The following is a 57,671-nucleotide window of genomic DNA, read 5'->3' as shown; positions in this document are numbered from 1 at the left end:
TTGGCTATTGCTTTTGGCTTGAACTTCTTTTTTAAACACCTGGAGAATTACTTCTGAAAGCGTAGAAATGGGGATTACAGAATTCTTGATTTCATGGGTAAGCACGCGAATAAGACGTTGCCACGATTCTATTTCTTTTTCTTCCAGTTCGCTCTTAATGTCTTGAAAAGACACCAACCTATAGCCTTTATCCTGAAGTTTAAAGGTGGTTACTTGAACGGAAAGGTTGAGCAGCGTCCCCGCTATTTTAACCTTTACCAATTCCCTTTCACCCGATTTAAGCTTGTCTACTTTGCTAGCTACTTCTTCAGATACTTTTGCCAAAGAAGCAAGAGAAGTGATGTGATCCTTCTGGAAAAGCTCTTTTGCGGCTTTGTTTGAAAGTGCCACCTTGTTGTCTTCATCAAAACAAAGCACCGCCACCCGAACATGCTCCACCACGGTTTGCAAATAGATGTAGTTCGAAGCCTTTTCATTCCTCAGGTTTTTCATTACCTGATTGATTTCATGAAAAGCGTAATTCAGTTCATCGGTTTTCTTATAGGAAAATGAATTGCTGAAATCATTTTGTTTGATGGATAGCAGGAAATAAGTCAAATCTCGTCTGGAACGCTCTACATAACGGATCAGACTGATGAGGACAATCACTAGTGTAAGAAAGAGCCAGAAGGAAACTAGCCAAAAATGGGTTTGGGTAAGAATATAGAAGCCTGAATAGCCTAAGGCCAGCAGAGCCAGAATACGGAGTACTACGTTTAATCGAAAGTACTTATACCTCATTCAGTTTCTTTTACTTGATAGAAGACCAAGAGCTTTAGCTTGGTTCGTAGCATTCTTGGACAACCCCACCTCACCCCAAATCGGATGACCATAGTTGCGTCTTTTTCATAAGTATAAACGGCTGTAGTGGCCTTAAATCCTTCAACTTCGGTTTCTAAACTATTTTTGTTGTTCGAACCAAAAACATATCGTGTTTGTGGGTCACGAACATCAAAGTAAGTAATGCAGTCTGTTTTTGCCAGCAAATACATCCTTACAGTAGTTCCAGCATCAATATTTAATTTATAGTCTCCTGAGTTTTGAGTACCTACTACTTCAAAATTTAGGGTGCCAAAATGCTTCCATTTAAATTTTTCATCCGACAACTGACTGTCCTTTATTCTATCGTGTATTTCTTCTAGACTTCGCTGTCCACTGGCATGGAGTCGAATTCCAATCAGGCAGATAATGATTAGAAGAATACGCATATTTTCGGATCTTAGAAACTTTTCATTTAGACTTTAATAAAATACGGTACATGTGTCGAACTTAATTTATTAAATCTACTGTTAGAAAGAAGAGTTTATAACTTAATGTTTTGATTTATTAAAGTTGGGCTGAATCTAATCTATTTATATTAATTATCAGAGTCCGTACTTAGCCATTTTCCTATATAGGGTGCTGCGGCCAAAGCCCAATTCGATTGCTGCTTGCGTTAGGTTACCTCCAGCTTTACGTACTGCGTTTTGAATGGCCGTTTTTTCCATGGCCTCAATATTTAAAGATTCTGGCTGGCTATGGCCTTCAATACCCTCGTCTTTCAATAGAAAGTCCTCAGGGGCTAAAAGAGGAGAGTTAGCCATAATCACAGCCCTTTCAATGGCATGTTGAAGTTCACGAATATTTCCTGGCCAGCTATAACCGAGTAGTTTATTCAATGTGGTTTCATTTAACCTCATTTTTTCCTTCTGATACTTTTTGGCGTAAGTGGCGAGAAAATGCTTTGCCAATGGTGCAATGTCCTCTTTTCTTTCTCTCAAAGGAGGGAGTTTGATTTCCACGGTATTCATTCTGTAGAGCAAATCTTGTCTGAACTCATTATGCTTTACCATTTGGTAAAGAGGCATATTGGTAGCACATACCAAACGAATATTTAGTGGAAGCACTTTATTAGAACCCACACGGCTAATTTGTTTGAATTGAAGTGCAGTCAGTAATTTCGCTTGCAAGGGCAAGGATAGGTTTCCAATTTCGTCTAAAAATAATGTTCCATTTGAAGCTAACTCAAACCTGCCTGGGCGATCTTCTCGGGCATCGGTAAAGGCACCTTTTACATGGCCGAATAGTTCAGATTCAAAAAGCGTGGTGGAAATTGCTCCTAGATCGACCTTGATGAAGTTTTCATTGTCCCTTTTGGATTGATTGTGAATTGCTCTGGCAATTAACTCTTTCCCCGTTCCGTTTTCACCTAAAACGAGTACGTTGGCATCGGTTTTGGCTACTTTTTCAATGGTGTGAAAAATAGGCTTCATCACAGGACTCACAGAAATTATATCGCTCAATTCTTTCTGTTGGTCCTTCATCAAAATCTTCTGACCTGTCTTTAACTCTTGGACTTCCTTTCTGCTTTTACTCAATTCGTAAATTGACAATACGGTGGCCAATAACTTTTCTTTCGGCCAAGGTTTTACCAAAAAATCGACAGCACCTTCTTTCATAGCTTCCACGGCAATGTCAATATCCCCATAAGCAGTATTCATCAAAACATGTGCTTTTGGGTCTTTCTCCAAAACTCTTTTCAAAAGCTTGATACCTTCTTTCCCGCCCGTCAAACCATAGGAGAAATTCATGTCCAGTACAATCACATCATACTCGTGCTGATTGAGTAGGAAAACTAATTTGGCAGGATCTTTTTCTGTAATTACAGTCTGAAAATATTGTTTCAAGATCATGTTGGCTGTGTAAAGCACTCCTTGATCATCGTCTAATACTAGAATTTTGGCGTCAATTTTTGACATTAGTCCTTGTTGGTCCGTGATGGAGTGTAAAGGTATGAAATGTACCATTATGATACATTCATTTGTTCCACATTGACACGAATTAATTGATAAACGGGATAGTATATAGTGTAAGCTGCTGTTATTTAGATATTTGTGGTTTCGGCATGATTATAGGATACTACTGTGAGCGTCTACTAAGAAGTTGAAACTACCAACAGAACATGAATAATTATGAGATGATGATCAGGAACCACCTTAAAATGTCCTTTAGAAATCTTTCTAAACGAAGGTTATATAGTGCTATAAATTTCACTAGCCTGTCCATTGCTGTGATGATAGGCTTTTTGGTTTTTGTTTTTGTGAAAGATGAGTTGAGTTATAATGCATTCCACGCCAAGGGAGACAATCTGTTTCTTCTCTATAAAACGGATTTCAAAACGGACGATCCAAAATTGGAACTCGGTTGGTTTGATGCCACACCAGACAAAGAAGTTGAGAAAAGCATTTCTCATAATCTCCCGTTTTTGGAACTGGTTAGAGAAAGTGTACCAGAAGTAGAGAAATTAATTAGGGTCGAAGGGAATTATATAGGCATCAAAAAGGGTGAAAGGCAATTGTCAGAGTATGTTAACTATGTAGATCCTGACTTCTTTGAGTATTTCAGTTTTACTTTTTTGTATGGCGAACCAAGCACCGCACTGAAGGAGGTTAAAAGCGCGGTAATTACGGACGAAATGTCCATGAGGCTTTTTGGAAAGGTGGACGCTGTGGGCGAAACATTTTCGAGCGGCAGTGAACAAGGTGATGTTTACCAGATTACGGGAGTTATAGAAAAGCCAGTAAACTCTTCTTTGGAACTCAATATAGTACTCAATCTTGCTAATTCTAATTATTATAAGGAGCATCCTGATGACTGGCATTACAATGCCATTTCATGTTTTCTACTTCTTAATAATTCAGAAGATGCCAGTATAGTAAGCGAAAAGATAAGCAAGATTTATACAGAACGATTCGCAGATGATATTTCCAGTCAACGTGAAACACTCAAACTCTCAGCATCCAATCCAGTTGTGCAATATGACTTAAAGAATATCCAAGGTTTATACCTCGACCCAAGTGTGAGTTATGGAAAGAGTTCATCACCACTTTATTCCATTGTACTTATTGGCATTGGCTTAGTTATCCTCCTGATTGCCTGTATCAATTACCTTTCTATCAATGTAGCCTCTTCGGGAAGCAGGCAGTTGGAAGTGTCCGTAAGAAAAGTGATGGGAGCAAGCGGAAGCCATTTACGAACGCAATTCTACATTGAAGCGCTGATAATTTCTGCTTTTGCTGTGCTGGGTGGTTTTACATTAATGCAACTCATTCTTCCAAGGTTCAATGAATTGGCGGGGAAGTCAATCGAATTAAGCCTATTAGAGAATATTCAAATCCTGAGTGTCAGCCTTCTTTTTGCATTAGTATTGGCTTTTCTAGCGGGTATTTATCCAGCCCAAATTTTGTCTCGATTTAAAGTGGTGAATGGCCTTAAGGGTAATACCACCTACAAAATCAAACCCCTTTTGATAAGGTCTATGGTGGTGTTTCAATTTGTGCTTTGTCTTTTCTTTATTTCAATGGGCTTAGTGATGACGCGCCAATTCAATTATATCAATGATAAAGACTTGGGCTTTGACAAAGAACAGATTGTTTATGTTCGTGGGCTTTGGGGAAAAACTCAACTGATGAAGCAAGAATTGGCTTCCAATACAAATATAGAATCAGTAACTGGTGTGAACGGGATTTTTTCTCCATCTACAAGTAGATCAACCGTAGTCACCAACAACACTCAGCATTGGGTGCAAAGTGCCCGAGTAGATTTCGATTTCTTTAAAACCTTTAGCATCCCTCTTTTGGAGGGAGAGGACTTTAATGAGGAAATGGGAGTAAAGGCTTTGGAGAATAGAGAGGTCATAAACAAAACACTCTATGATCTTTATAAGTCTGATACGGCAATGTATAATCGGGTGCAAAAGGATATCCAAGGTGTTGTCAACGATTTTCATTTTGAATCACTTCAAAAATCCATTGGGCCTTTTAGTTTCGGAGTTGCCAATAGCAATAGTCTTTCAGATTTGTTCGTGAAAATCGGAGCGGGAAAAACTGAAGCTGGGATCGCTGCCATTAAAGCTGCCGCAGAAAAGATTGTTCCGGAAAAGGAAATTGAAGTGAGCTTCCTTAACGACTATCTCAATAGCCGCTATAAGGACAGTCAAAAATGGAAAGAGATCATTAATGTAGCTTCTGTATTAGGGGTAATCATTGCCTGTATTGGGCTATTTGGGCTAACGGGTATAAACATGGCCAACCGCACCAAGGAGATTGGCATTAGAAAGGTACTGGGCGCTGGTTTCTCGGATGTACTCATTCTTTTAAACCGACAAACCATTTGGTTGATTCTTTTGAGCACCGCTATATCGCTACCCATATCCTATTACTTTATGGAGCAGTGGCTTTCGGGATTTGCTTATAGCACTTCCGTCACGGCTGATATATTTTTGTTATCCACCAGTATTTGTCTTTTGGTGGTGGCAGTAACCGTTTCTTTTCACTCGGTTAAATCAACCTTATCAAACCCAATCGATTCCCTTCGATACGAATAAACGCAAAAGACTATGATCAGGAACCACCTTAAAATGTCCTTTAGAAACCTTTCCAAACGAAGGTTATACAGCGCTATAAACTTCGTGAGCCTGTCCATCGCTGTGATGATTGGCTTATTGGTTTTTGTGTTTGTGAAAGATGAATTGAGTTACGATCGATTCCATATCAACGGAGATAATCTGTTTCTTCTTTATAGATCGGACTACAAAACAGAAGACCCAAAACTGGAATCAAGCATATTTGATATCAGTCCAAATTTGGATGTTGAGAAGAGTGCTGTTTTAAGCATGCCCTTTTTGAAATTAATAGAAGACCGTGTTCCGGAAATTGACAAGTTGATTCGAGTTGTTTATCAGTTTGCTCAGCTAAAGAAGGATGGAGTAACCCACCAAGAGGATATTCACTATGTGGATGGTGATTTCTTTGAGGCCTTCACTTATCCTTTTATTGAAGGCCAACCAACAACTGCATTGAACGAAATCAGCAATGCAGTAATTACCAAGGAAATTGCCTTGAAGTATTTTGGCAGAACAAATGTTTTAGGTGAGACCTTGACTTTAGAGGGCAAGACTCCATTCAATTTTATCATCACTGGAGTTTTAGGAGAACTGGGGAATACTGTTTTGCCGCTTGGTATAATCGTTCCAACCGAGAATTCAACTTACTATAGAAACTTTAATGAGAATTGGTATTTCAATGCTATTAACGGATTCGTCTTTCTAAAAGACCCTAGTCAGGTGGAAGTAGTTAATGAGAAGGTAGGAGAGCTTTATCGCGAAAGGTATTCGAAGATGATATCGGATAATAGGGAAGAGTTGAGGCTCTCGGAGAGTAACCCTATGTTTTCATTCGGTTTAAAACCTATAGGTGATCTTTATTTGGATTCCTCTATTAAGTATAGCCAAAACAGATCCTCTTTTCTATATTCTATTATACTCATTGGCATAGGTGCCATCATTCTATTAATTGCTTGCATTAATTATTTATCCATTACTGTTGCTTCCGCGGGAAGTAGACAATTAGAAGTAGGGATACGTAAAGTGATGGGGGCTAATTCAGGCCAGTTGAGGAGCCAGTTTTACATTGAAGCGGTCCTTATTTCCCTGTTTTCAATTTTAGGTGGCTTTACCTTAATGCAGCTAACTCTGCCTAGGTTCAATGAATTGGCAGGAAAGTCAATTGAATTAAGTTTGATTGATAATGTCCAGGTTTTGAGTATCGGTCTTCTTTTTGCCTTGTTGTTGGCTTTTATGGCTGGTATTTATCCTGCTCAAATTTTATCTAGGTTTAAAGCAGTCAATGGTCTTAAGGGAAATAATACCTACAAAATCAAACCTGTCTTAATCAAGGCAATGGTCGTTTTTCAATTTGTATTGTGTTTGTTCTTTGTATCAATGAGCCTCATCATGCACAAGCAATTTGAGTACATGAATAATAAACACTTGGGTTTCGACAAGGAACAGATTGTATATATCGATAAGGTAAATGGAAAATCAGGTCTAATAGGAGAGGCCTTGGCTAAAGAGCCTTCTATTGAATCATATGCTGCCGCCAGCGGGGTTTTTGGTGGAGGACAGGCATTCAATTTGGGAATTGCTATCGGGGGTTCACAATACACTGTGGCTGGACCAAGTGTAGGCTACAACTTTTTTGAGACCATGGGAATTCCTGTTTTAGAAGGGAATTCTTTCAATAAAGAGCGCTCTTTCGAGGAGCAACAGGACAAATTTATACTGAACCAAAGCATGTATGAGCTATTAAAGAAAGACACGGTTCAACTTAATCAGTGGGTAAAGGACATGCAAGGTGTCGTTGCGGATTTTCATTTGGAATCACTTCAAAACTCTATTGGCCCCATAATGTTTCGTATGAAAAAGGAGGCTAAGTTGTCAACGCTATATGTTAGACTGGCTCCCAATAAAACAGAGGAAGGTTTGGCAGCCATTCAATTAGCCATTGATCAAGTAGCACCAGACAGCCAAATGAATATTGAATTTTTGGATAGTTACCTCAACAGCCGCTACAAGGACAGTGAAAAATGGAAAGAGATTATTAATGTAGCCTCTGTACTTGGGGTAATCATAGCCTGTATTGGGCTCTTTGGCTTAACGGGTATTAATATGGCCAATCGAACTAAGGAAATTGGCATTAGAAAAGTACTAGGAGCAGGTTTCTCCGATGTACTCATTCTTTTAAACCGACAAACCATTTGGTTGATTGTGCTGAGCACAGCCATTTCGCTACCTATATCTTATTACTTTATGGATCAGTGGCTTTCGGGATTTGCTTATAGCACTTCCATTACAGCCGATATCTTCCTTTTATCTGCCTGTATTTGCTTTTTGGTGGTGGCAATAACCGTTTCTTTTCACTCGGTGAAATCAACCTCATCAAACCCAATCGATTCCCTTCGATACGAATAAACGCAAAACAGCATGGTCAAAAACAACATTCTTATCGCTATTCGTCATTTAAAGAGAAACAAGGTTTTCTCCTTGATCAATATTCTTGGCTTATCGCTATCCATGGTGGCTTGCCTGCTGATCTTTAAATATGTTTCGTTCGAAAAGGGCTATGATAGCCATATCCAAAATGCAGAGAGGGTATTTAGGGTTTACCGAATAGCAGAAGGTGAGTCACCAGATGATGGTGTGGCGTCTGTGTTCCCACCCATGGCACCCGTAATTAGAAGCTCTATTCCAGAGGTTGAAAATATTGCCCGTGTAATTGGCTCTGATAAAGTATTCCAGTCGTTTGCTTTTAGTTATTATGCTCCAACGGGAGACATCAAAACTTTCAATATCCCTAGGCCTTATTTCACTGATGACGATGCATTGAAGATTTTCACCATGAATTGGGTGGAAGGGGTGAATACAGCTTCTTTAGAAAACCCTTTTGAAGTGGTGATTTCTTCTTCCTATAAAGAACGATTTTTCGGTCAAGAGCCTGCCATTGGTAAACTGCTTAGGTTTAAAAACATGGAGCAAGACTTTAAAGTGACTGGTGTTTTTGAGGACCTTGCTGAAAACACACATTTCAAATATGATGTGCTGGTTTCTTTTAAGTCATTACCCAGCGAATGGGACTTAGATAACAATTATGGATGGGGTAACTTTTTCACTTATCTCAAACTCAATAATTCGGGTGATCCCAATTTGCTTGAAGACAAAATAAATAGCGCTTTTGTAGGCATTGAAGGGGCTTGGTTTAAAGATGAGGGCGTGACTTTTAAACTGCAAAACATTCAAGACATCCATTTAACCTCACACCATTCTTTTGAAATGGAAGTGAATGGCAATAAGTCAACTGTGGGGTTTCTGAGCATAGTAGGCTTGTTTATCATGGTGATCGCATGGGTGAATTATGTCAACCTAAGCACCACTAAGTTGATTGATAGGAGTAAAGAGGTGGGCATTAGAAAGGTATTGGGAGGTGTTAAGTCGCAACTCATTGGTCAGTTTCTATTTGAGGGACTTATCATCAATTTCCTTGCAATCCTCTTCGCACTTACGCTATTACAGTTTAGCAGTGTGTTCTTTAGAAACTTATTAGGCATTCCTGTTGATTTTTTTAGTACGGACTCATTAAAACAGACCGTGGTATTGCTTGTACTCTTTACATTAGGTTCCCTGTTTTTTGCGCTTTATCCAGCTTGGTTGTTTTCGATACAGAAAGTCACGGTAGTTTTAAAAGGAAGGGCAAAAACCAGCAATTCTGGTTTAGCCCTTCGAAAATCACTCACGGTTTTTCAAAATGTGGTGGCCTTGGTTTTGATCTTAGGGACAATGGCTGTTCAATCCCAATTAAATTTTATGCAGAACCAATCTTTGGGGATGGACATTGACCAAACTTTGATTGTCAAAAAGCCCTTTATGGATGAAACCAATAGGGAACGTACCAAATCTGCGTTTGTCAACGATGTAAAAAACATCAGCGGAGTGCAATCCATTGCAGCCTCTTCTGAGATTCCTGGCTATGAAATTTCAAGAATGAGATTTGTGGCACTTGGGCCAGCAGAGGATGATAAAGCTTTGTATGCCAAAGATATATCTGTGGATGAATCATTTATAAATCTCTATGATATTGAAATCCTGTATGGCAGAAGTTTTAGTAATGACTTTAATGATGATCAATCCGTAATACTGAGCCTGTTGGCAGCTAAGGATTTATTACAAGGGGAAGAACTTGCAGATTGGATTGGCAAAACCATTTATTATGAAACCGAACCTTATACTTTAGTCGGCATTGTGGATGATATTAGCCAAGAGTCATTAAAGTCAAATATTGAACCTCACATTTACACCCATCATGATAGGATAATATACTACTCTATAAAGTTAGGTGCTGATGATGTACAAAGCACAATGGGCCAAATTGAACAAGCTTTTAACCAAAATTATTCAAATAGCTACTTCGAGTATTTCTTCTTGGATGACTACTTCAATAGACAATACAAATCAGATCGCCTTTTCGGCAGTATTGTGAGCTTCTTCTCAATATTGGCGATTGTAATCACCGTACTCGGTCTGTTTGGCCTATCACTTTACAATATTAATAGAAGATCGAAAGAAGTAAGTGTGAGAAAAGTATTGGGCGCTTCTGTTCGTCAGCTGGTGCTTCTTCTAACAAAAGAATATGCATGGTTGATTTTGTTGGCCTCCTTCATTTCTATACCCATAGGCTATATTTTCCTTCAAAAATGGTTGGCCAATTTTGCAAACCACATAAGCATTGGAGCTACTTTATTCATTCTTCCTATGCTGATTGTCTTTGTACTCACCTTGGTTACGGTGGGCTATCAAGTTTTAAAAACTGCCAATACGAATCCTTCCGATTCACTTCGTTACGAATAAACTCAAAACTCATGTTCAAAAACTATTTCAAAACAACATTCAGGTCTTTAAGAAAGAATACAACCTTCTCTTTGGTCAATATACTCGGGCTTTCCATTGGTTTGGCCGCTTGTATCTTCATTTTAGAATATGCCTTTTTTCAGCTGAGCTTCGATAAGTATCACCACAAGTCAGATCAGATATATAGGGTAATGAATGAACGCTTTGAAGGCGATCAGATGATTCAGCGAGGTCAGATTACCTACTCTGCGGTGGGGCCTCAAATGGCAGGAGATTATCCGGAAATTGTGAATTATACCACAGTCAACACTTTCGATGGGAATGTTTTTTTATATGAGAATAAGGCTTCAGAAATATCTTCGGCATTATTAGTTGAACCTTCATTTTTCGAAATGTTTGATATCGAGGTACTAGCTGGAAACCGTGAGACCTTGGTGAGCGAGAATTACCAGATTGTATTGACCGAGTCGATGGCGGAGAAAATTTTTCAGACTACGGATGGTGATTGGACAGACTACCTAGGTACTGTTTTAGAAATGGGCTCACAAAGATCCAAATGGCAACTTTCTGGAGTCGTGGCAGACCCACCAACTAATTCGAGTATTCAATATGAAGCACTTCTTTCGCGAGTAACAACCTTTAGTCTCTGGGGAGAATCTGCCCGTTTTAGTTGGAACAATTCTGATTATTTCCATTATATAGAACTGGCCGAAAGTGTAGACTACAGCAAATTTCAGGAGAAGTTCGTTGATTTCTCAGAGAAGTACTTCAGGGGAGATAAAGTGACAGGAAACCTCGAAAAGTTCCACCTTCAACCTTTGGCGGATGTACATCTATATTCTGATTATGAGTATGAAATTCATGAAACTTCAGATGGTAAAATGGTTTGGGTTCTCATAATTATTGCTGGCTTTATTATAATCATGGCCTGGGTGAACTATGTGAACTTGACAACCTCCAAATCCTTACAAAGGGCTAAGGAGGTAGGAATACGAAAGGTAGTAGGGGCCAGTCGCCCACAGCTAGTTAGACAATACCTCACCGAATCAATGATGCTGAACCTGTTGGCATTTGTATTGGCAATTACTCTCGTACAGGCCTTGCAAGTTCCGTTTAATAATTTGGTCGAAGAAAACCTGTCTTTGTTAGAGTTTATATTTTTGAAGCTTGGCTCACTTCAAGTGTTTGTCTGGATGCTTATTATTCTATTATTGGGCTCTATAGGATCAGGCATTTATCCAGCCCTTGTCCTTTCTGGTTTTAGGCCTTCTCAAACCCTTAAGGGAGATTATGGGAAAAGTACTCAAGGTAGGGTCTTGAGAAAGTCCTTGGTCACCTTTCAATTTATTCTCTCCACAGCACTTATTGCAGGTACTTATCTGGTGATGAAGCAAACCCGATTTATGAAAAGTCAGGATTTGGGATTAAATATGGAGCAAGTAGTTACCGTGGAGGGGCCTTCATTGGCAAATTTTGACACGACTATTGTAATTCATATGAACACCTTTCTCAACAAACTTGAACAAAATGCACATGTCATAAAGGCTGGTACATCCTCCAATGTTTTTGGAAGCCGTATGCCAAGGGTTTTTGATGTGAGAAGGCTGGGCCAAACTGAAGATCATATGCTTAATAGGATGGGGGCAAACTATGGATTCTTTGATGTCTACCAGATCAATTTTTTAGCAGGAAGATCTTTTCGCCCATCAGATCACAAAGAAGATCCAAGACTAATTGATGCAGCTATTATAAATGAGAAAGCCTCGAAAATTCTTGGGTTTAAAACTGCTGAAGAAGCTGTGAATGAAAAACTGTTGTTCTTTGGGCAAGAATGGACTATTGTTGGTATAACAGATGACTTTCATCATCGCTCACTTAAAGAGTCCATAGAGCCTATGCTAATTATACCTATTTATTTTGGCTATAGCGATACATATCAAATTAGGGTGAGTGCCGATAATGTGCCACAAACATTAGCATATATTGAGCAAACCTACAATGAGTTCTATCCAGGAGATGTATTCGAATATGGTTTTATGGATGCCAGATTTAACAGCCTTTATAAGTCTGACGAGCAATTCGGGAAGATTTTTAACTTATTTTCTTTTCTGGCCATTGCCATTGCTTGTCTTGGCCTTTTCGGTTTGGTAGGGTATACGGCTGTTCAGCGTACTAAGGAAATTGGAATCAGAAAAGTATTAGGAGCATCGATTCCTGATATTCTACAACTACTATCAATGGAATTTCTAGGGCTTATTTTATTGGCCAACTTTATAGGATTGCCTTTAGTCTATTTTGCTGCCCAGTCTTGGTTAGAGAGATACACTTTTAGAACCGAGATTGGCTGGGCATTCTTTGCTTTGCCGCTCCTAGCGGTGGTATTCATCTCTATAGTCATCATCATAGGACAAACACTGAAGACCGCGCGTCTAAATCCAGTTCAATCACTTCGCTGTGAATAAAACTCAAAACAACATTTACAATCCTAATTCAATACCATGTTAAGAAATCATTTACTAGTTGCCCTTAGAAATATAAAGAAGAGAAAATCCTTCGCCATCATAAACATCTTTGGACTTACTATTGGTATGACCGTCTGTTTTTTAATCTTGACTTACGCAAGATTCGAAATGAGTTATGATCGCTTTCATTCCCAAGCAGAAAATATCTATAGAATAACTGTGGATATGTATGCAGAAGGCACTTTGCAAACTTCAGATGCCCAATGTTACCCTGCAGTTGGCCCTATGGCGGTGGCGGATTTTCCGGAAGTAGAAGACTTCGCCATGGCACGCCATATTGGTCGCTTTTTGTTTAAAAATGAAGACAAAGGCTTTAATGAAGATCGCGTATATTTTGCCAATCCTGGCTGGTTAACTGTTTTTGACTGGGGAATGACGCAAGGTGATAAAGTAACAGCATTGAATGAAGTAGCCAAGATTGTAATCACTGAAAGCGTTGCAAAAAAGTATTTTGGAGATGAAGACCCAATGGGTAAAATTCTAACAGCGGTACCTGGAGGGGCCGAAATCCCAATGCAGGTGACAGGAGTGATTAAAGATGTTCCAGAAAACGCCCACCTTAAATTCGATATCCTAATCTCTTACCAAACCGGAGTTCAATACCTAGAGTGGGATTACAATAACTGGAATGGGAATAATGAATTCATGTATTTAAAAACGAAAGGAGCAAAGCTCGATAATGCTTTTGCCGAACGTTTGAATCAGAGCTTTCTAGCCAAAACAGAAGAAGACAGGGCCGAAAAACTGATCATTCAACCCTTAACTGATATTCACTTAAAATCTGACAAAACCTTTGAAGCAGATGTGAACGGAAATCAAGCAACGGTCAATATTTTATTGGTGGTGGCTTTATTTGTACTCGTGATTGCTTGGGTAAACTACATAAACCTATCTACGGCAAAAGCTTTAGAGAGAGGCAAAGAAGTGGGGGTAAGGAAGGTTTTGGGCTCCAATAGGGGCGCTTTGTTAAGTCAGTTTTTGACAGAGTCTTTCCTGATTAACTTTTTATCATTGGTACTTACACTCACTTTGATTCAAGGCGTATTACCTTTCTTTAACCAGTTTTCTGGGCTCGGTTTAAGTTTCAATGTGTTTTCAGACCTAGCGCTTTTTGGCTTTGTGATGGCCCTACTTTTTATTGGTACGCTGGCTTCGGGTGTTTACCCGGCTTTAGTATTATCTAACTATAAACCGCTTGAAGTGCTGAAAGGTAGCCTTGCAAGTTCCAAAAAAGGAATAGTGCTCAGAAAGGGACTGGTTGTGTTTCAGTTTATGATTACCATGGTGCTTTTGGCAGGAACGATGGTGATTTATTCTCAGGTTCAAGAAATGCGGAATCAAAAATTGGGGGTAAATATAGACCAAACGGTGGTCGTACGATCTCCGCTAGTAGCCGACTCTGGTGAAGCCCAATTACTAAAACGCCAAGCTTTCAAAACCGAACTAAAGCGATTGCCGCAAGTTTCGAATGTGGCTTATTCTGAAACCTTGTTTGGTCAAGGGACTGTTGAAATGAATACAGGAACGGGGATTTATGGCCAAGGCCATGAAGAGGCTAAAAATAGCGTTTTCTTTTTCTACAGAGTAGATGCTGAGTTTGTTCCAACCTTTGGCTTTCAGGTGTTGGAAGGGCGCACTTTCGATAACGAGAGGGATATTTCTGCCAGTGATGATCTCACCGCTATCATGATAAATGAAACAGCCAGAAGAATGTTGGGCTTTAATTCAAACGAAGAGGCAATAGGGGCTAAGGTTTATTTTTGGAGTAATGAAGTTCAGGTTTTGGGCGTGTTTAACGATTACAATCATCATTCTTTGAAAACTAGTGTTGACCCTACCATTTTTTGGTTCGATAAGGAGGGGGATAATGGCAATTACGCTTCTGTTAAACTGAATGTAGAAAATACAGGAGGTTCATATAAAGAGATGGTAGCCAAAATTGAAAGTGCGTATCGAACTGTTTATCCAAATAGTGATTTTGATTATTTCTTTCTGGATGAGAAATTTAACGAGCAATACAAGGCAGATCAGCAGTTTGGAACCGTTTTCGGTGTTTTCGCTTCCATCACTGTTTTTGTTTCTATCTTAGGTTTGTTCGGTTTAGTGCTTTATGAAGTTCAGCAAAAAATCAAAGAGATTGGTATTAGAAAGGTTCTGGGGGCAAACGTTTCTAGCATCATAAAAATGCTGTCGACAAACTTCATGAAGCTGATTCTTCTCTCCGTAATAATAGCCCTTCCAATCACTTATTTTGGTGCCGAAAAGTGGCTTCAAACTTTCTCCTATCAAATTGATTTGGCTTGGTACATCTTTGCTATACCAGCAGTTTTAATCCTTGGGGTTGCCTTTTTAACGGTGGTTTTTCAATCCATCAAAGTAGCTAGACGTAATCCAATTGAGGCCCTACGATACGAGTAATTACTACTACTGAACAAAAGCATCTATTGAAGCCTATCCCGAAGAAAGAATTCTTTGGGATAGGCTTCTGCAGTTTTACCCTTAGGTTATGTTTTGACACAAGCTTGCTGATTTCAAAAATCTACCGAAATATTGTAATAAATTTATGCCTAGATAGAAGGAGATGGATATATACGAATCAATGGGCTTGTTAGGGGCAATTTTAAGTAGCCTTACTTTTTTACCTCAAGTTATTCGAACATGGAAAATTAAAAGCGCTGATGATTTGAGTATGGGGATGCTCGTGATCGTTTTTTGCAGCACAATTGTTTGGCTGATATATGGTTTTGCTTTATGGTTAATACCAGTGCTTATAGCGAATTCAGCTATACTTGTACTCAGCCTTACTTTGATTTTCTTTAAAGTAACTTTTAAGAAAAAGAGAATGAGTAAGACTTCTAAATCCAATTAGTATTGATAAGGCATAAAAAAACCCGATACGATTTACGCAACGGGTTTCTATCAATTGAAAAAACAAAGACTATTCTTGTCCGCCTCCGCCTCCGCCTCTTCTTCCTTGCGTTGGTGGGTTCTCTTTTTTCCATGTTTCATATGCAGTCCATTGGGTTGCACTGAAAATTTTCTTCAATTCTACATCTTTTTCTTTGTCCATTTTGGCTGTTTCTGCCGTCATAGCCTCACGATCCATAGTGCCACTAGCTCTTAATTCGGTCATTTTTGCCGTTTGTTTCTCCGAAGAAACTATAAGTAGATCGTAAACCTTGGTGCGTTGTTCATCTGACAAGCCAAATTTTTCTTGCCAAGTATCTGCAGTAGTTTTGGCTTGTACTTTAGGGTCAGGTCTTTGTCCGCCTTGACCACCGCCACCACGCTGAGCGAATGCTGTTGCTGCTACAGCAAAGAATATCGCCACAATTAATAGAGTTCTTTTTCTCATTTTGATTCGTTTCAGCGTTGGACATACTTAAAGCCAAATGGTTTAATGAGTTAGGCCTCTTTACACTAGGGGCGAAAAATGGATATGAAATGTAATTTCCTTATTTAAAGTCCACTTCGCTGTCTTTAATATTTCGCTCGTATAGCATATGCATTATACCATCCTTGAGACCAACGTCTGGCACCAGAATTTTTCGGCATTTGGCAGACTTCATTACATGCATATATATATGCGAAGCCGGAATGATTACATCTGCCCGGTCGGGGTTAAGCTGAAGTTTATGGATTCTTTCATCTAATGTGAAGCTTGACACATAGGTTTGAATATCCAACACCTCCTTCAAAGTAAGAATACGATCGACTTTACGTTTATTCGCGAGCTCGTAGGTCTTGTTGATATTTCCGCCAGTTCCTATGGCAGTGATTACTTTGTATTTTCCTGCTACGTTTTCCTTAACCCATTTATCTATCTTTTCAAGAATATCTGATGTACCTAATTGCTCAATACTTCTAACAGACCCTACTTTGAAAGATTGAGATGCCACCTTCTTTCCGTTGGAAATTAAGTTGAGTTCAGTACTACCGCCACCAACATCAATATGTAAGTAATTCTCGTTGTCGAGCTTTTTAAGTACCACCTTGTTTATTAGTTCAGCTTCTGCATCTCCGCTTATTATTCTGATTTTGAGTCCTAATAGTTGGTTCACCTTTTCGGCTAACTTGTATCCATTTTCGGCTTCACGCATGGCCGATGTGGCGCAAGCGTAATAATCATCGACTTCATACAAGTCAATAAGTAGTTTGAAAGCGTGCATTAACCTTAAGAACTTGTCTTCCTTTTCAATACCGATTTTTTTTAGTGTAAATACGTCTTGCCCCAGTCTTAAAGGGAACCTTACATACTCTAGCTTTTTGAAGATATGCTGACCTTCATAACTCAACACGTTGGTTACCTGAAACCTAATGGCATTTGATCCTATATCGATTGCGGCTAATCTGAGACTACTCATAGACAAGCGTTAAATTAGAGAATATTATTGTGAGAAGGAGCATGATGTGAATTTTTATGGAAGTATGCTTTATTCAATCTTCTTTGAAAAAAGTTGAGTAATGATCTTCGCTTTACTCTTTATTTACTTTCTTTGCATCACTTATCAAGAAAGACTGAGGGACTAGGCCCTGTGATGTCTTAGCAACCTGTAAAAGCTGGTGCTAACTCCTAGCCTCGAATTATATTCGGGGAAAAGATGGGCCCGCAAAACTCTCTCTACCTTTCTTGATAAGCATTTTAAATGCGAAATATGTCAAGAAATATTAAGGAAATTCTTAAAGAACGAATCTTGGTTTTAGATGGTGCAATGGGCACCATGATTCAAAGACATCCTTTAGAGGAAGAAGATTTTAAAGGAGAAAGATTCAAAGGTCACATGCATTCTCTAAAAGGGAATAATGACCTGCTTTCCATTACCCGTCCAGAAATTATTAAAGATATTCACCGTCAGTATTTTTTAGCTGGAGCTGATATTGTAGAAACCAACACGTTCAGTGGTACTACTATTGCTCAGGCCGATTATCATTTAGAAGATGCCGTGTATGAAATCAACTTCGAGTCGGCTAAAATTGCTAGAGAAGTAGCCGATGAAATAACCGCCCAAGAACCACACAAACCTCGCTTTGTGGCGGGCTCTATTGGTCCTACTAACCGAACGGCTTCTTTATCACCTGATGTAAATGATCCAGGTTTCAGGGCAATTACTTTTGATCAACTAGTACAGGCTTATAAAGAACAGGTAATCGCTTTAACCGATGGAGGTGTAGATTTACTATTGGTAGAGACTGTTTTTGATACACTCAATGCCAAGGCAGCTCTTTTTGCCATTGAAGAAGTTTCTGAAGAAAAAGGAAAGGAATGGCCAATTATGGTGTCTGGTACCATTACTGATGCCAGCGGAAGAACACTTTCAGGACAAACTACACAGGCTTTTTTAATTTCGGTCTCTCATATGCCTTTACTTTCTATAGGCTTAAACTGTGCTTTAGGAGCCAAACAACTTCGTCCATACTTGGAAACGCTTTCTGAAAAGGCCGATTTTTTCACCAGTGCACATCCGAATGCTGGCTTGCCTAATGAATTTGGTCAATATGATGAATCTCCAGAGGAAATGGCCGAGCAAATTGAAGACTTCCTTTCTAGCGGTTTCCTCAACATTGTGGGTGGCTGCTGCGGAACCACACCAGATCATATTAGGGCTATTGCTGAAGTAGCCAGTAGGTATGAACCGAGAAGCTTGGAAAGTCAAGTAATTCAAGATTAAACCAATTCAGAACACTTTTTACTTATTGCATAGCAAATGAGAAACGACAACAGTACACTTCAACTTTCAGGCCTCGAACCCCTAATTGTTACTCCTGAATCTAATTTCGTCAATGTGGGTGAACGAACCAATGTAACGGGTTCTAAGCGTTTTGCACGTTTAATCCTAGAAGAGAAATTTGATGATGCCTTAGAAGTAGCTCGTGATCAGGTAGATGGCGGGGCACAAATTCTAGATGTCAATATGGATGAAGGAATGCTTGATGGTAAAGAGGCGATGGTTAAATTCCTAAACCTGATAGCTGCTGAACCAGATATTTCTCGAATTCCCATAATGATAGACTCGTCAAAATGGGAAATTATCGAAGCCGGATTGAAGTGTGTTCAGGGTAAATGCGTTGTGAACTCAATTTCATTGAAAGAAGGAGAAGAAGCCTTTATCGCTCATGCGAAGAAAGTAAAACGTTATGGAGCAGCTGTTATCGTAATGGCTTTTGACGAAGATGGTCAGGCAGATTCTTATGATAGAAGAATTGAAATCTGTAAGCGTTCATATGACATTCTTGTCGATGTAGTCAAATTCCCTAAAAACGACATCATTTTCGACCCGAATATTTTCCCCGTGGCCACGGGTATCGAAGAACATAATAATAATGCAGTTGATTTTTTCATGGCCACCAAATGGATTAGAGAGAATTTACCTGGTGCTCATGTGAGTGGTGGGGTAAGTAATGTGTCTTTCTCATTCCGAGGAAATAATCCTGTTCGTGAAGCCATGCATTCGGCCTTTCTTTACCATGCCATTCAAAATGGGATGGATATGGGGATTGTAAATCCTACTATGTTGGAGATCTATAGTGATATTCCAAAGGATTTATTGGAAAGGGTGGAGGATGTGCTTTTAAATCGTAGACCAGATTCCACTGAGCGCTTACTCGATTTTGCCGAAACGGTAAAGGGTGAAGGAAAGAAACAAGTAAAAGACGATGCTTGGCGGAAGGAATCGGTTGAAAAACGACTTGAGCATGCTTTAGTAAAAGGAATTATCGAGTTTATCGATGAAGATACGGAAGAAACGCGTCAGAAATATGTAAGCCCACTGAAGGTTATTGAAGGGCCATTAATGGATGGTATGAACGTAGTAGGAGACCTTTTTGGTTCTGGTAAAATGTTTTTGCCACAAGTGGTAAAGAGTGCTCGTGTGATGAAAAAAGCGGTGGCTTATCTTTTACCATATTTAGAGGCAGAGAAGGAAGAAAAAAGACAAGCGAAACTTAATCGTCCCAACCCTTCCTTCTCCCAAGGGGAAGGTGATGATCCCACTTTGGGGGAGACCGAGAGGGGGCTAATTCCAGAAAGGGAAACAGGAAGAAAAATCCTCTTAGCCACTGTAAAAGGTGACGTCCATGACATCGGAAAAAATATTGTAGGGGTGGTTTTGGCTTGTAATAACTACGAGATCATCGATATGGGGGTGATGGTGCCTGCCGATAAAATTCTTGATAAAGCCATTGAGGAAAATGTGGATGTAATTGGCCTAAGTGGCTTGATTACACCATCTCTAGATGAAATGGTACATGTGGCCAAGGAAATGGAAAGAAGGAAGATGAAGTTACCGCTTATGGTAGGTGGGGCCACCACTTCCAGGATTCATACTGCGGTGAAGATTGACCCTGTCTATTCTGGACCTGTAATTCATGTTTTGGATGCCTCTAAAAGTGTACCTGTGGCTGGAGAACTGATTAGCGGAGATCGGAAGGTGGAGTACAATGCTGAAATAAAGAAACAGTATGCCAAGCTAAGGGAAGATCATGCTAACCGAAAAGAAATCAAGCATTACATTCCTTACAGCAGAGCTTTGGGGAATAGACTTAAAGTGAATTGGGAGGAAAAGGAATATGTGAAGCCTAGTTTTATAGGTAATAAGGTCTTTAAAAACTTCGACTTAAATATTATTAGAAAACACATTGATTGGACTCCCTTCTTCCAAACCTGGATGCTAAAAGGAAAATACCCAAGAATTTTTGAAAACGAAACCATTGGAAAAGAAGCTAAAAAGTTATTTGATGATGCTCAAAAAGTCCTTGATGAGGTAATTGAGAAAAATCTATTACAAGCCAATGGTGTGATAGGGCTTTATCCTGCCAATAGTGTGGGCGATGACATTGAAGTATATACCGATGAAACCCGTTCCGAAGTAAAAACTGTATTTCACAGCTTAAGACAACAAGGGAAAAAAGGCACTGGTATTCCAAACTTATCACTTGCCGATTTTGTAGCGCCAAAGGATTCAGGTAAGATCGATTATGTTGGAGGCTTTGCGGTTACAGGTGGCTTGGGTATTGAACCTTTGATTGAAAAATACGAGAAGGATCATGACGACTACAACTCCATCATGATCAAAGCCATTGCCGACCGATTGGCAGAGGCCTTTGCCGAAGCCATGCACGCGATTGTCCGAAAAGAACTTTGGGGCTATGCGAAGAATGAAACATTGGACAACGAATCTTTAATCAAAGAAAGTTATCAGGGAATTCGTCCGGCACCAGGCTACCCTGCATGCCCAGATCATACAGAAAAACCAATACTCTTCGACTTACTCAATGCACAAGAAGAAACGGGGATAATACTCACTGAGTCTATGGCGATGTACCCAGCCTCTTCTGTAAGTGGCCTCTATTTTATGCATGAAGAAGCCAAATACTTCGGTTTGGGTAAAATTGAAAAAGACCAAGTGCAAGATTACGCCAAACGTAAAGGAATGAGTTTGGAAGAAGCTGAGAAGTGGTTGTCTCCAAATTTAGCCTATGATGTCTAAGTATTGAAGTGCTTGGGTGTGGAAGTGTTGAATGTTAAAATTTAATGATAGAGATATGGCGAAGGTGACAAGATTTGAAGATTTAAGGTGCTGGCAGTTGGCTAGAAAATTAACACATCAGGTTTATGTAATGTCTAATCAAGGTCAATTGGCTAAGGATTTCGATACACGTTCGCAGTTCAAGAGAGCAGGGATTTCAATCATGAATAATATTGCTGAAGGATTTGGGCGATTTTCTCCAAAAGACTTTATCAAGTTTCTGGATTATTCTGCTGCTTCCTGTACTGAAGTAAAAAGCATGACTTATTTGATGCTCGATCTCAGTTATTTTCCTGCTGAAGATATAGAGAGCTTACAAAATCAAACTGAAGAAGTGAAGGCCTCAATTTTAGCTTTCATAAAATACTTAAGAAATAAAGTAGGCCAATAGAAGGTGTCGTGAATTACATCAACACTTCAAAACAACAACACACAAGTACATTATAGACATGAAAGTATCCCAACATATAAAAAGAGCGAAAGGTAAAACACTCTTCAGCTTCGAAATTCTTCCTCCAAGAAAAGGTGAAAACGTAAATGGTATTTTTGACGCCATTGACCCCTTAATGGAGTTTAATCCTCCATTTATCGATGTTACTTATCATCGCGAAGAATACATTTATAAGCAGCACCCTAATGGTTTACTTGAAAAAGTAACTACTCGAAAGCGTCCAGGAACGGTGGGGATTTGCGCGGCCATAATGAATAAATACGGGGTAGATGCAGTGCCACATATCATTTGTGGTGGTTTCAGTAGGGAAGAAACAGAGAACGCATTGATAGATCTTGATTTTTTAGGGATAGACAATGTATTGGTGTTGCGTGGCGATGCCATTAAGTCGGAGGGAAGGTTCGTTGCTGATCCTGATGGTCACTCATTTGCTACTGAATTGATGCAGCAAGTATTGGACTTGAATCAGGGGAAATACCTGAATGAAGAAGCAGAAATGGCCAAAACCAATTTTTCTATGGGAGTGGCAGGTTATCCAGAAAAGCACTTTGAAGCACCAAGCCTAAAAAGTGATATGAAGTACCTGAAGCAGAAGGTGGAAATGGGGGCTGAATACATTGTAACCCAAATGTTCTTCGATAATCAGAAGTATTTTGACTTTGTGGAAAAATGTAGAGAAGCAGATATCAATGTGCCAATTATTCCAGGCTTAAAACCCATCACTACGTTGAATCATAGCACTATTTTGCCTAGTATTTTTCATGTTGATTTGCCAGACGAGTTGGTAGATGAACTCGATAAATGCAAAGATAATAAGGCTGCGAGAGATGTTGGGATTGAGTGGTGTATTCAACAATCTAAAGAGTTGATGGCAGCCAAAGTGCCTTGCTTGCATTATTATACCATGAGCAAGTCTCAAATAGTAAAGCAGATTGCTTCAGAGTTGTTTTGATGGTGATATACTAGGGCTTTTCAACCTGTAAGCACTCATACACTTCGTTGATGCCATCTTGTGTGTCAGAAAGCACGACTAAAGTGTCTTCTGCTAAAACTTCAGTGGCCCCACTAGGGGTAATGAATTTGTTATCGCGATTAATCATTGCGATCAGCGCTGTTTTAGGGAAGTTGAGGTCAACTATTTTTTTGTTTACCGCTACGCCATTTGCTGGCATTTTGATTTCGACCATAATGGCCTTGGCGGTTTCTGAAAGCAGATCATCTAAGGGTGATTTTGGTTTAGAATCTTCCGGTAGAGCAACATTCAGCCATTTTGCAATTAGGGATAGAGTAGTGCCCTGAATTAGTACTGAAGAAAGCGAAATAAAGAATACAATGTTGAAGATCATGCTAGCCTTTTCGATTCCTGCAATTAATGGATAAGTAGCAAAAACAATGGGTACGGCACCTCTTAAACCTACCCATGAGATATAGAATCGCCTTCTCATTTTCATTTTAAAAGGCGTTAGGCTTAAGAAGACACTGATTGGTCGAGCAACAAAAATCTGGAAGAGCGAAATCAATAAACCTATGCCTAGAATGGGCAGGATTTCGGATGGATAAACCAAAAGGCCAAGCGTCAAGAAGAGTACAATTTGCATGAGCCAGGCCAAACCATCAAACATTTTTAGGATGGTTTTCTTATGGATTAAGTCTTGGTTACCGAGGTAAACGGCACATAAATAAACGGCCAAAAAGCCATTTCCACCTAGCGCATCAGTACCAGAGAAAGTGATAAACATCAATGAAATCACTAATACAGGATATAGTCCTTCAAACCCAAGCTTGATTCTGTTGATGACATACTTACTTGCCACCCCAAACAGCAAGCCAGCTATTCCTCCTATAATCATCTGCTTCAGAAATAATGGAATGATAATGAGCAGGCTTTGATCAGGGTTGATAACCATGGCGAGAAAAGCAATGGTCAATACATAAGCCATAGGATCATTACTTCCGCTTTCCAATTCTAGGGTAGGTCTTAGGTTATTCCTAAGTGCTAAGTTTTTCCCTCTTAAAATGGAAAAAACTGCTGCTGCATCTGTGGAGGATATAATTGCACCAAGCAAAAGGCCTTCGTAAATAGTGAAATCTGTAATGGCCCAAACAAAGGTTCCCATTGTCACTGCGGTGAGTAGAACCCCCAAGGTGGAAAGCGAAATTCCTTCCCATAATACAGGCTTGATAGACGACCAGTTGGTATCGAGCCCTCCGGAAAAAAGAATGAAGTTAAGCGAAACTACTCCAATGAATTGCGCCACAGAAGGGTTGTCGAAATAGATACCTCCAATACCATCAGAGCCGGCTAACATCCCAATGGCTAAGAACAACACCAAGGTTGGAACTCCAAAACGGTAGGAGGTTTTACCGGCTATAATACTGATGAACAGTAATAGCGAACCAATCAACATGATGTTTTCTATGGTTAAACTCAAGTAGGTAAGTTTAGAATGGACAAGCCTTAAAGCTGCAAAGATAACTTTTGGAGGCTGTTTTCAACAAATACTAATGAATTCATTTTAAAAACGAAGGTCTTACAAACCACAGTTTACAAGACCTTCTTATTTTTATGATGATTTATGCCTGAAGGGCCTCACTAATTTGTTTCTCCCATTTAGCAAGTAATGGCAACTCAGTAGTCACCGAACTGCTTTCGTCCGCATTGTAAAACTCTATGTTTTGAGCTTTACTCTGTGTGTTTGAAGGTGTTAAAGTCAGGTATAAACGCTCAAATATCGTAACAGGGCCATCGTTAGTTTTCACTGTTCTACTCACTTTATTGATAGCACACTTTTTGTATAGCTTTAAGTCGATCAGCTGGATTTCGGGTGTTTCACCTTTCTTTTTGAAGTGAATGAGCTGCTTGGTTTGAGTATCCAAACCCAAACAATACACATAGTTCCATACCTCACTGTGGGTGAGCTTTAAGCCTTTCTCTTGCGTTAACTGAAGAAATTCAGTGAATAATTTCTTTTCCTTTTTCTTCTGCATTCCTTGTAAATAAATAATAGGAAGCACAAATACTGCCATGGCAGCTATTCCAAATAGTGTTGATGATAATTCCATTTTCTTTTAGATATAAATAATATTGGAGGCCGAAGAATTGCATATTGAATTCTGAAACCAAAAAATACACAGTCAACAGATTGTCGACCTAAGAGATAAATGGAATGCTTACGAGAAGGTATGGAAAGGGAAAATGATGTCTTTCACCGAAAGGCTAAGGTTAATTAGTCTGGATTTTGTCAGTACCTTTCGCCAAAGGGCTTGTCTTGTATTATCTGAAGTTGAACTTTTATCAACAGCCCAATGCGGAAGGTAATTGGTGTCGGACTCCTGAAAATTGGTAGATGTCTCATTAACCAACTCATTAAAAATAGGTAAATGAAATAAACTAGAATAGGAAGGAGCAAAAGCATCTTCAACCTGATCTTTAAGGGTTTGTTCAACCTGATTCTTAATCAGAGCCTTGTGCAATAAACTATCCACACTAATGCCATACACCAATAAGGTGAGTGATATTAAAATGGACTTGAACAGACTTTTCATCAATGCAATATTAGAGTATCACTCGCTATTTTCAATTCTTGAGGGCGAGTTTTTTTTGAATAAAGGTTGATATGAACTCACAAATGGGATATAAGAGTCTTTCACCAGTTTATTTATTTGTAACCATAAACGTGGAAATGAGGTTGAAGTCAATTATTAACCGCATTTTTGAGCTCAGCGTTTTACTTTTCCCTATTATTAGACCATGAATGTATACAACCTTATCATAGCACTGTCTTGTGTGATCATTTTTTCACACTTGTTCAATATACTTTCTAAGCGTACAAATATCCCCAGTGTCATCCTTTTGATCCTCTTGGGTATTGGGATAAAGTTTGGACTTGACGCTTACGGGATTAATCAGGACAAGCTGATTTTTAGTACCCTAGAACTGCTAGGGATTGTAGGGCTAATAATGATTGTCTTGGAAGCTGCTTTAGACCTAGAACTAAGTAAGGAGAAATGGCCCATTATATGGAAATCCTTTACTGTGGCTTTAATTTCATTAGGAGGCTGCGCTTTCTTAATTGCGCTAATTATCAATCAATTTTACCAAGAAGACCCTATTATTTCATTGGTATACGCCATTCCCCTTTCTATTGTGAGTAGTGCTATTGTAATTCCGAGCGTAACTAGCTTAATGAAAGACAAAAAGGAGTTCATGATTTATGAGAGTACGTTTTCTGATATTCTCGGTATTATGTTTTTCTATTTCCTTACAGGAAATGCCGAAACTGAGCAAGCTGGAGAAGTAGTCTACGGAATTATTGGTAACATCATTATCACGATCGTCATATCATTCGTTTTTAGTTATGGTTTGGTGTTATTATTTCAGAGGATCGAAGGAGAAGTAAAGCTCTTTTTGCTGATTGCCATGTTGATTTTGATATATGCCATAGGCAAGCAGATGCACCTTTCTTCTTTGGTTATCATCTTAACCTTTGGTTTGGTAATTAATAACAGCAAGCTCTTTTTTGTTGGGAAGCTGCAAAAGTGGATCAAACATGATGTAATAGATAAGATTTTGGATGAGCTCCATCTGGTTACTCGAGAAACGGCATTTGTAGTGAGAACATTCTTCTTTGTGGTATTCGGAACTACGATTAACCTTGCTGCCCTGGTCAACCTAGAAGTCTTGGGGATCAGCTTAATGATTGTCGCTTCGTTCTTTTTGATTCGATTTATTGTATTGAAGGCCTTTTTCTGGAAGAAGTCTATAATGCCAGAATTGATGATTAGCCCTCGAGGCTTAATCACTGTATTATTGTTCTTCTCAATTCCTGTTGAACTTCAATCGGAATTGTTCAATGGAGATATCATTTTGATTACCATTTTGTCAACGAGTATCATTATGACTTGGGGCTTGATTAGCTTCAGTAAAAACACAGATACATTGCCAGAAGGCATTAAAGGAGCACGAAAAATTTCATATTTTATTGAGCGAATGGAGCCAGATTTGAGGACTGCAGAGCCTATCAAGACTCAAGCCAATGCATCCATCGTTCCAAAGAAAGTGGAGCCGAAGGTTGAGCCTAAAGCTGAAATTAAACCCGAAACAAAAGACCCTTCATTAGATAATAGTGAAGAGTTTGAAGGGAATAAATAAGCGATTTCTTAATAGGGATCTACATCGGTGATAAACTCTACTTGCGAGAAGTCCTTTTTTCGAAGGGCTTCTAAGTAGGCGGTTTTAATCTTTTCCTTAACGGAATTGATATTGTATTTACGTTCAATTTTAAGATAGACTTCCATCAGGTATTTATCTCTTATTTTGTTGATAATGGGTTCATGAGGCCCTAAAACACGATATGTACCAAGGTCTTCCTTTAGAATATTTCCCAAAAATTCAGCAGCATCTTTAGTCAGTTTTTTATCCTTACTTCTCACCAAAATCTTAACCATTCTAGAAAAGGGCGGGTAATTAAACTTCTCCCTTTCTCGCATTTCCAAGTCGAAAAAAGTATTGTAATTCTGTTCTGAAATCAGTTTTAGAATGGGCTGTTCTGGATCACCCGTTTGAATAATCACTTTCCCCGCAATGTCCTTTCTGCCTGCTCGTCCGCTTACTTGGGTTGTTAACTGATAGGTGCGTTCCATGGACCTGAAATCAGGGAAATGGATCATTCGGTCAATGTCAAAAACGCTTACTAAACTTACACGATCAAAATCAAGGCCCTTGCTCACCATTTGTGTACCTACCAGAATGTCTATTTTTCCATCTTCAAAATCTTTAATGATATTTTGATAGGCATATTTAGCCCTTGTGGTTTCTAAATCCATACGCTGGATTTTGGCCTCGGGGAAAATCAGTTTAAGATCTTCTTCAATTTTTTCGGTTCCAAAGCCAACCGTTCTAATGCGCTGACTACCGCAAGCAGGGCAGGTGACAGGAACAGGCTCTTTATGTCCGCAATAATGACAGTTGAGTTGGTTTTTATACTGGTGATAGGTAAGGCTTACCGCACATCTTGGGCATTCTGGGGTATAGCCGCAGTCATCGCAGGTAATGAAGTTTGAATAACCTCTGCGGTTCTGAAACACAATGGCTTGCTCTTTCTTCTCCAGTATTTCGCCCAAAGCTTCAATCAATACAGAAGAGAAATTTCCAGTGGCGGTTTTACGTTTCTTTTCAGTTCTAATGTCTGCGAAAACCATCTGAGGTAATTGTGCATCACCATAACGGTTGTTGATGGTCACCAATCCATATTTGCCTATTTTGGCATTGTAGAAGGACTCCACGGAAGGAGTGGCCGAACCTAAAATGGTTTTACCTCCGTGTTTGTGGGCGAGAAAAAGCGCTACATCACGGGCATGATAGCGAGGAGCGGGTTCATACTGTTTGTAAGAGTTTTCATGCTCTTCGTCCACAATGATTAAACCTAAATCGGCAAAGGGCAAGAAAATAGCACTTCTTACACCTACAATGAAATCGAAACGGCCATCCAATAAACCCATCCAAACTTCTACACGCTCATTGTCAGAGAATTTGGAATGATAAACCCCCATTCGGTCACCAAAAACCACTTTTAGGCGGTTTACGATCTGAGCTGTTAGAGCAATTTCTGGAAGTAGATAAAGCACCTGCAAACCATTGTCTAAGGCTTCTTGTATTAAGGAAATGTAGATTTCCGTCTTTCCACTGCCCGTAATTCCATGGAGTAAGGCAGTCGATTTCTCTTCAAAAATATCGAAAATTTCCTGCTTGGCTTTTTCTTGAATTTCAGAAAGGGGAGAAGCTTCAAAAACCTCGGTGTTCTCTTCAAAACGAGAAACGATTTCTTCGAACTGCTCAAATATTTTGTTCTTAATGAGCGTATTCAGCGAGGAAACAGAAAGTCCAGCTTCGTTAATAGTGCTTTTAGGAATACCTGCTTCATTTCGTCCTGGCTTCTGATACACAGGCACCAGTTGAAGGTACTTGAGCAGAATGTCACTTTGCTTTGGTCTTTTCTCAAGTTCTGAAAAAAGTGCTTGAAGTGTTTTTTCATCTTCAGCATAGCTGGCTGCTAGACGTATTTTTTTTACTATTTTGGGTTTATACTTTTCCCTTACTTCCTCATAAATAATGATGACATCTTTCTGAATCAGTGACTTGATGAACTTCAGCGCACTTTTTTGATCAATTGCTTCCGCTGCTTCTTTATAGGTAAGCGAATCGTTGTTCTCAAGTGCTTTTAGAATTAGCAGCTCTCGATCATCGAATGGATATTCACTATCGTTCCAATCGTTGTGTGGGTGCAATTGAATGCGCGATTCGCTACTTAGTTTAAGACCAGAAGGTAAGGAAGCGTTAATTACTTCGCCAAAAGTACACATGTAGTAGTTTGCCATCCATTTCATCACCTCCATTTGCATGCGGGTAATGATGGGCTCGGTATCCAATACTTCTAAAATAGGCTTGGCAGCATAGATCTCTGGTCTGTTCCCGTGTACCTTTTCTACAATACCTGTAACGATTCGTTTTTTCCCGAACTGAACAATGACCCTCGTCCGTTCCTTTATATTTCCACGGTATTCCGCTGGAATACTATAGGTATAAAGCATGGGCACAGGGACTGGTAAAGCCACATCGGCATACAGAACCTGTTCATTTGCATCGTCAATATTGAGTTGTTCTATCGTCAAATTGTTTGGGAAATAACTTGGTTTTGAACCTTTGGCAAGGTTAGAAATAATCCTCGTCTGCCAAAACTATTTTCTATTCTCAATTAGATTTATTGCTTCACTTGCTGAATTTACCGGCAGTTGACAGGCTTTATTGAAACAAACGTAAAAAGTGGTTTGATCATTAAGTCTGCCTCGGTTGGCCAATAGTTCTAGTTTACTCGTGCCTTCGTTTTCTGCACCAACCATTACCTTATTCGGCATAAATTGATCAAAGAAACTAAAGGCTTGTGTTTGAATATCATCACCTACCATAACGATTTCGGCCGTTGGTGTTACCATCAGTGTAGCCAAACAGGCCCAATTGGTCAAATATTGAGGTTCTACCATGACTATTTTCTTGACCCGACCGAGCATTTCGACTGCCATGTCGATATAGGTTTGATTACTGGTAATCGTACCCAAAGCATATAGATTTTGGGCCATCAATGAATTAGACCCTGGAATGACGTTATCGAAAATCTCTTTCTTTCTGGCAATTAATTTTTCAGATTCATCATTGGTGAAGAAGAAAAAGCGTTCCTCTTCATCATAGAAATGCTCAATAGTATATTCTGTCAATTGGACAGCTTCGTTGAGCCATTTCTCATCAAAGGTGACTTGATACAAGGCGCTGAAGGCCTGAGTTACCGCTGCGTAATCTTCCAAATAGGCGTCAATACTGGCTTTTCCTCCTTTATAATTTCGGAATAGGCCTTTTCCATTTTTCATTTTGGCGCAAATGAACTCTGCATTTTTAATGGCCATTTGAAGAAACTCTGGAGCTTGAAAGCTGGCGTAAGCATCCACCAAACCTTTGAGCATAAGTCCATTCCAGCCAGAAAGTATTTTGTCGTCTAAGCCAGGGCGAACTTTGTTTTCTCTTTTCTTGAGCAATTTGAGGTTAGCTGCTTTTACCAAGTCTTGAAGCTCTTCTAAAGAAATATCATGGGCCTTTGCAAATTCTGAATCGGTGAGGTTTCTGTGAGGAATGTTCTTTTGAGGCTCCCAATTTCCCTTTTCGGTGAGGTTATAATAGGCAAATATCAATTCGGCATCGGGGCCAAGTGTCTCGCGAAATTCTGAAGCTGTCCAACAATAGAACTTACCTTCTTCACCTTCGCTATCGGCATCTAAAGCTGAATAGAAACCACCTTCTTCGGTGGTCATTTCTCTTTGTAACCATTCGATGGTTTGAAAAACGATTTCTTTGTAAAGTGGATCTTTTGTGGCTTGAAAGGCTTCAGAATAGAGACTTACAAGCTGTCCATTGTCGTAAAGCATTTTTTCAAAATGAGGCGCAAACCAATCGGCATCCGTAGAGTAGCGGGTAAAACCGCCACCTATTTGATCGTAGAGTCCTCCGAAAGCCATTTTGTTCAATGTGAGTTTTACATGAGCCAAAGCTGATTCGTTTTTATTCGTTTCAAATTCGCGAAGCAAAAAGGTATAAATGACAGGCATTGGAAATTTAGGGGCTTTGTTCATGCCACCCTTTTCCTTGTCAAAATTCTGACTCAGGATCTTGAACATTTGGCTTAAATCTTCTTTGCTATAATCAGTACCAATAGAGTTCAAACCGTACTTTTGAATATCGCTCACGCTGAGCGAATTCATAAAACCTTCAGCTGATTTTTCTAATTCGGCACGTTGTTCTTTAAATACTTTAGCGATTTGAAGCAGCAAATTTGCCCAACCTTGGGCGGGAAAATATGTCCCTCCATAAAATGGCCGTTGGTCGGGTAGGAGAATGGCGTTCAGCGGCCAACCGCCTTGCAAACCCATGGCATGCACGGCATCCATATACACTTGGTCTACATCGGGGCGCTCTTCTCTGTCTACTTTAATGCAAACGAAATGCGCGTTCATTATTTCCGCAATCTTCTCGTTTTCAAAGCTTTCTCGTTCCATTACATGGCACCAATGACAAGCCGAATAGCCAATACTCACGATAATCGGTTTATCCTCTTTCTTCGCCTTTTCTAAAGCTTCTTCACCCCAAGGAAACCAGTCTACAGGATTATAGGCGTGCTGTAAAAGGTAAGGAGAGGAAGAATTGATCAGTCGATTGGCTTGATGAGGCATAGTTATTCGATTTTTGATGTAGAAGAAGGAACGTTGAGTTGTCCTTCAGTACGAAGATCGCATAGAATTTAGAGCCTAAAAAGTTTTCAGGGCTTCTATTCAAAATGAATTTGGATTGGGCGAAATGAAAGAGTTAAATTTCCCTCATCATTGGCCTTGTAAGACAAGTTGGGCCACCACCGCCTTTGTAGCTTATTTCATCACCTTGATAGGTCGTTACCCTGCAACCTGCTTCCTTCAATTGTTCTTCTGTAGAAGGGTTACCGTCCACCATTAGGCAATTTCTGGGAGAAATGGCCAATACGTTACAGCCCATGGAATCAAACTCGTCTTCTGGCACTTCGATAAATTCAAAGCCTCTTCTGATCAATTCATTTCTAAAGGAAATGGGCATTAAAGGAGAGTAAATCACAGCCAAATCTTTATCCACAGGGCTAAGGATAGACATCAGGTGGAATACATCGGAGGGGCCTTTATAGTGTGGTAAATTTACGGTCAGCACCTCAATTCCTTTAGGTTCTAAAAGTGCTTTGAGTTGCCTGATTCCTTCTGGGTTGGTACGGTAGGTATTTCCAACCGCTAACGTTTTTTCATCCAACCATGCTACATCGCCACCTTCTAAGGTGCCTGGCCCTTCAATTTGTCCGAAGATCTTAATGCCAGCTGCCTCATAGGCTTCTCTATGCGACATGGGTTCATTGACTCTGCCAGCTTTACCCATATTGCAGAGAATCATTCCGTAGTCAGTAGCGATAGACGCATCTCTACAATAAATGGAATCCATTTTCACATAATCATTCGAACCAAAAGTCTTTAAGTTCGACCCGAGGAAATAGAAATTCGCTTTAAAGCTATCGTACTCCTGAAGTGCTTTTGGATAGATTGGACATTCTATAAAGTTCAGGTCTATCCACTGTCTGTCAATTACTTGTTGATCTATAAAACCATATTTGACAGGCTTGATCCAAAGGGATTTAATTGTGCCGTATTCCGAATGAGAGGTATGCATTTTAGATTTTTCGTTTACTCCAAATATAGACTGGAATTCCTAATAAAAGACCAATAAAACCAACTGAAACGGCCTCGTGACCAGAGCCAAACATCATCCATATAGAAAATCCGAAGCCTACAAGGGTAAGGATAAAATTGGTAAGTTTTGGCTTGAAACCGTATTTCCTTTCAATGGAAAATAAACCGTATGCCGATACGCTAAAGATATAGGAAACCAATGCGGTAACCGTACTCAACAATATCATATAAGTATAAACATCGGCCAAGCCTTTGGTTTGATTGAGCAATAATAAAACGGTGACGATTATACTTGAAATGATGATACTAAAGTAAGGCGACTCATTTTTATTGATTTTGGCGAAAGGCTTGGGTAGAATTCCATCTTTGGCCATGGCTAGAGGCATTTGACCAGAAATTAGAATCCAGCCGTTTAAAGCACCAAAAGTTGAAATGCAAGCGCCTGCAGCTACAATATACTCTGCATTAGCCCCCCACATTTTAGAGGCGGCATCTGCAAAAGGAGAAGCTGTATTGGCCATTTCTAATGGACTAAGCACCCCGAACAAAGCAAAAGAGCTTGCCATATAGACTATTGTAACCACTATGGTTCCATACATGGTAGCTTTTGGGATCGTTTTTTCAGGTGACTTAATATTGCCTGCTGGTATTGTGGCCGCTTCAATACCTAAAAATGCAAATAGACAGAGGGCTGTACTAATAGTGATGGCTTCTAGAGATGAACTTCCACTGACATTCAATGGCTTGAAGTTATTCCATTCAATAAAGAAAAAGCCTCCAACGGTAATCAGCAACAAGGGTATTATTTTTAACACTGTAGTAATCAATTGTGCTTTTCCACTCCCTTTAACACTATAGCTATTCAAGGCAGTGAGTAGCCAAATTGCTGTTAAACTTGTAATTACCGATAAAACGGGGTTGTTGTTTAGGGCGGGAATAAAAACGCCCAAATAGCTTACAAATGTAATGGCAATGGCAGCGTTTGTAGCCCAGATGGATAGCCAATAGCCCCAACCGACAAAGAAACCGATAAAGCTTCCAAAGCCCACTCGGCTATAGGCATAAGGCCCACCTGTATCTGGAATAGCTTTGCTAAGTCGCCCTAGTATTTTGGCTAAAATAAATGCGCCAATGGCCGCGAACACCCATCCAAAAAGGCTGATACCACCAAATTGCGCCAAAGCAACGGGCAAGGAAAAAATACCAGAGCCAATCATACTACCCACAACAAGTGCGGTGGTCGTCCAAACGCCTAATTTTTTATTGGAGTTTTTGCTGTTGCTCATAGCTGAAAAAATCGAATTAGAATACCTATTTTAGCATGTATTCCATTTGAAATATATTGATAAAAGCTGAACATGCCTAACTACTCCATTCATCCAGAAATTGAAAAAGCACATACACTTCCCTCTAGTTTTTATCGTGACATTCAGGTGTTTGAAGCGATGAAGGAGAAGGTTTTTCTGAAAGCTTGGCAATGGATTGGAGATGAATCTTTGGTGAAATTACCGAAGCAGGTGTACCCGTTTACCTTATTGGATGGCTACCTAACAGAGCCCGTTTTATTGACTCGGACGGAGGATGAAGAGATTCATGGCCTTACTAACGTGTGCACGCACCGAGGAAATATTGTGTGTCATCATCCTGGTTCGGAACGAAAGTTAGTTTGTAAATACCATGGACGAAGGTTTGGCTTGGACGGTGCCTTTGAACATATGCCTGAGTTTAAAGAGGCTGAGAACTTTCCTTGTGCTTCCGACAGTTTACATCAATTTCCATTAAAACAATTGGGACCTTTACTTTTTATGGGGCTTGATCCCAGTTTTGATTTTGAGCCAGTTTTGGAAGGAATGATTGAACGTATTGGCTTTATGCCTTTGCACGAGTTTAGGCATGATGCACAGCGTTCGCAAGATTACTTGGTCAATGCGCATTGGTCCTTGTATTGCGATAATTACCTGGAAGGTTTCCATATTCCTTTTGTGCATAGCGATTTGAATGCGGTGTTGGATTACGGCTCGTATGAAACGGTACTGTATGAGCACATGAACCTTCAAATTGGGTATTCAGACTCTTCTGAAGATACTTTTGACCTACCAGAAGGGCATATGGATTACGGGAAAAACGTGGCCGCTTATTATTTTTGGGTATTCCCCAATATGATGTTCAATTTTTATCCTTGGGGGCTTTCCATTAATGTTGTCAAACCAATTTCCGTTAACCGAACGCGAGTAAGTTTTATTACTTATGTGTATGACGAAAGCAAAATGGACAGCGGAGCGGGGGCTTTATTGGATAAAGTAGAACGCGAAGATGAGTTTGTGGTAGAAGGTGTTCAAAAGGGGATTAACTCTCGATTTTATAAGTCAGGAAGGTATTCACCTAAAATGGAAAAAGGAGTACACCATTTTCACAGCCTATTGTGTAAATTCTTGGAGGATTAAGTATCCTATAAGTTTCCATTGTCAAACAATAACCTTCGTTCAGCACTGCGTTTCAAACACTGAACACTGATCCCCTAGTTAAAATATGTTATTCAACGTCTATTTCAGGGTACTTTAAAGCTTAACCCTTATCTTAGGGTCAAAATATTTTCTATTTCATACGTTGAAAGAGATGTAAACTCAATGTTAGCTTTGAAAACGACTTTTTATACTACTCTTCTTGTTCTTTTTTGTCATCAAGCAATGCTGATGGGGCAGACCCAGGGTCATGTAAAAATGGATAGCATTAGTTCCAGCTTTGATGAACAAAACCCTGTACTTAGTCCTGATGGTAAGCGGATGTATTTTGTCCGTTCAGGGCATGCTAGAAACCAAGGGGGGGTAATTGACCGTGGTGATATTTGGTATTCTGACAAAACAGAAAAGGGTTGGTCTCTGGCCAAACATGCTGGTAGTACTATTAACCACACTGGATTGAATGGTGTTGTGGGTTTTTCAGCCGATGGAGAACGAATTTACCTTTTGAATTATAAAGACTCTGAGGGAAATTTACATAAAGGAATAGCCATGGCTGAATGGGTGATGGATCATTGGTCCGTTCCTCAGCCTTTAGATATCCGTTATTTTGCAAATAATTCTGAGTACATCAGTGGCTCCATTTCACCAGACGAAAAAGTGATGATTCTGTCTTTTAAAAGCTACGATACTTTCGGGAATGAAGATCTTTATGTCACTTTTAAAGAAAGTAATGGCAGTTGGAGTGAGCCTGAGAACTTGGGTGCAGATATCAATACACAGGGGGAAGAATGGTCACCTTATTTGGCTCCAGATTTAAAGACCGTGTACTTCTCATCTAATGGTTTTGAAGGGCAAGGTGGTCGCGATATTTTCGTAAGTCAGCGTAAAGGTAGTTCTTGGACGGATTGGACAAAACCTGTCAATTTAGGCACCGAAGTGAATACAGCAGGAGTAGAGTTAGGTTATGCGATTCCAAAATTGGGAGAGTTGGCCTATTTTTCTTCCACACAAAATAGCGAGGGTTTTGGTGATATCTTTGGTTTCCCTTTGAACAAAACAGAAAAGGTATTACAAGAAATAGTATCGAATACTGAAACTCCAATAACGAAAGTAACTGAACCAAAGGCACAAGAAAAGCCAGTAGTGGTAATGACTATGCAGGTGCTGGATATCAGTAATGATCAGCCAATCAATGGTATTGTGAAACTGAATTTTGGAGAAAAGGAAATAGAGATCAATACCGCAGAACTAGACTCTCAAGAAAAGAAATTTTTAGTGACCATTGAAGAAGGTCTTGAAGTGAATGTTGAGATTAATGCTGATGGTTTTTTAAAATACAAAGAAAGCTTTATAGTTTCTTCCACTCCCCGAAGTGGTGGTAATGAGCTAGAAGGTGTAGAGGGGTTTAAACTGACTTCAAGAGAAGTGGGTACAAAAATCAAGATCGATAATGTGCTTTTTAATGAAGGAACCTCATCATTTGCCAGTGCTAAAGAAGCGGCTGCCCAATTAGGAAAGCTCATTGCTTTGATGGAAAACAACCCTGATTTGAAAATTCGTTTAGAAGGCCACACCGACAACAGAGGTAATCCTAAGTTACTCAAAGAGCTTTCTTTGGATCGAGTGAACACTGTAAAAGATTACTTAGTAGAGAAAGGCCTTTCTGGAAAGCGTATAGAAACCGTAGGCTTTGGAGGCGAAAAGCCCGTAGGTCAAAACTTCAGTGTTGCTGGTCGAGAGTCAAACCGCAGGGTAGAGTTTGTGATTATTAAGTAAAGAACCAAGCAGTTACCAACTACGCCCCAGAACAGTTGTAACGGAAGCTTCGGAGACCATTTCAGAACACCACCAAGGGACGGAGTGCTACTCCTCATCATCTTTTATTTTCTCCCGAGCATTTGATTTCATATGCAAGTCCATTTGAGGGAATGGAATCGTGATATTATTGGAGACAAATTTTTGACTGATACTTCTACGGATATCACTTTTCACCTTACTGATTCGGAAAATATTTTGACTGTAAAACAAGACTTGAAAGTCTAATGATGAATTACCAAAGTCTACCAATCGTGCTTCAGTTGCGTCAAGCGCAGAGACGTCTGAATGTTCATGTGCACTTTCTTCCAGTATTTTTATCACCAAGTCTATGTCACTCCCATAAGCAACGCCTACATTAATTCTAAAGCGAGCCTTGGTGGTCTGATGACTCCAGTTGATCACTTTGTTGCTGGTAATCAATGAGTTCGGAATGATAATAGAAACATCATCGGTATTTGAGGCCTTGGAAGTTCGGAGCCCAATGCTCTGAATCTTTACGATATCCCCGTCTATTTCTAAGACTTCTTCAATTTTAATAGACTTTTCTCAAAGCAAGATGATCCCAGATAAGATATCGTTGAATGTCTGTTTAAACCCAAACCTACCCCCACAAGTAGGGCAGCAGAGCCTGCAATTAATACGGTTAATTTGACGCTAAGCGCTTCCAAAATCAAACCAATGGCAATCACCCAGATGACATACTTAATGATTTTGAATAATGCATAGCTGGCACCTATATCAAGTTTACTATTCTCACGACTGAAAATTGTTTTCTTAATTAAGAGCAAGACTAACTTGGTGACTAAAAAAATTATAAAAATGATCACGAGGGAGAGAACTCTCAATTGGAATTCTCCTATGTGAAACAACTCGAATTCTAAAAATTTCTTTAACGCTTCCATATTGATTCTATCAATGCTAAGTAACGATCGAAGGTGTTTGACGCGATCCATAACTTAGGACGTGGAGAAGATAAAAAGACTTTTGGTATTATGCTGTGATTGTGATCATAAATACTGCTCAACCGGCTTTTGCTCAGTAAGCGTTTGATTTGCGATTCAACCTAATCTAGGGTGGAATGTAGCTTAGGAGGCTTGTTGGTGAAGAACACCAACAAGGGCGGAGAATGCTAAAAGTTTCCGTCATTCTGATGAACCTGAAGTGTAACGGAAGGTGAAGAAAGAATCTGTCCGTGAAATTCAGTATTGTCTTGAGCCAACGGATTCTTTCTTCCTCGTTCCTCGTCATCAGAATGACGCTCCGAATTGGCTTATTTTAGACCGTCATCCTGCTCCAAAACTTCGGAGGTCTTTTTCAGAAACAAAGAAGAAGTTAAGCGGTATGCTTCCTTTAATCGAAATAGAGAGCTAAAGAAAGCGGGCAGATTCCTTGAGAAATAGATGGTAGCAGGACTGCTACATCGTATATTTTACAGCGTTATCTATAAGAAAAAATAAAGCAATCATAGAGATTATTGCCAAAATAGAGATTGATATTATCATTTTATTTTTCCGCTTTAATCCAATAATTAAAACTACTAGACTGATTACTGAAATGATTAATAATATGATAGACATGATTTCTGTTTGTTATCATTTATAATTCTGCCTTGGTTGGTGTTCTTCACCAACCAATAGTCCAAGGTATCTTTAAATCATTGTGCACAAAGCTTGAAAACTATGATAACGGATTAGGGCTCTCCGATATCTTCATTCCACAAGCTGGGATTTGTTTCGATAAAGTCTTGCATCATTTTAATGCATTGCGCATTGTTTTCAATGACAACTTCAACTCCGTTTTCCTCTAATAATTTCTCTGACCCCATAAAGGTTTGATTTTCTCCAATGACAACTTTTGGAATTCCATAAAGCAATATGGCTCCTGTGCACATAGGGCAGGGCGACAATGTAGTATATAAAACAGATGCTCGATATACAGATGCAGGTTGTCTCCCTGCATTCTCTAAGGCATCCATTTCTCCATGGAGTACAACACTTTTTTGTTGAACTCTTTTGTTATGTCCTTTTCCAATAATCTGACCATTGTGAACTAAAACTGAGCCTATCGGTATGCCCCCTTCTTCAAGCCCGATTTTAGCTTGATTAATTGCTTCGCTGAGGTATTTGTCCATAGTATTAGTGATTAGAGGTTTACCAAATTATAGCCAAGGTTATCTGTAAGGCATAAAGGAGATATATGTATATCAATATCTATTTAAAAGCAGGAATCCCTGTAATCTCGGCACCGAGGATTAGTAAGTGAATATCATGTGTGCCTTCGTAAGTCAGTACTGATTCCAGGTTGGCCATATGGCGCATCATTGGGTATTCACCTGTAATGCCCATTCCACCATGCATTTGTCTTGCTTCGCGGGCAATGTTCAATGCGGTTTCTACAGCATTACGCTTCGCCATAGAGATTTGAGGCGTAGTCGCTTTTCCTTCGTTAAAAAGTTGGCCTAAACGGAAGTTCAATAATTGCGCTTTGGTAATTTCTGTTAGCATTTCTGCCAATTTCTTTTGCTGCAATTGGAAGGCACCAATGGGCTTATCAAACTGGATGCGCTCAGCACAATATTTTCTAGCAGACTCATAGCAATCCATGGCGGCACCAATAGCGCCCCAAGCAATGCCGTAACGCGCAGAATCCAGGCACATCATTGGCGCACCCAAACCACTTTTGTTCGGCAATAGATTTTCCTTCGGTACTTTCACATTGTCGAATACCAATTCACCAGTAGCACTGGCCCGCAAAGACCATTTGCCATGTGTAGTAGGAGTGGAGAAACCTTCCATGCCACGCTCTACAATTAGGCCGTGAATTCTTCCTTCTTCACTTTTCGCCCAAACGACAGCTACATCGGCATGAGGAGCGTTTGAGATCCACATTTTAGCACCATTCAAAAGGTAATGGTCGCCCATGTCTTTAAAGTTGGTGGTCATGCCTGAAGGGTTAGAACCGTGATCGGGTTCTGTTAAACCGAAGCAACCCAACCATTCGCCAGAGGCTAATTTTGGTAAGTATTTGTGGCGTTGTTCTTCATTGCCAAATTTGTAGATAGGGTACATCACCAAAGAACCTTGTACCGAAGCCGTAGAACGCATGCCCGAGTCACCACGCTCAATTTCTTGCATAATCAACCCGTAAGAAATATAGTCCATACCACCACAACCATATTCAGTAGGCAGCTGAGGGCCAAAGGCTCCGATGTCGCCAAATTTCTTCACCATTTCCAAAGGGAAGTGCGCGTTTTGCGCCCAGCTTTCGATGTAAGGAGAGATTTCTTGTTTTACGAAATCACGTACCGCGCCACGCACCATGATGTGCTCTTCGGTAAGCAGGGAATCCATTCCGTAGAAATCAGGGTGCTCAAAAGTATCTTGCTTAGACGATTTCTGAATATTAGCGTGGTTATCGGTATTCATATGTTCTTTGGTTTCTAAATATTATCTTTCAAAATTGCACGTATTTCAGTACAATACAAACGTATGAACAACAAGGAAATCGACCAAGGGATATTAGATAGAATTAAGAAGCTCGAGGCAAAATATGAAGCAATGGGGCAAGACATGGCTTCTTACCTTGATGGGTTGCTGCACGCTGATTACCTCAAATACTGGGAATACATTAATTTGGAGTCACTTTTGGCACTTCAGCACCCCAAAACGCATTTTCCTGACGAAATGATTTTTATTGTGTATCATCAATCTACAGAACTGTATTTTAAACTGATTCTGTGGGAAATGAAACAAATGCAATCTGCTGAACACCCAAACATTGAATTTTTCACAGCCCGAGTAAAGCGTATTAATAATTACTTCGAACACCTATGTCATTCCTTTTCCATCATGATTCAGGGCATGGAGAAGGAGCAGTTTTTACAATTCAGGATGTCGCTTTTGCCAGCATCGGGCTTTCAGTCGGCCCAGTACCGCATGATTGAAATTGCTTCTACCGACATGGTGAACCTGGTGAACCATGAAAAACGAGATGACTTTGATCCTTATGCTTCGGTGGAAGAACTATACGATTCTATTTATTGGAAGACAGGAGCGACCGAACTGAAAACAGGGAAGAAGACTTTGACCTTAGACCAATTCGAAGCCAAATACTCTAAGGAATTTGTTCAATTGGCCAATGAGGTGAAGTCTACCAATTTAAACCAGCTATATATCCGATCTTATAAAGAATTGGAGGGCACTGAAGAGCTTATTGCTGAACTGAAACGTTATGACTTGTTGGCGAATGTAGATTGGCCTTTAGTGCATTATAAATCAGCTGTACGTTACTTACAGCGCAGCCCAGAGGATATTAAGGCGACTGGTGGCACCAACTGGCAAAAGTATTTACCACCAAGATTTCAGAAAGTGATGTTCTTTCCTGAATTATGGAATGAAGAAGAGCAGAATGAGTGGGGCAAGCATTGGGTAGATCAGAATGTTTTTAACTAATTCGGTTTTTCTATAAAAGACTTTAATGACCTCCATATTCGTCTGGAGGTTTTTTGTTTGTATAAGCTATACATGCTATAACTATATTAAGTGGTTGTGTGCACACCGCTTTTCATCCTGACCGCGATCGCTTCGGGGGAAGGAACTAAAGCCAGTCTTGTATTGATATAGTTTTTCTCTATATCTTCATAAAAACTATAAATAAAAATTATCGAAAGGGTTTTCTTAAATTGTATTCGTTAACAATAAAACCTATCGAAAATGGAAAACAACGAACACGGAAAAGTATACGACATGAACAGTGGTGGTAAATGCCCTTTTCATGGCGGGGCAATGAAACAAACAGCAGGAAGCGGTACCTCTAATCGTGATTGGTGGCCCAACCAATTGAACTTGAACATCCTTCGTCAACATTCTTCGCTCTCAAACCCTATGGGTGAAGATTTCAATTATGCTGAAGAATTTAAAAAACTCGATTTAAAAGCCATCAAAAAAGATCTCTACGATCTAATGACCGATTCTCAAGACTGGTGGCCAGCTGATTATGGTCATTATGGCCCTTTCTTTATTCGTATGGCTTGGCATAGTGCTGGTACTTACAGAATTCAAGACGGTCGTGGGGGAGCAGGGTCAGGTTCTCAGCGTTTTGCCCCATTAAACAGTTGGCCTGACAACGGTAACTTGGACAAAGCCCGTTTGCTACTTTGGCCTATCAAACAAAAATATGGTAATAAAATCTCTTGGGCCGATTTAATGGTGCTCGCGGGTAACTGCTCGCTAGAATCAATGGGCTTAGAAACCTTTGGCTTTGCAGGCGGACGTGAGGACGTTTGGGAACCAGAACAAGATATTTACTGGGGAGCTGAAACAGAATGGCTAGGCGACAAAAGATACGAGGGCGACCGTGTATTGGAAAATCCACTAGGTGCGGTGCAAATGGGACTTATTTACGTAAACCCAGAAGGCCCTAATGGGAATCCTGATCCATTAAAATCTGCCATTGATATTCGTGAGACTTTTGGCCGTATGGCAATGAACGATGAAGAAACAGTAGCATTAGTCGCTGGTGGACACACTTTCGGTAAGGCGCATGGTGCAGCCGATCCGAATAAATATGTAGGCAGAGAGCCAGCCGGTGCGGGTATTGAAGAACAAAGTAAGGGCTGGAAGAATACATTTGGTAGTGGGCATGGCGATGATACCATCACGAGTGGTATAGAAGGTGCATGGACACCAAACCCAACCCGTTGGGATAATGAGTATTTTGATGTGTTGCTTAATTACGATTGGGAATTAACCAAAAGTCCGGCTGGAGCACACCAGTGGACGCCAACAGCAGCATCTCAGGCGCGTAAAGCACCTGCCGCTGGAAATGCTTCCAACACGCAAGCCTTAATGATGACGACAGCGGATATGGCATTGAAGATGGATCCTATCTATGCACCAATTTCTAAACGTTATCATGAGAATCATGAAGTGTTTGCAGAGGCTTTTTCTCGCGCTTGGTACAAACTGACACACCGCGACATGGGGCCAATATCTCGCTATTTGGGTGCTGAAGTACCTAAAGAAGAACTGATTTGGCAAGATCCAATTCCTGCTGTTACGCATGAATTGATTAACGATAAAGACATAGCCGACTTAAAGAATGAAATTCTAAATGCTGGACTTTCTGTTTCAGAATTGGTATCAACTGCATGGGCATCAGCTTCCACTTTCCGTGGTTCGGATATGCGTGGAGGTGCCAATGGCGGACGAATTCGTCTTGCTCCACAAAAGGATTGGGAAGTGAATAACCCAAGTCAATTGGCCAAAGTGTTGAAAACGTTTGAAGGAATTCAAAAGGCTTTTGCCAAACCTGTTTGTATGGCCGATTTAATCGTTCTTGGTGGATGCGCAGGTATTGAAAAGGCAGCGAAGGCAGCGGGCCATAATATTACAGTGCCATTTACTCCAGGTAGGGCAGATGCTTCACTCGAACAAACCGATGTAGAATCATTCGGTGCGCTTGAACCAGCGGCAGATGGTTTCCGCAATTACTTCAAACCAAGACATAAAGTGACGGCTGAAGAAATGTTGGTGGATAAAGCGCAATTGTTAACGCTCTCAGGTCCTGAAATGACGGCTTTGGTAGGCGGTATGCGTGTATTGAATACGAATTACGACCAGTCAAATCATGGTGTATTCACTGATCGTCCAGGAACATTGACAAACGATTTCTTTGTGAACTTGCTAGATTTGAGTACCACTTGGAGCGCTACTTCTGATGAACAAAATGTATTTGAAGGGCGAAATCGTAAGACAGGTAAAGTAAAATGGACAGGTACTCGTGCCGACCTTATTTTTGGTTCTAATTCAGAACTAAGGGCTTTGGCCGAAGTGTATGGTTCTTCAGATTCAGAAGCAAAATTTGTGAAGGACTTTGTCGCTGCTTGGAACAAAGTAATGAACCTAGATCGTTTCGATTTGGCTTGATTTAAGGGAAAATTCCCTGTGTAAATATTGGAAGGTGGTTCTGCAAAGGATCACCTTTTTTTGGTTTTAAGGATTGTTTGCAGGGTATACTGATTTTGAATTTTCAGGATTCTTCCGCTCTATTTCTATTAAGCTCTAGAGATCAAAATTTGCAAGAATGTCCGCCCTCTTTGCCTTCGCGAAGCTTCAGCAAAGCAAGGATGGTAGGTGGGGATTTAACTATTCTTTCTTGAAGCTTTTTAAAAACTCGTCAGGAGTCATGATTGGAAGTAATGATTTTTTAAAGTCCTTCCCATTTCTGGTTAAAATCATTTGACACTCAGATTCTGTAGCACAAAAATATTGTAGCGCATCTTCAAAATCCTTGAATGATGAATTTAGTGCTTTCTCAACGGTCTGTCCGTCAATTGAGGAAACCTCACAGATTACCTTAAATTTCCTTAATTTTTCTCTTGCTACTTTGTAATCCTCAAATTTTGAAATAAAGTAATTAACCGTGGCGAAAGAAATAGGAGAAACCACGAGCGTTAACTTTTCTTTTTCAGCCAATGTTGCAACTTTAGCGATAGGCTCATAGAATGGATTACGCTCTCCTAGAAAGTCCAACATTACGTTAGTGTCGATAAAAACTCGTTGTGTCATTTGTATTTCTCCATTAAATGGTCTGAGTACTCACCTTTATGGTCTAATTCAGTGGGAAGAGAAGTTCCAGTAGCTATGCTTTTTATAAAGGGTGAGATCTCAAAACCATTTGTATCGTTTTCTGAAGTCAACGATTGCAGATAAGACTCAACGATACGTGATAAACTCATTTTTTTATTCGAAGCATATTCTTTCGCTTTCTCGATAACGTCTTGGTTAAGCTTTAGGGTTAATTTCGTATCCATGATTAATATGTTGTACGTACGAATATAAATAATTAATCCGTATAATTAGTTCCGTTTTGTTATTTTCAATAATGAAGTAAGTTCTAAAATTAACCATGAAAATGAAGGTGAAAAACATTTAAGCCACCCTCAATATTTTTTCCATCTTACGGCCTTTCGCCAATTCATCTACCAGCTTATCTAAATACCTTACTTGTTGTGTCAATCGGTTTTCAATGTCTTCGATTCGGTAGCCACAGATTACACCAGTAATAAGAGGCGCATTAGGGTTTAATGAAGCATTTTGAAAGAACTCTTCGAAAGTTGCTTTTTCCTCAATGAGTGCTTGTAATTGTTTTTCGTCATAACCAGACAGCCACTCGATTACTTGATGTAATTCAGCTTTGGTTCTGCCTTTCTTCTCGACTTTTGTAACATAATGTGGGTACACCGAAGCGAATGTCATTTTCGCAATACGCTCATCGTGGTGGCTTGTGTCGGTCATGTTTTGCGCTTTAGGGTTTGTATCTCAAGTTAATAAACCTTTCTGGTTGGCTTTTGATTATTTTTCAGTCCGTCAGATATTGTATGTAGTTATTTATTCCACTCTCCCTTCTAATCCACTCCAAGTCAGGGTTTCTTTTTCGAATTTTGAAAATTCACGAAATAACTGTCCCAAGAGATTCAATTCTGCAGGATAACACTGAATTGAAAATTCTGAAATTGATTTTTCAATTTCGTCACGATTGTTGTTTAACCTAATTCTGATAACACATATGCTAGAATGCTTAATCAAAGAAAACTCGCATTTGAAATTGAAAGCAAAATTGTCTTCAGTTTTTTCAGAGCCTAATTCCCAAAGAAATGTCTTTGTCGATTTGAAAGGAAAATCCTCTAAAATATCAGCCAACTCTTTAAATCGGTCTGCATTGTCATATATCTCAAGTTGCCCTGAACTTGCTCCATTAGATGCTCTAAATATCAGGTTGATATGATTTGGCTCTTCGTAAGGGTTTCGTGTAATTTCAATTGATTTCTCCACTGATAGTAAGCTAGGTTTGACTAAAGACAACTCATTTGTAGAATGAAGTTGCTCAAAACTTCAATAATAACCTAAGAGGGGGGGAGCGGTTACATCTATCCGTCATTCTGATGAACCTGAAGTGAAACGAAAGGTGAAGAAAGAATCCGTCTGTTCTTGACTCCAGATAACTTTCTCAGACGGATTCTTTCTTCCTTGTTCTCCATCTCCGAAGCCTTGGAGAGCATTCACACGAATGCTGACTTTGGGACAGAACGGACAGAGTCCCTTGATTAAATAGGAGGTCACAGGTTCGGTGAACCTGCGACAGTGGAGAACCTGCCATAAAGATCAGTATTTATGCTTTATCCCTGTTTCTTCACTTATCTTTCTCCATTTCTCATCATCAAATTTTTCAGAATTTTTAAAGTGCTCAATGGTTTCTTCATCGGTCATACTACCGAAGTCAACAGGTAGTGTTTTTAGATAAAAATGAGCTGTTTGAATATTCTCGAACTCCCTAAGCTCATCTAACAGTTCATTAACATGGGTGCTTTGAAATGACAGGTGTTTTAAAGATTTCATTTTCTTTAAGCAATCAGGAATAGAGGTGATTTCTCCACCTATACGGAGTTCAACTAATTGAGAGCAGTCACATATTTTTGGGTTAATTGCTTGAAGATTATTATCTAATAAATTTAAGGTTTCAAGTTTAGTCAGGTCTGAAATATTATCAGGGATAGATTCAATCCGGTGTCCTTTTAGATTCAAATGTTTGAGCTCATTTAATTCAAATACTTCTTGGGGAAACTCGGAAAGAGACTGATTGTAAGGGTCTATTGACAATGTTTCAACTTGTGTGGGACTTTTTAGGGCTCTTTTTAAAGACTCAAATTCACCTGTTTCTTCTAGGGATTTAGTCTCTTCGTACTCAATAGCACGATAACTAGCTATTGAAAAAGCATTCGGTAAAATGAAGGCAAGCAATAAAGATGAGCATAGTAGTATCGGGTTACTTCCCTTTATTCGATTCTTTCTGACAGTTCGAATCATAATGAAAGACTGAATCATATAAAGTACAAGAGCAATTCCAACGATACTGTATCCTTGACGTTCGAGAAAATTACTTTCAAACCCGAACATGTTCCCTAGAGTAGAGTAACTTCTTGAATCGTCAAAATCCATTTGAAATAGTAGGATCGAGGCAAATAGAAGGTGAGAAATTATGATTCTGAGAACATTCCTAGAGTTACTCGCAGCTAGGTTGTTCATGCAGTAGAAATGGATAAGGAAATGAATAAGACCAAAGAGTATTACAGAACCAAAAGCAAACATCATTAACCATCCAAGTATCGCTAACCTAGCTGAAGCAGCAATTGAGAAAATTAAAACCAAAAGTAGTGCTTGAATTCGTTTGTCCATAATTAAGCCTGACACGTTCTTGTCAGAAATTTGCCCAAAACTTCAATAATAACCTACTGAATTGAAGGTATATAGAGATTCACTTGAATAAATCCTTGAGTGCTAACCCTTCTTCCCATTCACCAAACCCTTAGTAAACTTGGCGAAGTCTTTAAAGCCCTCTTTGGTGAAAACGGATTTCACTACTTCCCAGCGGTTAGTGGGTTTTGTGGATGTAAACTTTGGCGCTTTGTTTTCTGTTTTAGGCAGCGGATTGGTCTTTGTTGGGTCGTAGCCCACAAGGTTATTTGAGCGATCAAAACTTTGTTTTGCTTTGTCTTTATAGCCTAGTTTTTCTTCTACCAAACCTTTGTTATTTAGGGCAATGGCATCTTCTGGGTCCATTTCAACGGCCTTTTCATAATCGGCAATGGCGCCTTCTAAGTCACCCGTTCTGTCTTTGAAAAAGGCACGACTTGAATAACGGTAGGGGTTGGTAGGCTCAAGTTGGAGTGCTTTCTCAAAATGGACTAAAGCCAAATCGTTTTTATCGTTGAGGTGGAGGGCAACGGCATAATCGCCAATAAATGAAGCGTGGCAAGGAAAGAGCTGGGTCAGTTTTTCAAAGTCAGCTAAAGCAGCTTCCAGTTGGCCAATTCTAGAAAGTGCCCTGGCTCGGTTGTGTAAACCTGTGGTATGATTAGGTTCTTTTTCCAGCGCTTTATTAAAGCATTTTACACCTTCTTCAAACTTTGCATTCTCGCAGTGCTTAACCCCTTCTTTGATCCACTTCTCAATCATCTCACTCATTTGTTGCAAATATAATCAGTCAACCCAAGCATTCCCCAAATTGATTCCATTGTTATCTGTTTTTTCCTTTTTAGGCTTACTTTTCATACTCTTTCTTAGAGATCATTGGAATATTTAGTTCTGTGGCCAATAGTTCTGATTTTTTCTAAAACCAGCCAACAGATACTTGCTTTTGTATATGCTAAAACGGAATGCGAATTGTATATTCGTGACAAATTGATTCCATGAGTTTGCATCCTGATCAGGTCTTACAATCATTAAAATCCGGTGACTTCAAACCAGTCTATTTTTTGCAGGGTGAAGAGCCTTTTTACATCGATCAAATCGTAGATTTTATCGAGGACAATTGTCTTCAGGAAGCGGATAAAGGCTTTAACCAAACCATTTTATATGGTAAGGATGTGAGTATGGCCGAAGTGTTGACCCACGCCCGTAGGTTTCCAATGATGGCCGAAAGGCAAGTGGTCATTGTAAAAGAGGCCAAGGATATTCAAGATTTGAATAAAGAAGATGGCCAGAAATTGCTGATGCAATATTTGGAGCAACCTGTGCCCAGTACGGTATTGGTTTTTGGGCATAAGCATAAGAAAGTGGATGGCAGACGGCCTTTGGCCAAAGCCTTGAAAGATAAGTCAGTATTGGTGACCACTACACCATTAAGAGATTATGAGTTGCCTGCCTGGATTGATAAGTATGTGAAGTCTCAGGGCTACAGTATCAATCAAAACTCGGTGCAAATGCTGGCCGAATACATTGGAACGAACCTAGAAAGGCTTTCCAATGAAATCAGCAAAGTGATTGTGAACCTCGGTGAGGGAAAAGCGATCAACGAAGACCTGATTCAGAAATACGTTGGTATCAGTAAAGAATACAATGTTTTTGAATTGCAGAAGGCCATTTCGCAGCGCGATATATTAAAGGCCAATAAGATGGTGAATTACTTTGCGGCCAATTCAAAAGCCAATCCTATCATTCCGATGGTGGCAGCTTTGTATTCTTATTACTCCAAACTGCTGATCCTTCATGGAAGTAAAGATCAGTCGGATAAAGGACTAGCAGCTGCCATGGGCACAAACCCCTATTTTATAAAGGAATATAAGCTTGCTGCGCGAAATTACCCGGTGGGTAAAGTAATGCAGAATGTGAGTGTTCTTCGCGAAGCAGATTTAAGGAGTAAAGGCGTTGGGGCAGGCAGCATGACAGATGGAGACATTTTTAAGGAATTGGTGTATCGGTTGATGCACTAATAAATAGGTTGAAGAAATTATTTTTAGCGGTAATTGTTCGACAGCAATATTCATAAGAGATTAGAGTTTAGATAAAGAGTGAACAAACAGAGATAAATGAAGCACAAAATTCTTTTGATCGCCACACTGTTCTGTCTTCACGGGTCATTAAACGCACAAAACACACTACATCCGTCCAACCCGAATATCTATTTTTCTTCGGGACTGGAGCTTTTGGAGATGGAGAAGTACAGCGCAGCCCGTGATCAGTTTGAGCGGTACTTGGCCCAAGGCGATGACGAAATTAAAAAGGCAGATGCCGAATACTATATGGCATTTTGCGCCCTCAACCTCGACAATGGCGATGGGGCACAATTGATATCACAATTTGTACGGAACAGACCCAACCACCCAAAGGCTGCAAAAGCCTATTACAATTTGGGTGTGGTGAGTTTTAAAAATGGTGATTTTACCACTGCCGAAAGGTATTTTAAACTTGTAAATGCTTCGGCCCTTAATGGGGAAGAAAGGGTAGAAACCAATTTTAAAATTGCCTACTCACTTTATGCATTAAGACGATATGAGGAGTCTGTTCCTTACTTCGATAAAGCCAAAGGGAGCAAAGGACCTTATTATGCCGATGCCAATTACTATGCTGGCTACTTGGCTTATGCGTATCAAGATTACGATAAAGCCTTGGTAGACCTGAAAAATGCTGGAACTACTGAGAAATATAAGGACAGAGTGCCTATTATGGTGGCCAGTGCTTTTTATCAGCAGAAGCGTTATGGCGAATTGGTACAATATGCCTCGCAGTTTAAAACCGCGATAGCCCAAAACCGCAAGCTTGATTATCTGTATCAGATTTATCAGATGACCGCTGAGTCTTATTATAATCAAGGGCAGTATAAAGAGAGCTTGGAGTATTATGATTTGTACAGCCAGTTGGCGCAGCAGAATGTTACGCAAGAGACTTTGTACAGAATGGGCTATGCCTATTATAGTACAGGGCAGGCAGAAGAGTCGATTGAACAGTTCAAAAAAGTAGCGCTCAATAGCGATACACTTGCTCAAAACGCTTCTTATTACTTAGGGAAACTATACGTTGAGCAAGAGAACTTCCTTTTTTCCATAGCCGCATTTGATAAGGCTGCCAGTTTAGGTTTCAATAAAGAAATTCAGGAAGAAGCCGCTTTCAACTCTGCCAAAGTTAATTTCCAGGCCAGTAAATACTCTCAGTCCATTATTGCTTTGGATAAGTTTATGAGAGATTACCCGACCAGTGATTACATTCCTGAAGCAAACAATTTATTGAGTGAAGCCTTTTTAAATACGAACGATTATTCAAGGGCAATTACTTTCATTGAAAGAATTGAAAACAAATCTGACCGATTGAAAGAAGCTTATCAAAAGGTGACTTTCTTTAAAGGAACAGAGTTCTATAATGCACGAAAGTACGATAACGCGGTGCAGTTGTTCGATAAGTCGTTGCAATATCCGATAGATAAGGACTTGGCCACTGCTACTTACTTCTGGAAAGGAGAAGCTTTTGCCACTGCTCGTAATTATCCTCAAGCGATTGCCTCTTATAAGAAGGTAATCACGTCAGGAAGTAGAAACTCAGAATATTTGGTAAAAGCCAATTATGGCTTGGGTTATGCTTATTACAATGGTAAATCATATACGGACGCCAGAACCTATTTTAAGCGTTATGTAGATGCGCTTGAAAATGCTCGCGACAAACAAAATTACAATGATGCGCTTATTAGGCTTGCCGATTGCTACTATGTGGATAAGGAGTATGCTAGTGCGATTACTTATTACGATCGCGCCATTGGGACGAGTAATCCGAATATCGATTATGCCTATTTTCAAAAAGGAGTGGTATATGACTTTGAAGGCAAGCCATCAGAAGCAATTACCAGTTTAGATGTAGTGATCAATCGTTTTGCCGATTCTCGTTATTATGATGATGCCATTTATAAGAAGGCACAAATCCAATTGGAAGACCGTCAGTTCCGAAATTCGATCCAAGGCTTTAATAGAATTATAGATCGACTGAACCAAAGTCCATTTATTCCTTATGCTTATGAAAGTCGTGCTTTGGCCTACTTCAATTTAGAGGACTACGACCAAGCAGAGCGTGATTACAAAACCATTTTGGACAATTATATCACCAGTTCAGTTTCTAATTCAGCATTGCTTGGTTTACAAAACACTTTGAAGCTTCAGAATAAAACCATTCAGTTCGATCAATACTTGGCACGTTATAAGAGTGCTCACCCTGAGAATCAGGCCTTGGAGAATATTGAATTTGAATCCGCTAAAAACTTATTCTTTGGACAAGAATACAGCGCTGCTATTGGTGCGTTCGAAGATTACAGAAAGAATTATTCAAACAGCGGGTTGGTGTATGAGGCTAAGTATTACCAAGCTGAAAGCTATTACCGTTTGAGCGATACGGAAAAAGCACTCGAGATGTTCTATGAGATCAACCGTGATAGCAAAATCACTGGAATGGATCGTGTGTATGAACGCATTGGTGAATTGCAGTTGAAAGCGGGTGATTTCAAGGAAGCCACCAATTTTTACGGCCAATTGGAGAAGGTAGCCAAAAGTAAAAGGCAAGAAAACGATGCTTGGCTAGGTTTACTGGAAGCCCATTACCGATTGAGTGAGTATGCTCAAATGCGGGTCTATGCTAAGAATATCATTACCAAAGGATCGGTTACACAAGAAGCTACTGATAAAGCACAATTGTATTTAGGTAAGGCAGCCTATGCTGAAGGTAATTTTAACGAAGCCATTGATCAGTTCTTGACCACATTGAATACGGCTAAGAACCAGTATGGAGCGGAGTCACAGTTCATGGTAGGTAAGATTTTCTATCAACAAAAACAGTATCAACAGTCGTTGAATACGCTTTTTGAAATGAATGAGAATTTTTCAGCTTATGATGAATGGCTCGGAAAAGCATTCTTATTGATTGCCGATAACTACATTGCTTTGAATGAGATTTTCCAAGCCAAGGCTACGGTAAACTCAATCATACAGTATTCTCAGTTGGATGACATTAAGGAAGAGGCAAAAACTAAGTTGAAGCAGATAGAGAAATTAGAAGCTGAGGCACCATCTCAAGAAGAAGTAAATGCAGACACCACAAGAAAAGGAGGGAATTAAGATGAGAGACTTCAGATATATCATTACTCTTGTTTTTGGAATTTTGACCTTTACTGCTTTTGGACAGCAAGGTGAATTGGAAGAATCCGAAATTGTAATTCGGAAGGATAGGAAGATTACACTTCCACCAGCCACTAGAAATTTTGAGAAAATCCCGCAGTTGCCAGTACAAAAGGCACAGTCGCAACAAACTTATACTTTTCATGAATATGTGTTAAGCTTAACACCCATTCAGCCTAATTTTAGGGCCGTTAATTTAACAATCAACCAAAAGGAAAAGGACATTACTGGTAATTACTTTAAGCTAGGTTATGGCAATTATGGAACATTGTTGGGGGAGGCTTACTTGGGTTCAATCCGAAACCCGAACTACCTCTATAATTTGTACATCAGGCATCGCTCTTCAGCCAAAGGCCCAGTATTTGATAAAAATTCTGGTGATTCCAAAACCGATGTCGTGTTGGGAGGAAAGTTCTTCAATGGTAAGAATACCATTTCTGGAGACATTCAATATGGTGAAAGAAAAGTACATTTCTATGGTTATAACCCCGCTTTGGATCTTACGCCTGATTTAGTCGAACGAAAATTCAACAGCTTTACGGCAAGGGCAGGAGTAGAAAAAACCGCCTTGGATGAGGTGACCACTTATCATTTCAAAACAGATTGGGATTTCTTCAGAGATAACTTCGAGGCAAAAGAAAGTCGATTCAATTTCGATTTAGGTTTAGGCTATAAGTTTTCAGAAGAGCTTAGGTTTAAAGTGGGTGGTCAAGTGACCTTCTCAAGTCGCGAAGACACTGAGAAAATCGGCAGGAACTTTTATAATGCGAAGCCGCGCTTAGAATATGCTACCAATAGCTTTAAAGTGAGCGTGGGAGCTAACTTGGCAGGAGATAATGATGATTTAACACAAATTACCACGGCTGCAAAAGATGGCTTTAAGGTATATCCTTATGCTAGGCTGGATGTAAACCCTACCAACAACATTAATATTTACGGAGGTTATCAAGGAGATTTGGAATACAATTCTTTCCAGGGCTTTGCAAGTGAGAACGCATTTCTACAGAGGGATTTTGTTTTACTCAATACTGACAAGGAGAGCGATATTTTTGCAGGAATTAACCTTGACTTGACCAATGGACTTAGGTTGAACGCTGGGCTTTCAATGGCTTCTATTCAACGTTTGCCATTTTTTACAAATAGTATTACTGATTCCACGAAATTTGAGGTATTGTATGACAATGATGCCGTTGATCGCACTAATGTTTATGGCGAAGTGGTTTTTGAAAAGGTGGAAAATGTTAGAAGTGGTTTAAGGTTCGATTACTTCGATTACAGCTTGAGTTCTTTGGCCGATCCATATCATAAACCACAATATCAAGCGGTCTTTAATAATATCTTTTACCCTGTAAAGAATTTAAAAGTAACCGCAGACCTCTATTACATGGGAGGACTTATTGGTTTGAACCAAGAGAGCAGTACCAGAGTAGAAATGGATGATATTGTAGATATGAATTTGGGTGGCGATTATGACTTGAATGAAAAGGTTTCTGTGTTTTTGCAATTCAAAAATGTTTTTGGGAAAGAGTATGAAAGATACCTGAATTACCCAAGTCGAGGCATTCAAGTGCTAGGAGGGGTTACAGTATCCTTCTAATTTTGTAGATTCGCATTGGCCACACCTTTAATATGGTCGCTATATTTTGTTAATTTGAAAAAATATCAACCAATAACTATTTCTTATGGCTGCTAAAAAGAAGAACAGTTCTTCAGACAACAATAAAAAAGGAGGTAGAACACCTGCTAGTGCTGGTAAAAAAAGCACCCCTAAAAAAGAAGCGCCTAAGGTGTCGGATGATGACTTCGGCTTAGATGATATTGATGAATTAAATGTCCTTGACGATAGTGCGGAAGAGTTAGAGCTCACTGATGTTGAAAATTCTAAAAGTGAAACTTCAGATAAGTCGTCCGTTCAAGAAGAAGCAACCAAGGAGGAAGAAAAAGAAAAACCAAGCCCAGTAGCCTCGGCTCCTGTAGTAGATAAAGAGAAAACTCAGTCACCAGTGCCCGAAAAGAAGGTTGTTATGGTAGAAAAGAAAAACGAAGCAGAACAGAAAGGCGTTAATAAATGGTTTGTAATTATAGTATTGTTGTTTGTGTTTGCGGCTATCTACTATTTATTCTTTTATAAGAAAGAAGAGCCTCAGCCTGAACCAGTAGCAAAACCTAAAGTAGAGCAACCTAAGGTTGAACCTCAGCCAGAACCAGAGCCAGTAAAAGTAGAAGTGCCAAAAGCAGAACTGATTACAATTTCTGAACGTCAAGGGCGTTATTTTGCCGTAGTAGGTAGTTTCTTTGATGGTGACTTAGCCGAAGATAAAGGAAACGAATTGGTTGCTTCTGGAATTACAGCACATGTTCTAAAGCCTATAGGAAACTCAGCTTTCCATAGAGTTGGGATTATGATTCCGAATGTAGGCTCAATAAAAGAAGCAGAAGCCGCTTTGGCATCCTACAGAGAGAAATACGGAAAAGAAGTCTGGGCACTTAAATATTAAAATGACATTTATTCAAGAACTCGCAGCATCTGATACTTTGAATGTTTCAGGTGGCGATGGAGGCGCTTTATTTTGGTTTGATTTACTATTAAAAGGTGGAATCTGGTTGGTTCCCTTGATAGCACTTTGGATTACAGCGATTTATATATTTTTTGAGCGATACAGGCACATTAACAGAGCCTCCAAAACTCCATTTGAGTTTATGGATAAAATCAAAAATCTGGTTTTAGCTGGTGATATCAATGGAGCAAAGCTCCTTTGTTCTCAAACGGAGTCGCCTATTGCCAAAATGATTGAGAAAGGAATCCATAGAATTGGTAGTCCATTAAAGACTATTGAAGCCTCTATTGAAAACGTTGGTAAAATCGAAGTATATAAACTTGAGAAGAACTTATCGATGTTGGCGACTATATCAGGAGCAGCACCGATGGTGGGTTTCCTTGGTACGGTAACGGGAATGATCCAAGCATTTATTGCCATTGCGCAAGAGGAAGGCTCGGTAAGTCCTAAGCTTTTATCGACAGGTATTTACGAAGCTATGATCACTACAGCCCTTGGTTTGGTGGTGGGGATTATTGCTTATTTAGGTTATAACTATCTGGTTTCTAGGGTTCAAAAGGCTATCCATTATATGGAATATACCTCAGTTGACTTTATTGATTTACTTCAAGAGCCTCAATAATGGATATTAAATCGAAACTTAAGGTGGATGCCAACTTCAGCATGTCTTCAATGACAGACATTGTGTTCTTGTTGTTGATCTTCTTTATGCTGACGGCTTCCTTTATTACTCCTTCTGGTTTACCGGTAAACTTACCTTCTTCAGCAGCTTCTAATATTGTAATGCAGAAAAACAGCGTTACAATCACCGAAGACTTGCACTACTATGTGAATGATAAAGAGGTAACACTTACAAACTTGGAACAAGAATTGCGTAAAGTAATAAGCGGACCAGATGGTTCGGTTACTTTACATGTAGATAAAACTGTGGATGCTGAATACTTTATGAAAGTAGCAGGCATTGCAGCCCTATTGAAGCAAAAAGTGACTATTGTTACTAAACCTGAGTAAAATGTCAAATCAAGAAAAAAAAGATAAGAAGTTCAGTATGATCATGTCGATAGTCGTGCATGGTACCATACTGACTTTGCTTTTATTTCTTGTGGCTTGGCGACAACCTGATCCTCCAATCCCTGAATATGGTATTGAATTAAACTTTGGTTTCGAAGAAGCGGGCTCTGGTGACATTGAAAGAGAAAACCAAGCCGAAATTGAAGAAACTGAAAATGATACTCCTCCTGAATCTGAACAAGAGTCGGAAGAGGAGCCAGTAGAGGAAACTCCAGTTGTGGAGGAAGTAAAAGAAGTGGTTCCTCCTAAGCAAGAGGTGGTGAAGGAAGTAGCGAAGGAAACTCCTAAACCTAAAGAAGAGGTAAAGGCCGAGGTGGTTCAAGAGAAAGAGAGCGAAGTTAAAGCGGTAGAAAAGAAGGTAGAAGAGGTTGTTGAGAAGAAAGAAGAAGAAAAACCACCTGTAGAAGTTAAAAAGGAAGTAACCAAACCCGTTGAAGAAAAGAAGGAAGAGGTAAAGCCTAAACCAGTACCCGTAGTAGACCAACGTGCAATTATGGGTGGCGGTAAAAAAGCCGAATCAGACAGTAAAGAAGCAGCTTCTAACAATCAAGGGAAAGAAGTGGATAAAAGAGGAAATATGGGCGACCCTCAAGGGAAAACGACTGCTAATGGCACACAGCCTGGTGGTGCTGATTTAGGCGTTAGCTTAAGCCTTGATGGCTGGAAATGGGAGAGACCGCCAGCAGAAAAGGACGATTCCCAAATTGAAGGGGTGATTAAGTTTAGAATCGAGGTTGATGACCGAGGAACGGTAATTAACGTCACCAAAATTCCTGGCACCACCATTAGTGATAACACGATTATCGAGTTCTATAAAAAGCAAGTGGAGAAGCTGGCCTTTATCCAAACAGACCCTTCTAAAATGGCAGCGAACATTTCTAAAGGTGAAATCACCTTTGTTATCAAAACGAATTAACTCAGAGTAACCTGCTTTAGGTTGAACTAGAATCAATAAAAAATTTTAACAATGAAGAGGGAATGGATTATCCATTCCCTCTTCATTGTTTATGGCTTTCGTAAAGTCAGCCAATCTACCGTTAGTCTACAAAATGACTATACTTCTTGTACGGTTACGCGGATTGAACTAATATAGTAGCTTAACTAAAAAATTACTGACTTGGGTTTTATAGAAGATGCTGTATCCAGCTTTAGCGGCTGGATTTGGGGAGTTCCCCTCTTGATATTGGTAATGGGTGGTGGACTAGTATTCTTGTTTTATTCGCGGTTTTTACCCTTTAAATACATTGGACACGCTATAAATGTATTGAGAGGGAAATATGATACTCATCATGAAGAAGGCCAAATTACGCACTATGAGGCACTTTCTACAGCTTTAGCAGCAACCGTAGGGATGGGTAACATCAGTGGTGTGGCGGTTGCCATTACCATGGGTGGCCCAGGTGCTATTTTTTGGATGTGGGTTTCCGCGTTTGTGGGTATGGCTACAAAATTTTTCACCTGTACTCTTTCCGTGATGTACCGAGGAAAAGACAGCGAAGGTGAAGTAAGAGGCGGCCCTATGTATGTAATTACAGAAGGTTTAGGTAAGAAATGGAAGCCAATGGCCATATTCTTTTGTGTTTTTACGCTGATTGGTGCTTTGCCTATTTTCCAAGCAAATCAACTTACTGCTGCCATGAATGCTGTTTTAGGACCGGCAGTTGGGTATGATACTGAAGCAACATTTAGCCTATTTGGTGCACCTGTGGGCAT

At 39.7% G+C, this 57,671-nt stretch carries 46 protein-coding genes, 1 pseudogene and 1 riboswitch (2 of these 48 only partly in view); of the genes and pseudogenes, 24 read left to right on the top strand and 23 right to left on the bottom strand.

Features of this window, described 5'->3' with window-relative positions:
- The 3 genes from VOI17_RS05975 to VOI17_RS05965 form a co-directional block, all read right to left on the bottom strand.
- On the bottom strand, window positions 1-780 hold the 5' portion of the coding sequence (locus tag VOI17_RS05975; RefSeq protein ID WP_323756333.1) for a PAS domain-containing sensor histidine kinase. 552 nt of this gene lie to the left of the window's left edge; 780 of the gene's 1,332 nt are visible here — the first part of the coding sequence; it begins with the start codon at window positions 778-780; the stop codon falls past the left edge of the window.
- Window positions 777-1,247, bottom strand: coding sequence for a hypothetical protein (locus VOI17_RS05970; RefSeq protein WP_323756332.1), 471 nt, complete (start codon window positions 1,245-1,247; stop codon window positions 777-779). The genes VOI17_RS05975 and VOI17_RS05970 overlap by 4 nt, the downstream gene beginning before the upstream one ends.
- A 156-nt stretch (window positions 1,248-1,403) precedes the next feature.
- Window positions 1,404-2,777, bottom strand: a complete 1,374-nt coding sequence (locus VOI17_RS05965) for a sigma-54 dependent transcriptional regulator (protein WP_323756331.1) — start codon at window positions 2,775-2,777, stop codon at window positions 1,404-1,406.
- Window positions 2,778-2,980: 203 nt separating this feature from the next.
- Here VOI17_RS05965 and VOI17_RS05960 point away from each other — a divergent pair, with 203 nt between their 5' ends.
- From VOI17_RS05960 to VOI17_RS05935, 6 genes are all read left to right on the top strand, one after another.
- On the top strand, window positions 2,981-5,404 hold the full coding sequence (locus VOI17_RS05960) for an ABC transporter permease (protein WP_323756330.1): 2,424 nt from the start codon (window positions 2,981-2,983) through the stop codon (window positions 5,402-5,404).
- A gap of 12 nt (window positions 5,405-5,416) precedes the next feature.
- Window positions 5,417-7,828 carry an ABC transporter permease gene (locus VOI17_RS05955; protein WP_323756329.1) on the top strand — a complete coding sequence of 804 codons (2,412 nt, stop codon included), beginning with the start codon at window positions 5,417-5,419 and terminating at the stop codon, window positions 7,826-7,828.
- A gap of 12 nt (window positions 7,829-7,840) precedes the next feature.
- A complete protein-coding gene (locus tag VOI17_RS05950; protein ID WP_323756328.1) occupies window positions 7,841-10,258 on the top strand; it encodes an ABC transporter permease in 2,418 nt (805 codons plus the stop codon).
- Window positions 10,259-10,269: 11 nt separating this feature from the next.
- Complete coding sequence (locus tag VOI17_RS05945; protein ID WP_323756327.1) at window positions 10,270-12,720, top strand: ABC transporter permease; 2,451 nt, start codon at window positions 10,270-10,272, stop codon at window positions 12,718-12,720.
- A 36-nt stretch (window positions 12,721-12,756) separates the two neighbouring features.
- Window positions 12,757-15,198: an ABC transporter permease gene (locus tag VOI17_RS05940; protein ID WP_323756326.1), complete on the top strand. Its 2,442-nt coding sequence runs from the start codon at window positions 12,757-12,759 to the stop codon at window positions 15,196-15,198.
- 163 nt (window positions 15,199-15,361) lie between these two features.
- Window positions 15,362-15,649 carry a SemiSWEET family sugar transporter gene (locus tag VOI17_RS05935; protein ID WP_323756325.1) on the top strand — a complete coding sequence of 96 codons (288 nt, stop codon included), beginning with the start codon at window positions 15,362-15,364 and terminating at the stop codon, window positions 15,647-15,649.
- Window positions 15,650-15,718: 69 nt separating this feature from the next.
- Here the strand turns inward: VOI17_RS05935 and VOI17_RS05930 are convergent, their stop codons facing one another.
- Window positions 15,719-16,135, bottom strand: a complete 417-nt coding sequence (locus tag VOI17_RS05930; protein WP_323756324.1) for a hypothetical protein — start codon at window positions 16,133-16,135, stop codon at window positions 15,719-15,721.
- 100 nt (window positions 16,136-16,235) lie between these two features.
- Window positions 16,236-17,144 carry a phosphatase gene (locus tag VOI17_RS05925; protein ID WP_323756323.1) on the bottom strand — a complete coding sequence of 303 codons (909 nt, stop codon included), beginning with the start codon at window positions 17,142-17,144 and terminating at the stop codon, window positions 16,236-16,238.
- A gap of 138 nt (window positions 17,145-17,282) precedes the next feature.
- Window positions 17,283-17,388, top strand: a riboswitch (SAM riboswitch).
- Between the two features lie 47 nt (window positions 17,389-17,435).
- On the opposite strand from VOI17_RS05925, the gene VOI17_RS05920 reads away from it, so the two are divergent.
- The 4 genes from VOI17_RS05920 to metF are packed head-to-tail and all read left to right on the top strand — an operon-like array spanning window position 17,436 to window position 22,708.
- Window positions 17,436-18,449, top strand: a complete 1,014-nt coding sequence (locus VOI17_RS05920) for a homocysteine S-methyltransferase family protein (protein ID WP_323756322.1) — start codon at window positions 17,436-17,438, stop codon at window positions 18,447-18,449.
- Window positions 18,450-18,485: 36 nt separating this feature from the next.
- The gene (metH, locus tag VOI17_RS05915) at window positions 18,486-21,266 is read left to right on the top strand and encodes a methionine synthase (RefSeq protein ID WP_323756321.1); all 2,781 of its coding nucleotides are present in this window, start codon (window positions 18,486-18,488) and stop codon (window positions 21,264-21,266) included.
- A gap of 55 nt (window positions 21,267-21,321) precedes the next feature.
- On the top strand, window positions 21,322-21,696 hold the full coding sequence (locus tag VOI17_RS05910; RefSeq protein ID WP_323756320.1) for a four helix bundle protein: 375 nt from the start codon (window positions 21,322-21,324) through the stop codon (window positions 21,694-21,696).
- Between the two features lie 58 nt (window positions 21,697-21,754).
- Window positions 21,755-22,708 (top strand): methylenetetrahydrofolate reductase [NAD(P)H], encoded by a 954-nt coding sequence (metF, locus tag VOI17_RS05905; protein WP_323756319.1) that lies wholly within the window; start codon window positions 21,755-21,757, stop codon window positions 22,706-22,708.
- Between the two features lie 10 nt (window positions 22,709-22,718).
- Here metF and VOI17_RS05900 read toward each other — a convergent pair whose 3' ends face one another.
- The 3 genes from VOI17_RS05900 to VOI17_RS05890 all read right to left on the bottom strand — a co-directional run bounded on the left by VOI17_RS05900 (window position 22,719) and on the right by VOI17_RS05890 (window position 25,302).
- Window positions 22,719-24,188, bottom strand: coding sequence for a potassium/proton antiporter (locus tag VOI17_RS05900; RefSeq protein ID WP_323756318.1), 1,470 nt, complete (start codon window positions 24,186-24,188; stop codon window positions 22,719-22,721).
- 142 nt (window positions 24,189-24,330) lie between these two features.
- Window positions 24,331-24,819, bottom strand: coding sequence for a hypothetical protein (locus VOI17_RS05895; RefSeq protein WP_323756317.1), 489 nt, complete (start codon window positions 24,817-24,819; stop codon window positions 24,331-24,333).
- A gap of 108 nt (window positions 24,820-24,927) precedes the next feature.
- Window positions 24,928-25,302, bottom strand: a complete 375-nt coding sequence (locus tag VOI17_RS05890; RefSeq protein WP_323756316.1) for a hypothetical protein — start codon at window positions 25,300-25,302, stop codon at window positions 24,928-24,930.
- 205 nt (window positions 25,303-25,507) lie between these two features.
- On the opposite strand from VOI17_RS05890, the gene VOI17_RS05885 reads away from it, so the two are divergent.
- A complete protein-coding gene (locus tag VOI17_RS05885; RefSeq protein ID WP_323756315.1) occupies window positions 25,508-26,908 on the top strand; it encodes a cation:proton antiporter in 1,401 nt (466 codons plus the stop codon).
- 8 nt (window positions 26,909-26,916) lie between these two features.
- Here the strand turns inward: VOI17_RS05885 and priA are convergent, their stop codons facing one another.
- The 4 genes from priA to VOI17_RS05865 all read right to left on the bottom strand — a co-directional run bounded on the left by priA (window position 26,917) and on the right by VOI17_RS05865 (window position 33,845).
- Window positions 26,917-29,427: a replication restart helicase PriA gene (priA, locus tag VOI17_RS05880; RefSeq protein WP_323756314.1), complete on the bottom strand. Its 2,511-nt coding sequence runs from the start codon at window positions 29,425-29,427 to the stop codon at window positions 26,917-26,919.
- Window positions 29,428-29,493: 66 nt separating this feature from the next.
- Entirely contained in the window at window positions 29,494-31,530 is a 2,037-nt protein-coding gene (locus tag VOI17_RS05875) for a thioredoxin domain-containing protein (protein WP_323756313.1), read from the bottom strand.
- A 133-nt stretch (window positions 31,531-31,663) separates the two neighbouring features.
- Window positions 31,664-32,539 (bottom strand): dimethylarginine dimethylaminohydrolase family protein, encoded by an 876-nt coding sequence (locus VOI17_RS05870; protein ID WP_323756312.1) that lies wholly within the window; start codon window positions 32,537-32,539, stop codon window positions 31,664-31,666.
- A 1-nt stretch (window position 32,540) separates the two neighbouring features.
- Entirely contained in the window at window positions 32,541-33,845 is a 1,305-nt protein-coding gene (locus VOI17_RS05865; RefSeq protein WP_323756311.1) for an amino acid permease, read from the bottom strand.
- A gap of 72 nt (window positions 33,846-33,917) precedes the next feature.
- On the opposite strand from VOI17_RS05865, the gene VOI17_RS05860 reads away from it, so the two are divergent.
- Window positions 33,918-35,003 carry an aromatic ring-hydroxylating dioxygenase subunit alpha gene (locus tag VOI17_RS05860; protein ID WP_323756310.1) on the top strand — a complete coding sequence of 362 codons (1,086 nt, stop codon included), beginning with the start codon at window positions 33,918-33,920 and terminating at the stop codon, window positions 35,001-35,003.
- A gap of 249 nt (window positions 35,004-35,252) precedes the next feature.
- Window positions 35,253-36,797 (top strand): OmpA family protein, encoded by a 1,545-nt coding sequence (locus tag VOI17_RS05855; protein WP_323756309.1) that lies wholly within the window; start codon window positions 35,253-35,255, stop codon window positions 36,795-36,797.
- Window positions 36,798-36,884: 87 nt separating this feature from the next.
- Here VOI17_RS05855 and VOI17_RS05850 read toward each other — a convergent pair whose 3' ends face one another.
- From VOI17_RS05850 to VOI17_RS05845, 3 genes and pseudogenes are all read right to left on the bottom strand, one after another.
- A complete protein-coding gene (locus VOI17_RS05850) occupies window positions 36,885-37,259 on the bottom strand; it encodes a hypothetical protein (protein WP_323756308.1) in 375 nt (124 codons plus the stop codon).
- 24 nt (window positions 37,260-37,283) lie between these two features.
- Window positions 37,284-37,331: pseudogene (locus VOI17_RS17995) on the bottom strand (hypothetical protein); the annotation flags it as partial.
- A gap of 23 nt (window positions 37,332-37,354) precedes the next feature.
- Window positions 37,355-37,741, bottom strand: a complete 387-nt coding sequence (locus VOI17_RS05845) for a hypothetical protein (protein ID WP_323756307.1) — start codon at window positions 37,739-37,741, stop codon at window positions 37,355-37,357.
- A gap of 271 nt (window positions 37,742-38,012) precedes the next feature.
- Between VOI17_RS05845 and VOI17_RS05840 the strand changes: the two genes are divergently transcribed.
- Window positions 38,013-38,210, top strand: a complete 198-nt coding sequence (locus VOI17_RS05840; protein ID WP_323756306.1) for a hypothetical protein — start codon at window positions 38,013-38,015, stop codon at window positions 38,208-38,210.
- 319 nt (window positions 38,211-38,529) lie between these two features.
- Here the strand turns inward: VOI17_RS05840 and VOI17_RS05835 are convergent, their stop codons facing one another.
- Both VOI17_RS05835 and VOI17_RS05830 read right to left on the bottom strand, forming a co-directional pair.
- Window positions 38,530-38,970: a nucleoside deaminase gene (locus VOI17_RS05835; RefSeq protein WP_323756305.1), complete on the bottom strand. Its 441-nt coding sequence runs from the start codon at window positions 38,968-38,970 to the stop codon at window positions 38,530-38,532.
- A 79-nt stretch (window positions 38,971-39,049) separates the two neighbouring features.
- Window positions 39,050-40,264, bottom strand: a complete 1,215-nt coding sequence (locus VOI17_RS05830; protein ID WP_323756304.1) for an acyl-CoA dehydrogenase family protein — start codon at window positions 40,262-40,264, stop codon at window positions 39,050-39,052.
- Window positions 40,265-40,327: 63 nt separating this feature from the next.
- Here VOI17_RS05830 and VOI17_RS05825 point away from each other — a divergent pair, with 63 nt between their 5' ends.
- Together VOI17_RS05825 and katG are read left to right on the top strand one after the other, a co-directional pair.
- Complete coding sequence (locus VOI17_RS05825) at window positions 40,328-41,290, top strand: tryptophan 2,3-dioxygenase family protein (protein WP_323756303.1); 963 nt, start codon at window positions 40,328-40,330, stop codon at window positions 41,288-41,290.
- 261 nt (window positions 41,291-41,551) lie between these two features.
- Entirely contained in the window at window positions 41,552-43,765 is a 2,214-nt protein-coding gene (gene katG / locus VOI17_RS05820) for a catalase/peroxidase HPI (protein ID WP_323756302.1), read from the top strand.
- Window positions 43,766-43,984: 219 nt separating this feature from the next.
- Here katG and VOI17_RS05815 read toward each other — a convergent pair whose 3' ends face one another.
- The 6 genes from VOI17_RS05815 to VOI17_RS05790 form a co-directional block, all read right to left on the bottom strand.
- Entirely contained in the window at window positions 43,985-44,407 is a 423-nt protein-coding gene (locus tag VOI17_RS05815) for a PIN domain-containing protein (protein WP_323756301.1), read from the bottom strand.
- Window positions 44,404-44,652: a DUF6364 family protein gene (locus VOI17_RS05810; protein ID WP_323756300.1), complete on the bottom strand. Its 249-nt coding sequence runs from the start codon at window positions 44,650-44,652 to the stop codon at window positions 44,404-44,406. The genes VOI17_RS05815 and VOI17_RS05810 overlap by 4 nt, the downstream gene beginning before the upstream one ends.
- A 118-nt stretch (window positions 44,653-44,770) precedes the next feature.
- Entirely contained in the window at window positions 44,771-45,136 is a 366-nt protein-coding gene (locus VOI17_RS05805; RefSeq protein ID WP_323756299.1) for a DUF2200 domain-containing protein, read from the bottom strand.
- Between the two features lie 93 nt (window positions 45,137-45,229).
- Window positions 45,230-45,673 (bottom strand): hypothetical protein, encoded by a 444-nt coding sequence (locus tag VOI17_RS05800; protein ID WP_323756298.1) that lies wholly within the window; start codon window positions 45,671-45,673, stop codon window positions 45,230-45,232.
- A 330-nt stretch (window positions 45,674-46,003) separates the two neighbouring features.
- The gene (locus VOI17_RS05795; RefSeq protein ID WP_323756297.1) at window positions 46,004-47,074 is read right to left on the bottom strand and encodes a hypothetical protein; all 1,071 of its coding nucleotides are present in this window, start codon (window positions 47,072-47,074) and stop codon (window positions 46,004-46,006) included.
- 102 nt (window positions 47,075-47,176) lie between these two features.
- Window positions 47,177-47,863: a tetratricopeptide repeat protein gene (locus VOI17_RS05790; RefSeq protein WP_323756296.1), complete on the bottom strand. Its 687-nt coding sequence runs from the start codon at window positions 47,861-47,863 to the stop codon at window positions 47,177-47,179.
- Window positions 47,864-48,087: 224 nt separating this feature from the next.
- Between VOI17_RS05790 and holA the strand changes: the two genes are divergently transcribed.
- From holA to VOI17_RS05750, 8 genes are all read left to right on the top strand, one after another.
- The gene (gene holA, locus VOI17_RS05785) at window positions 48,088-49,110 is read left to right on the top strand and encodes a DNA polymerase III subunit delta (protein WP_323756295.1); all 1,023 of its coding nucleotides are present in this window, start codon (window positions 48,088-48,090) and stop codon (window positions 49,108-49,110) included.
- A 96-nt stretch (window positions 49,111-49,206) separates the two neighbouring features.
- Window positions 49,207-52,269: a tetratricopeptide repeat protein gene (locus tag VOI17_RS05780; RefSeq protein WP_323756294.1), complete on the top strand. Its 3,063-nt coding sequence runs from the start codon at window positions 49,207-49,209 to the stop codon at window positions 52,267-52,269.
- Window positions 52,238-53,926, top strand: a complete 1,689-nt coding sequence (locus VOI17_RS05775) for a hypothetical protein (protein ID WP_323756293.1) — start codon at window positions 52,238-52,240, stop codon at window positions 53,924-53,926. The genes VOI17_RS05780 and VOI17_RS05775 overlap by 32 nt, the downstream gene beginning before the upstream one ends.
- 85 nt (window positions 53,927-54,011) lie before the next feature.
- The gene (locus tag VOI17_RS05770; protein ID WP_323756292.1) at window positions 54,012-54,827 is read left to right on the top strand and encodes a hypothetical protein; all 816 of its coding nucleotides are present in this window, start codon (window positions 54,012-54,014) and stop codon (window positions 54,825-54,827) included.
- Window position 54,828: 1 nt separating this feature from the next.
- Window positions 54,829-55,509: a MotA/TolQ/ExbB proton channel family protein gene (locus VOI17_RS05765; RefSeq protein WP_323756291.1), complete on the top strand. Its 681-nt coding sequence runs from the start codon at window positions 54,829-54,831 to the stop codon at window positions 55,507-55,509.
- Window positions 55,509-55,898, top strand: coding sequence for a biopolymer transporter ExbD (locus VOI17_RS05760; RefSeq protein WP_323756290.1), 390 nt, complete (start codon window positions 55,509-55,511; stop codon window positions 55,896-55,898). The genes VOI17_RS05765 and VOI17_RS05760 overlap by 1 nt, the downstream gene beginning before the upstream one ends.
- 1 nt (window position 55,899) lies before the next feature.
- Entirely contained in the window at window positions 55,900-56,874 is a 975-nt protein-coding gene (locus VOI17_RS05755; RefSeq protein ID WP_323756289.1) for a hypothetical protein, read from the top strand.
- Between the two features lie 210 nt (window positions 56,875-57,084).
- Window positions 57,085-57,671 carry the beginning of an alanine/glycine:cation symporter family protein gene (locus tag VOI17_RS05750; protein ID WP_416376044.1) on the top strand. Its footprint extends 826 nt past the window's final position, so the window shows 587 of its 1,413 coding nt (coding positions 1-587); it begins with the start codon at window positions 57,085-57,087; its stop codon lies off the right edge, out of view.

The sequence above is a fragment of the Roseivirga sp. genome, from assembly GCF_034669765.1.
Classification (GTDB): domain Bacteria; phylum Bacteroidota; class Bacteroidia; order Cytophagales; family Cyclobacteriaceae; genus Roseivirga.
This window is presented reverse-complemented; position numbering and strand designations above follow the sequence as displayed.

Excerpts from the sequence above, each read along its gene's own strand:
- VOI17_RS05970 (WP_323756332.1), bottom strand. The coding sequence starts at position 1,247 with ATGCGTATTCTTCTAATCATTATCTGCCTGATTGGAATTCGACTCCAT.
- VOI17_RS05965 (WP_323756331.1), bottom strand. The coding sequence starts at position 2,777 with ATGTCAAAAATTGACGCCAAAATTCTAGTATTAGACGATGATCAAGGA.
- VOI17_RS05960 (WP_323756330.1), top strand. The coding sequence starts at position 2,981 with ATGAATAATTATGAGATGATGATCAGGAACCACCTTAAAATGTCCTTT.
- VOI17_RS05955 (WP_323756329.1), top strand. The coding sequence starts at position 5,417 with ATGATCAGGAACCACCTTAAAATGTCCTTTAGAAACCTTTCCAAACGA.
- VOI17_RS05950 (WP_323756328.1), top strand. The coding sequence starts at position 7,841 with ATGGTCAAAAACAACATTCTTATCGCTATTCGTCATTTAAAGAGAAAC.
- VOI17_RS05945 (WP_323756327.1), top strand. The coding sequence starts at position 10,270 with ATGTTCAAAAACTATTTCAAAACAACATTCAGGTCTTTAAGAAAGAAT.
- VOI17_RS05940 (WP_323756326.1), top strand. The coding sequence starts at position 12,757 with ATGTTAAGAAATCATTTACTAGTTGCCCTTAGAAATATAAAGAAGAGA.
- VOI17_RS05935 (WP_323756325.1), top strand. The coding sequence starts at position 15,362 with ATGGATATATACGAATCAATGGGCTTGTTAGGGGCAATTTTAAGTAGC.
- VOI17_RS05930 (WP_323756324.1), bottom strand. The coding sequence starts at position 16,135 with ATGAGAAAAAGAACTCTATTAATTGTGGCGATATTCTTTGCTGTAGCA.
- VOI17_RS05925 (WP_323756323.1), bottom strand. The coding sequence starts at position 17,144 with ATGAGTAGTCTCAGATTAGCCGCAATCGATATAGGATCAAATGCCATT.
- VOI17_RS05920 (WP_323756322.1), top strand. The coding sequence starts at position 17,436 with ATGTCAAGAAATATTAAGGAAATTCTTAAAGAACGAATCTTGGTTTTA.
- metH (WP_323756321.1), top strand. The coding sequence starts at position 18,486 with ATGAGAAACGACAACAGTACACTTCAACTTTCAGGCCTCGAACCCCTA.
- VOI17_RS05910 (WP_323756320.1), top strand. The coding sequence starts at position 21,322 with ATGGCGAAGGTGACAAGATTTGAAGATTTAAGGTGCTGGCAGTTGGCT.
- metF (WP_323756319.1), top strand. The coding sequence starts at position 21,755 with ATGAAAGTATCCCAACATATAAAAAGAGCGAAAGGTAAAACACTCTTC.
- VOI17_RS05895 (WP_323756317.1), bottom strand. The coding sequence starts at position 24,819 with ATGGAATTATCATCAACACTATTTGGAATAGCTGCCATGGCAGTATTT.
- VOI17_RS05890 (WP_323756316.1), bottom strand. The coding sequence starts at position 25,302 with ATGAAAAGTCTGTTCAAGTCCATTTTAATATCACTCACCTTATTGGTG.
- VOI17_RS05885 (WP_323756315.1), top strand. The coding sequence starts at position 25,508 with ATGAATGTATACAACCTTATCATAGCACTGTCTTGTGTGATCATTTTT.
- VOI17_RS05875 (WP_323756313.1), bottom strand. The coding sequence starts at position 31,530 with ATGCCTCATCAAGCCAATCGACTGATCAATTCTTCCTCTCCTTACCTT.
- VOI17_RS05870 (WP_323756312.1), bottom strand. The coding sequence starts at position 32,539 with ATGCATACCTCTCATTCGGAATACGGCACAATTAAATCCCTTTGGATC.
- VOI17_RS05865 (WP_323756311.1), bottom strand. The coding sequence starts at position 33,845 with ATGAGCAACAGCAAAAACTCCAATAAAAAATTAGGCGTTTGGACGACC.
- VOI17_RS05860 (WP_323756310.1), top strand. The coding sequence starts at position 33,918 with ATGCCTAACTACTCCATTCATCCAGAAATTGAAAAAGCACATACACTT.
- VOI17_RS05855 (WP_323756309.1), top strand. The coding sequence starts at position 35,253 with ATGGGGCAGACCCAGGGTCATGTAAAAATGGATAGCATTAGTTCCAGC.
- VOI17_RS05845 (WP_323756307.1), bottom strand. The coding sequence starts at position 37,741 with ATGGAAGCGTTAAAGAAATTTTTAGAATTCGAGTTGTTTCACATAGGA.
- VOI17_RS05835 (WP_323756305.1), bottom strand. The coding sequence starts at position 38,970 with ATGGACAAATACCTCAGCGAAGCAATTAATCAAGCTAAAATCGGGCTT.
- VOI17_RS05830 (WP_323756304.1), bottom strand. The coding sequence starts at position 40,264 with ATGAATACCGATAACCACGCTAATATTCAGAAATCGTCTAAGCAAGAT.
- VOI17_RS05825 (WP_323756303.1), top strand. The coding sequence starts at position 40,328 with ATGAACAACAAGGAAATCGACCAAGGGATATTAGATAGAATTAAGAAG.
- katG (WP_323756302.1), top strand. The coding sequence starts at position 41,552 with ATGGAAAACAACGAACACGGAAAAGTATACGACATGAACAGTGGTGGT.
- VOI17_RS05815 (WP_323756301.1), bottom strand. The coding sequence starts at position 44,407 with ATGACACAACGAGTTTTTATCGACACTAACGTAATGTTGGACTTTCTA.
- VOI17_RS05810 (WP_323756300.1), bottom strand. The coding sequence starts at position 44,652 with ATGGATACGAAATTAACCCTAAAGCTTAACCAAGACGTTATCGAGAAA.
- VOI17_RS05805 (WP_323756299.1), bottom strand. The coding sequence starts at position 45,136 with ATGACCGACACAAGCCACCACGATGAGCGTATTGCGAAAATGACATTC.
- VOI17_RS05795 (WP_323756297.1), bottom strand. The coding sequence starts at position 47,074 with ATGGACAAACGAATTCAAGCACTACTTTTGGTTTTAATTTTCTCAATT.
- VOI17_RS05790 (WP_323756296.1), bottom strand. The coding sequence starts at position 47,863 with ATGAGTGAGATGATTGAGAAGTGGATCAAAGAAGGGGTTAAGCACTGC.
- holA (WP_323756295.1), top strand. The coding sequence starts at position 48,088 with ATGAGTTTGCATCCTGATCAGGTCTTACAATCATTAAAATCCGGTGAC.
- VOI17_RS05780 (WP_323756294.1), top strand. The coding sequence starts at position 49,207 with ATGAAGCACAAAATTCTTTTGATCGCCACACTGTTCTGTCTTCACGGG.
- VOI17_RS05775 (WP_323756293.1), top strand. The coding sequence starts at position 52,238 with ATGCAGACACCACAAGAAAAGGAGGGAATTAAGATGAGAGACTTCAGA.
- VOI17_RS05770 (WP_323756292.1), top strand. The coding sequence starts at position 54,012 with ATGGCTGCTAAAAAGAAGAACAGTTCTTCAGACAACAATAAAAAAGGA.
- VOI17_RS05765 (WP_323756291.1), top strand. The coding sequence starts at position 54,829 with ATGACATTTATTCAAGAACTCGCAGCATCTGATACTTTGAATGTTTCA.
- VOI17_RS05760 (WP_323756290.1), top strand. The coding sequence starts at position 55,509 with ATGGATATTAAATCGAAACTTAAGGTGGATGCCAACTTCAGCATGTCT.
- VOI17_RS05755 (WP_323756289.1), top strand. The coding sequence starts at position 55,900 with ATGTCAAATCAAGAAAAAAAAGATAAGAAGTTCAGTATGATCATGTCG.